Origin of the sequence: Flavobacterium amniphilum (genome assembly GCF_023634845.1) — a bacterium.
GTDB lineage: Bacteria > Bacteroidota > Bacteroidia > Flavobacteriales > Flavobacteriaceae > Flavobacterium > Flavobacterium amniphilum.
The window spans coordinates 173,015-230,685 of the sequence record NZ_JAMLJL010000002.1; the positions used below are offsets into that span (position 1 = coordinate 173,015).

58 protein-coding genes and 2 tRNA genes are annotated in these 57,671 nt (G+C 35.8%); 11 read left to right on the plus strand and 49 right to left on the minus strand.

What is annotated here, in order from left to right:
- Positions 1-22: 22 nt before the first annotated feature.
- The 17 genes from NAT51_RS02620 to NAT51_RS02700 all read right to left on the minus strand — a co-directional run bounded on the left by NAT51_RS02620 (position 23) and on the right by NAT51_RS02700 (position 11,541).
- A complete protein-coding gene (locus NAT51_RS02620; RefSeq protein ID WP_250594822.1) occupies positions 23-1,003 on the minus strand; it encodes an isoaspartyl peptidase/L-asparaginase family protein in 981 nt (326 codons plus the stop codon).
- 175 nt (positions 1,004-1,178) lie between these two features.
- Entirely contained in the window at positions 1,179-1,823 is a 645-nt protein-coding gene (locus NAT51_RS02625; RefSeq protein WP_250594824.1) for a hypothetical protein, read from the minus strand.
- 1 nt (position 1,824) lies between these two features.
- Positions 1,825-2,859, minus strand: coding sequence for an ATP-grasp domain-containing protein (locus NAT51_RS02630; RefSeq protein WP_250594826.1), 1,035 nt, complete (start codon positions 2,857-2,859; stop codon positions 1,825-1,827).
- A gap of 9 nt (positions 2,860-2,868) precedes the next feature.
- Positions 2,869-3,579, minus strand: a complete 711-nt coding sequence (locus tag NAT51_RS02635; RefSeq protein WP_250594828.1) for an NRDE family protein — start codon at positions 3,577-3,579, stop codon at positions 2,869-2,871.
- Positions 3,567-4,055, minus strand: coding sequence for a DinB family protein (locus NAT51_RS02640; RefSeq protein WP_250594830.1), 489 nt, complete (start codon positions 4,053-4,055; stop codon positions 3,567-3,569). Before NAT51_RS02640 ends, NAT51_RS02635 begins: the two co-directional genes overlap by 13 nt.
- 5 nt (positions 4,056-4,060) lie before the next feature.
- On the minus strand, positions 4,061-4,438 hold the full coding sequence (locus tag NAT51_RS02645) for a DoxX family protein (RefSeq protein ID WP_250594832.1): 378 nt from the start codon (positions 4,436-4,438) through the stop codon (positions 4,061-4,063).
- Positions 4,435-4,896: a YHS domain-containing (seleno)protein gene (locus NAT51_RS02650; protein WP_250594834.1), complete on the minus strand. Its 462-nt coding sequence runs from the start codon at positions 4,894-4,896 to the stop codon at positions 4,435-4,437. The genes NAT51_RS02645 and NAT51_RS02650 overlap by 4 nt, the downstream gene beginning before the upstream one ends.
- A gap of 83 nt (positions 4,897-4,979) precedes the next feature.
- Positions 4,980-5,657 carry a Crp/Fnr family transcriptional regulator gene (locus NAT51_RS02655; protein WP_250594836.1) on the minus strand — a complete coding sequence of 226 codons (678 nt, stop codon included), beginning with the start codon at positions 5,655-5,657 and terminating at the stop codon, positions 4,980-4,982.
- An 80-nt stretch (positions 5,658-5,737) separates the two neighbouring features.
- Positions 5,738-6,124, minus strand: a complete 387-nt coding sequence (locus tag NAT51_RS02660; RefSeq protein WP_250594838.1) for a DM13 domain-containing protein — start codon at positions 6,122-6,124, stop codon at positions 5,738-5,740.
- A gap of 115 nt (positions 6,125-6,239) precedes the next feature.
- Entirely contained in the window at positions 6,240-6,785 is a 546-nt protein-coding gene (locus NAT51_RS02665) for a 3'-5' exonuclease (RefSeq protein WP_250594845.1), read from the minus strand.
- Between the two features lie 14 nt (positions 6,786-6,799).
- Positions 6,800-7,897, minus strand: coding sequence for a slipin family protein (locus NAT51_RS02670; protein ID WP_250594852.1), 1,098 nt, complete (start codon positions 7,895-7,897; stop codon positions 6,800-6,802).
- Between the two features lie 331 nt (positions 7,898-8,228).
- Positions 8,229-8,306, minus strand: a tRNA-His gene (locus NAT51_RS02675).
- A 172-nt stretch (positions 8,307-8,478) separates the two neighbouring features.
- Positions 8,479-8,871, minus strand: coding sequence for a hypothetical protein (locus NAT51_RS02680; RefSeq protein WP_250594854.1), 393 nt, complete (start codon positions 8,869-8,871; stop codon positions 8,479-8,481).
- A 45-nt stretch (positions 8,872-8,916) separates the two neighbouring features.
- On the minus strand, positions 8,917-9,708 hold the full coding sequence (locus tag NAT51_RS02685) for a hypothetical protein (RefSeq protein ID WP_250594860.1): 792 nt from the start codon (positions 9,706-9,708) through the stop codon (positions 8,917-8,919).
- Positions 9,709-9,720: 12 nt separating this feature from the next.
- Positions 9,721-10,041: a hypothetical protein gene (locus NAT51_RS02690; protein ID WP_250594862.1), complete on the minus strand. Its 321-nt coding sequence runs from the start codon at positions 10,039-10,041 to the stop codon at positions 9,721-9,723.
- Positions 10,038-11,054, minus strand: coding sequence for an RNA ligase family protein (locus NAT51_RS02695; protein WP_250594865.1), 1,017 nt, complete (start codon positions 11,052-11,054; stop codon positions 10,038-10,040). The genes NAT51_RS02690 and NAT51_RS02695 overlap by 4 nt, the downstream gene beginning before the upstream one ends.
- A gap of 413 nt (positions 11,055-11,467) precedes the next feature.
- A tRNA-Ile gene (locus NAT51_RS02700) sits at positions 11,468-11,541 on the minus strand.
- Positions 11,542-12,705: 1,164 nt separating this feature from the next.
- On the opposite strand from NAT51_RS02700, the gene NAT51_RS02705 reads away from it, so the two are divergent.
- Both NAT51_RS02705 and NAT51_RS02710 read left to right on the plus strand, forming a co-directional pair.
- Entirely contained in the window at positions 12,706-14,796 is a 2,091-nt protein-coding gene (locus NAT51_RS02705; RefSeq protein WP_250594867.1) for a hypothetical protein, read from the plus strand.
- Positions 14,797-14,903: 107 nt separating this feature from the next.
- Positions 14,904-16,394: a hypothetical protein gene (locus NAT51_RS02710; protein WP_250594869.1), complete on the plus strand. Its 1,491-nt coding sequence runs from the start codon at positions 14,904-14,906 to the stop codon at positions 16,392-16,394.
- 184 nt (positions 16,395-16,578) lie between these two features.
- On the opposite strand, the gene NAT51_RS02715 is transcribed toward NAT51_RS02710, so the two are convergent.
- From NAT51_RS02715 to NAT51_RS02730, 4 genes are read right to left on the minus strand one after another with little or no spacing between them, the layout of a single operon-like run.
- Positions 16,579-17,127, minus strand: coding sequence for an ExbD/TolR family protein (locus tag NAT51_RS02715; RefSeq protein WP_250594871.1), 549 nt, complete (start codon positions 17,125-17,127; stop codon positions 16,579-16,581).
- A gap of 52 nt (positions 17,128-17,179) precedes the next feature.
- Positions 17,180-17,701 (minus strand): ExbD/TolR family protein, encoded by a 522-nt coding sequence (locus tag NAT51_RS02720; protein WP_250594873.1) that lies wholly within the window; start codon positions 17,699-17,701, stop codon positions 17,180-17,182.
- Positions 17,702-17,759: 58 nt separating this feature from the next.
- Entirely contained in the window at positions 17,760-18,281 is a 522-nt protein-coding gene (locus NAT51_RS02725; protein ID WP_250594875.1) for an ExbD/TolR family protein, read from the minus strand.
- Between the two features lie 49 nt (positions 18,282-18,330).
- Entirely contained in the window at positions 18,331-18,876 is a 546-nt protein-coding gene (locus tag NAT51_RS02730) for an ExbD/TolR family protein (RefSeq protein ID WP_250594877.1), read from the minus strand.
- Between the two features lie 400 nt (positions 18,877-19,276).
- On the opposite strand from NAT51_RS02730, the gene NAT51_RS02735 reads away from it, so the two are divergent.
- Both NAT51_RS02735 and NAT51_RS02740 read left to right on the plus strand, forming a co-directional pair.
- Positions 19,277-22,384, plus strand: a complete 3,108-nt coding sequence (locus NAT51_RS02735; RefSeq protein ID WP_250594879.1) for a DUF6493 family protein — start codon at positions 19,277-19,279, stop codon at positions 22,382-22,384.
- Between the two features lie 3 nt (positions 22,385-22,387).
- Positions 22,388-23,716, plus strand: coding sequence for an SWIM zinc finger family protein (locus NAT51_RS02740; RefSeq protein ID WP_250594881.1), 1,329 nt, complete (start codon positions 22,388-22,390; stop codon positions 23,714-23,716).
- Positions 23,717-23,914: 198 nt separating this feature from the next.
- Here NAT51_RS02740 and NAT51_RS02745 read toward each other — a convergent pair whose 3' ends face one another.
- The 12 genes from NAT51_RS02745 to NAT51_RS02800 all read right to left on the minus strand — a co-directional run bounded on the left by NAT51_RS02745 (position 23,915) and on the right by NAT51_RS02800 (position 35,623).
- Entirely contained in the window at positions 23,915-24,973 is a 1,059-nt protein-coding gene (locus NAT51_RS02745) for a DNA polymerase beta superfamily protein (RefSeq protein WP_250594883.1), read from the minus strand.
- 298 nt (positions 24,974-25,271) lie between these two features.
- Entirely contained in the window at positions 25,272-25,892 is a 621-nt protein-coding gene (locus tag NAT51_RS02750; RefSeq protein WP_250594885.1) for a hypothetical protein, read from the minus strand.
- Between the two features lie 77 nt (positions 25,893-25,969).
- The gene (locus tag NAT51_RS02755) at positions 25,970-26,653 is read right to left on the minus strand and encodes a putative polyvalent protein kinase domain-containing protein (protein ID WP_250594888.1); all 684 of its coding nucleotides are present in this window, start codon (positions 26,651-26,653) and stop codon (positions 25,970-25,972) included.
- Positions 26,654-26,787: 134 nt separating this feature from the next.
- Positions 26,788-27,261: a hypothetical protein gene (locus NAT51_RS02760; protein ID WP_250594890.1), complete on the minus strand. Its 474-nt coding sequence runs from the start codon at positions 27,259-27,261 to the stop codon at positions 26,788-26,790.
- 36 nt (positions 27,262-27,297) lie between these two features.
- Entirely contained in the window at positions 27,298-27,690 is a 393-nt protein-coding gene (locus tag NAT51_RS02765) for a hypothetical protein (protein WP_250594892.1), read from the minus strand.
- Positions 27,691-27,821: 131 nt separating this feature from the next.
- Positions 27,822-28,976, minus strand: a complete 1,155-nt coding sequence (locus tag NAT51_RS02770) for a DUF418 domain-containing protein (RefSeq protein WP_250594894.1) — start codon at positions 28,974-28,976, stop codon at positions 27,822-27,824.
- Between the two features lie 360 nt (positions 28,977-29,336).
- A complete protein-coding gene (locus NAT51_RS02775; protein ID WP_394799678.1) occupies positions 29,337-29,585 on the minus strand; it encodes a hypothetical protein in 249 nt (82 codons plus the stop codon).
- Between the two features lie 42 nt (positions 29,586-29,627).
- On the minus strand, positions 29,628-30,746 hold the full coding sequence (locus tag NAT51_RS02780; RefSeq protein WP_250594902.1) for a DEAD/DEAH box helicase: 1,119 nt from the start codon (positions 30,744-30,746) through the stop codon (positions 29,628-29,630).
- Positions 30,747-30,999: 253 nt separating this feature from the next.
- Positions 31,000-31,260: an RNA recognition motif domain-containing protein gene (locus tag NAT51_RS02785; protein WP_250594905.1), complete on the minus strand. Its 261-nt coding sequence runs from the start codon at positions 31,258-31,260 to the stop codon at positions 31,000-31,002.
- 364 nt (positions 31,261-31,624) lie between these two features.
- Positions 31,625-32,557: a hypothetical protein gene (locus tag NAT51_RS02790; protein WP_250594907.1), complete on the minus strand. Its 933-nt coding sequence runs from the start codon at positions 32,555-32,557 to the stop codon at positions 31,625-31,627.
- Between the two features lie 13 nt (positions 32,558-32,570).
- Entirely contained in the window at positions 32,571-34,868 is a 2,298-nt protein-coding gene (locus tag NAT51_RS02795; RefSeq protein WP_250594914.1) for a hypothetical protein, read from the minus strand.
- A gap of 11 nt (positions 34,869-34,879) precedes the next feature.
- Positions 34,880-35,623: a nucleotidyltransferase domain-containing protein gene (locus NAT51_RS02800; RefSeq protein ID WP_250594915.1), complete on the minus strand. Its 744-nt coding sequence runs from the start codon at positions 35,621-35,623 to the stop codon at positions 34,880-34,882.
- A 566-nt stretch (positions 35,624-36,189) separates the two neighbouring features.
- On the opposite strand from NAT51_RS02800, the gene NAT51_RS02805 reads away from it, so the two are divergent.
- From NAT51_RS02805 to NAT51_RS02815, 3 genes are all read left to right on the plus strand, one after another.
- Complete coding sequence (locus tag NAT51_RS02805) at positions 36,190-36,369, plus strand: hypothetical protein (RefSeq protein ID WP_250594917.1); 180 nt, start codon at positions 36,190-36,192, stop codon at positions 36,367-36,369.
- 167 nt (positions 36,370-36,536) lie between these two features.
- Positions 36,537-36,965 carry a TPM domain-containing protein gene (locus NAT51_RS02810; RefSeq protein WP_262921779.1) on the plus strand — a complete coding sequence of 143 codons (429 nt, stop codon included), beginning with the start codon at positions 36,537-36,539 and terminating at the stop codon, positions 36,963-36,965.
- A complete protein-coding gene (locus NAT51_RS02815) occupies positions 36,962-37,900 on the plus strand; it encodes a TPM domain-containing protein (protein ID WP_250594919.1) in 939 nt (312 codons plus the stop codon). The genes NAT51_RS02810 and NAT51_RS02815 overlap by 4 nt, the downstream gene beginning before the upstream one ends.
- Before the next feature lie 67 nt (positions 37,901-37,967).
- On the opposite strand, the gene NAT51_RS02820 is transcribed toward NAT51_RS02815, so the two are convergent.
- From NAT51_RS02820 to NAT51_RS02830, 3 genes are all read right to left on the minus strand, one after another.
- Positions 37,968-39,233, minus strand: a complete 1,266-nt coding sequence (locus NAT51_RS02820; protein WP_250594921.1) for a hypothetical protein — start codon at positions 39,231-39,233, stop codon at positions 37,968-37,970.
- Positions 39,234-39,266: 33 nt separating this feature from the next.
- Positions 39,267-40,334 (minus strand): pYEATS domain-containing protein, encoded by a 1,068-nt coding sequence (locus NAT51_RS02825; protein ID WP_250594923.1) that lies wholly within the window; start codon positions 40,332-40,334, stop codon positions 39,267-39,269.
- A 96-nt stretch (positions 40,335-40,430) separates the two neighbouring features.
- On the minus strand, positions 40,431-41,657 hold the full coding sequence (locus tag NAT51_RS02830) for a hypothetical protein (RefSeq protein ID WP_250594925.1): 1,227 nt from the start codon (positions 41,655-41,657) through the stop codon (positions 40,431-40,433).
- A 250-nt stretch (positions 41,658-41,907) separates the two neighbouring features.
- Between NAT51_RS02830 and NAT51_RS02835 the strand changes: the two genes are divergently transcribed.
- The 4 genes from NAT51_RS02835 (at position 41,908) to NAT51_RS02850 (ending at position 44,695) form a co-directional block, all read left to right on the plus strand.
- Positions 41,908-42,531 (plus strand): response regulator transcription factor, encoded by a 624-nt coding sequence (locus NAT51_RS02835; protein WP_250594927.1) that lies wholly within the window; start codon positions 41,908-41,910, stop codon positions 42,529-42,531.
- 5 nt (positions 42,532-42,536) lie between these two features.
- The gene (locus NAT51_RS02840; RefSeq protein WP_250594929.1) at positions 42,537-43,301 is read left to right on the plus strand and encodes a hypothetical protein; all 765 of its coding nucleotides are present in this window, start codon (positions 42,537-42,539) and stop codon (positions 43,299-43,301) included.
- A gap of 83 nt (positions 43,302-43,384) precedes the next feature.
- Entirely contained in the window at positions 43,385-43,894 is a 510-nt protein-coding gene (locus tag NAT51_RS02845; protein WP_250594931.1) for a hypothetical protein, read from the plus strand.
- 3 nt (positions 43,895-43,897) lie between these two features.
- The gene (locus NAT51_RS02850) at positions 43,898-44,695 is read left to right on the plus strand and encodes a sensor histidine kinase (RefSeq protein ID WP_250594933.1); all 798 of its coding nucleotides are present in this window, start codon (positions 43,898-43,900) and stop codon (positions 44,693-44,695) included.
- Between the two features lie 7 nt (positions 44,696-44,702).
- Here NAT51_RS02850 and NAT51_RS02855 read toward each other — a convergent pair whose 3' ends face one another.
- The 13 genes from NAT51_RS02855 to NAT51_RS02915 all read right to left on the minus strand — a co-directional run bounded on the left by NAT51_RS02855 (position 44,703) and on the right by NAT51_RS02915 (position 57,651).
- Positions 44,703-44,948 (minus strand): hypothetical protein, encoded by a 246-nt coding sequence (locus NAT51_RS02855; protein WP_250594935.1) that lies wholly within the window; start codon positions 44,946-44,948, stop codon positions 44,703-44,705.
- A gap of 99 nt (positions 44,949-45,047) precedes the next feature.
- Positions 45,048-45,248, minus strand: a complete 201-nt coding sequence (locus NAT51_RS02860) for a hypothetical protein (RefSeq protein WP_250594937.1) — start codon at positions 45,246-45,248, stop codon at positions 45,048-45,050.
- A gap of 210 nt (positions 45,249-45,458) precedes the next feature.
- A complete protein-coding gene (locus tag NAT51_RS02865; protein WP_250594939.1) occupies positions 45,459-45,917 on the minus strand; it encodes a hypothetical protein in 459 nt (152 codons plus the stop codon).
- 316 nt (positions 45,918-46,233) lie between these two features.
- Positions 46,234-46,677, minus strand: coding sequence for a hypothetical protein (locus NAT51_RS02870; protein WP_250594941.1), 444 nt, complete (start codon positions 46,675-46,677; stop codon positions 46,234-46,236).
- A 5-nt stretch (positions 46,678-46,682) separates the two neighbouring features.
- Positions 46,683-48,593 (minus strand): SprT family zinc-dependent metalloprotease, encoded by a 1,911-nt coding sequence (locus NAT51_RS02875; RefSeq protein ID WP_250594942.1) that lies wholly within the window; start codon positions 48,591-48,593, stop codon positions 46,683-46,685.
- A 380-nt stretch (positions 48,594-48,973) separates the two neighbouring features.
- Positions 48,974-49,633, minus strand: a complete 660-nt coding sequence (locus NAT51_RS02880) for a TlpA family protein disulfide reductase (RefSeq protein WP_250594944.1) — start codon at positions 49,631-49,633, stop codon at positions 48,974-48,976.
- A 418-nt stretch (positions 49,634-50,051) separates the two neighbouring features.
- Entirely contained in the window at positions 50,052-50,765 is a 714-nt protein-coding gene (locus NAT51_RS02885; protein ID WP_250594947.1) for a hypothetical protein, read from the minus strand.
- Positions 50,766-51,327: 562 nt separating this feature from the next.
- Positions 51,328-51,999, minus strand: coding sequence for a hypothetical protein (locus NAT51_RS02890; protein WP_250594949.1), 672 nt, complete (start codon positions 51,997-51,999; stop codon positions 51,328-51,330).
- A gap of 20 nt (positions 52,000-52,019) precedes the next feature.
- On the minus strand, positions 52,020-53,762 hold the full coding sequence (locus NAT51_RS02895; protein WP_250594951.1) for a hypothetical protein: 1,743 nt from the start codon (positions 53,760-53,762) through the stop codon (positions 52,020-52,022).
- 460 nt (positions 53,763-54,222) lie between these two features.
- Entirely contained in the window at positions 54,223-54,912 is a 690-nt protein-coding gene (locus NAT51_RS02900) for a hypothetical protein (protein ID WP_250594953.1), read from the minus strand.
- A 34-nt stretch (positions 54,913-54,946) separates the two neighbouring features.
- Positions 54,947-55,516, minus strand: a complete 570-nt coding sequence (locus tag NAT51_RS02905; protein ID WP_250594954.1) for a hypothetical protein — start codon at positions 55,514-55,516, stop codon at positions 54,947-54,949.
- A 25-nt stretch (positions 55,517-55,541) separates the two neighbouring features.
- Positions 55,542-57,050 carry a S1 family peptidase gene (locus tag NAT51_RS02910; protein WP_250594956.1) on the minus strand — a complete coding sequence of 503 codons (1,509 nt, stop codon included), beginning with the start codon at positions 57,048-57,050 and terminating at the stop codon, positions 55,542-55,544.
- Positions 57,051-57,057: 7 nt separating this feature from the next.
- Positions 57,058-57,651 (minus strand): hypothetical protein, encoded by a 594-nt coding sequence (locus tag NAT51_RS02915; protein WP_250594958.1) that lies wholly within the window; start codon positions 57,649-57,651, stop codon positions 57,058-57,060.
- Positions 57,652-57,671: the final 20 nt, after the last annotated feature.

Consider the following 57,671-nt stretch of genomic DNA (forward strand, 5'->3'; position numbering starts at 1 on the left):
AGGAGTTCATAAAGAGCTCCTTTTATTCTTTATACATACCAATATACAATTTTCCGCTTTTATCAATTGAAGCCCGGTACATTCCTGCGGTATTGAAGTCAAAACTGATATTTCCTTTTTTGTCGATCGCAATAACACCGCCGTCACCACCTAAATTGGCTACCTTGTTAATTGCTTCTTTCGTCGCCTGATTTACTTTAAGTTTTTTATATTCCATCATAGCCGAAATATCATGAGCCACGGTCGCCCTGATGAAAAATTCGCCCCAGCCGGTTGATGAAACAGCACAGGTTTTATTGTTGGCATAGGTACCGGCACCAATAATAGGTGAATCCCCTACACGGTTCCATTTTTTGTTGGTCATACCTCCCGTTGAAGTTCCGGCCGCAAGATTTCCGTATTTATCCAGCGCTACACAACCCACCGTTCCGAATTTACTATCCTTTTCCTTCTCCTTATTCTTAACTTTTTCAAGAGCTTTAAACGCTTTTTCAGTATAAAAATAAGACGGATCAACTATTTCCAATCCCTGTTCTTTAGCAAAAGCCTCCGCTCCTTTATTCGTCAGCATCACATGTGGTGATTTTTCCATAATGGTATATGCCAATACAATAGGATTCTTAACAACAGTCACACCGGCAACAGCTCCGGCTTTCAATGTTTTGCCATCCATTATCGATGCATCCAGTTCATTCTTTCCTTCATTGGTAAAAACGGCTCCTTTCCCGGCATTAAAAAGTGGTGAATCTTCCATCACGATGATGGCTTTCTGAACAGCTTCAAGACTTGTTCCTCCATTTTTCAGAACATCATGGCCGGTTCTGATTGCTTTTTCAAGTGTGTTCCGATATTCCGATTCCTGTTCCGGGGTCATATTCTGTTTTAAAATAGTTCCCGCTCCGCCATGAATTGCAATGGCGAAATTATTTTCTTCGCCCTTTAATTGTTCTGATTTACAATTCAACAAAAGCAAAGTAATCAGAAGCAGTATAATCTTATTCATGTTTTTTTTTCTAAAAGTAAGCAATTAATCAGTGAGTTATCTTTACAAAAGATACTTGTTTTTAATTTCGAAAAAAAATAAATTAAGCACAACTTCCGTTATTAGTTTCGAAAAAAAACAAATTAAGCACAACTTCTGTTATTAATTTGAAAAAAATATTTTTTTAGCACAAAATTCAATTATTGCTGATCTTTCTGTTTTGGGAGAAGAACTGATATATCTGAAAAACTGTTAGCACTATCAGGAGCAATGGTAAAGATGCAGAGATATTCTTAGCTCCTATAAATCCGTTCGCGACAATACAGTTAATTCCTAAAATAAAAGTCAGCATCCCGGCAAAAGCGCCCAAAACAGTTCCGATTAAGTAAAAACCTGCATATTTTTCCCGGTTAGATATGTAATTCCCATTGACTAAAAACAAATTCCATGTGGTCCAAAAAGGGATTTGTGCAAAATTCAGGCAACTGAGAAACAGTCCGGTCACAATTGAAGGGTAACCCGGTAAAATTTCAGGCACTCCTCTATTTGTTCCAATCAGTCCTTTATAATAGAAGTAAAAAGCCAAGCCGAAAAGAAAAAAAACAGAAAAGAGGTTCACGCCCGATTTCCACTTTGGATTCAAATCCAACAGGTTTATAAATTTGAGTGTTGCATAAATGACAAGCACTTCAATACAAATAACCCCAGAAAGATAACATAATAAGTTCATCAAACCGGAATGGGTATAAATATGGAACCCAACAAGATTGAGATATCCCAATGGCACCGATCCAATAAAGCTTATTCCGAAACCTACTGCTATATTTTTGAAAGTTTCCAAATCAGAAGTTTAAAATTTTAGCGTTTTGTTCCAAATGCAAACGGTATTGTTTCATCCCTTCTTTATGTTTCAGAAAAGGTATGCCGCGTTTATTGTTTTGAACACTTATGTGAAACATGTGTGAAATATGTCTGGCCAATTCCTTCCAGGCAAAAAACAGGGAATGTTTTGGGTCATAAATGTGGGTGGGTTCACTTGCCGCACCGTTTAATTCAACCAATAGAAAATTTTCACCTTTCTCCAGTTCTTCAAAGGAGCGGTACATTAAATCCATTCTCCCGAAGTAAAACCCTTTAATCTGCAAACATACCGTATTGATGACTTCCTCCAGTTGCGGTGTAATCAGATAACCGGCATCCACAAATTTTGCACCACGGCAATGATTTCCATAAGGAACCAAATTGCATTTTTCATCCTTGCCCAATACTTTATTTAATTCCTCTTTATATTCTCTTTTTAAAACATTTAACTGGAGTTCATATCTCGGATTCTGCAGTAATAATTCTTCAATAGTTGATATTCCGTCGCCCGTTACAATCAGGTATTCTTTGGCCACAATCCCCGTTATTTTTCCTTTTGGCTGATCCGGATAGCGGACATAAAAAATTCCGATTTCATTTTCATACGGAATCAAATCCTGCAATAAGTAATCAAAATTTGCCTTGTCATGGTACTGCTTTAATTCTTCCAGTGAATTGATTTTTTTAACTGCCGATCCCCGCAACCCAACATCCGGTTTTGCAATCAAGGGAAAATTTACGGCAAGTTCCTGCAGTATGTTTTCAACTGAATTAAACGGAATACCTTCTTTGACCAAACCTGTTTTGGGATAAAAATGCTGTGGAATCAGATTGTAAATCTCTTTTTTACTATCCATGATAAAGCCACCGTTTTTCATACCCGGATTGGAAGCATTGAAAAAGAAAATGGTTCTTGCTTTCAATGCATAAAATGCCCATTGAAAATAGATAGGAAAATACAAAACCTTAAATGGCCAGTATTCCCAATTCGTAAGCTTATGCCAAAATAATCTCATATTCTTCAATTAAATAACAATAAATGAATTCACAAACTTCTCATCTTCCTCCAGGTTATAATGATAAAGGCAAACTTTATTTTTATCAATCACCGATTGGGTAATACTCAATGTTTTCAAAAAATTGTCCCTATTGATGACTAATCCGTTTTCAATATCATTTTCCTGGGTATGCCGGTGGAAATTATACAAATCGTTTTCGTCCACATTTTGATGGGAATTCATGAATTTAGTGAACCAATTAGCCCGGAATTCACGAATTTCGGGTGAATATAAAGTAACCGATGACCAAATATGGTTTTTATTTTCATCCAGCTGAATAGTTTCCTTATGTTCTCCGTCCCAACGCAATTGATATAATTTCAGGTTTTCAAACACCACCAAAGTGAAAGGTTCAATCAATTCCAGTTCGATACGTTGCCATTCTTTCAAAATCGAATCGGAACCTATTAAATCCAGTACAACCAACCCCCTGCTCTTTTTATAACTATCCTTTCTGATGTGTTTTTCCCGTGCACCATTAAGCAATACAATCACATTTGCATTTTCATCAACGGCATACCAGGTACCACCGGCTTTGGCATCTTTCGGAAAGAAAACTTTTTTATGGTTGATCAGGTAATTTTTAGGTTCAATTGCTTTCGCGCGGGCAATTTTTTCATCCCTGTTGGAAGTAATGATGATCCTATCGTTACTGTTTACAAACGTTACCGTACACATTGTTTCTTGTATTCTATAGTTGATGGTGCCACACCGAAATTTTCAGTAACCGAAACATTTCCGATTTCAAACAAAGCTACTTTAATCAGAGCCTGATGATGGATGCAGTGCTCGAGATTGTATAACAATTCACGGTAATAATTGGTTTCAATGGTCATCAGGTTTCCGTCAACATGTTGATGAATGACTAAAGACTTGTTTTCTTTTTCATATTCGGCTATAATAACATCCAGAGCTTTCAAAGCATGATTAACACTGCTTTCAATTAATCTGTTGCGTTCACGGCTGTCATAATTCAGCATACCCTCTTCATAAGAACCCGACAAGCATTGGAACAGTTCAATGATATGTCTTGTATGTTGGCCTACAGATGCTCCGCTTAAATTCGGGATGGACTTTGCATAATCTTCATCGGATAACTGAATCAGTAAATGCTTTAATTCCCCAAGTGTTTTTTTTACCGGACTGAAATTCATAATTCCTATCTTAAAAAATTAATGTCTTTTCTAAACTTATACAACAGTACACAACTGCATACAAACGTGATTACTGCCAACGTGAATAACATCCCTTTATCATTATTGACTTCGATGCCCAAAATAAACAAATGTGACAGTATCGCAACCAGCATCGTCCCCATCGCAATGAACGCACCGTAAAAACGGGTTTTGTTGAAAAACAACATAATGGAAGCTATCAGTTCTACAATACCTGAGCCTATGCGTCCGAAAGGTTCAGCTTCAAGGGTCGTGAAAATATAAACCGATTCAGGTTGTGCGGTAAATTTGAAGAAAAGCGTCTGCAACAATATAACAGCCACAATCAGTTTCAGGATGTTGCTAAAAGAGATTACTTTCATGGCTTATAGATTTTTTTCCAGTTAACATCCGCTTTCGTTTTCAGGTTTTTTTCATCTTTATTCCAATCCTTAAGCGTATTATTCAAAAAGGCATTGTAAAAAAGATAGAGTTTACCTTCGGTAATTTTAAAAGTTTCCGGGTTTACTTCTACTTTCTTTCCGTAATCACCCATGGCAAAAGCACACCATCCGCCATATTGCGGTTCATAATTCGAAGGATTTTTTGCAAAAGTCTCCTTATTCTCTTTCGAACTGAAATAGTAAACTATCCCATCATGGCTGTAAGCTAAATCCGCTTTGCCTTTTACCGCTTTATTTACTTTATAATAAGCCACCGGATCATAACCTTTAATCGCCAGTTTTTTCTCCACATTGAAATTAGCAATTCTCTGACCCACCTGCTGTGCAAAACCGGACAATGTAAAACTTACTAATAAACAGAACAATAATTTTTTCATTAGATTGAATTTTAAATTAATACTGTAAAATTAATAAGCCCCAAAAGCTGCTTTTGTCAGTTAGACGACATCCGGACTAAATTTTATAATTTTCTGAAATCGGGAATTATGATTTCTTTGCGGTTGTAACTTATTAATCCAATCTCTTCCAGCTCATTCAGCAATACGGTTGCCGTTTGGCGTGACGTACAGATAATCTGGGCAATATCATTCTGGGTCAGGTAATTTTCAATTGTGACTTTATTTACGTCGAAATTACCTTCTTTATCCGCCCATTCCCTTATGAATGTCAGCAAACGGGTTTTTGCATCTTTGGAAATCAGGTTGGCGTAATTATTCTTTAAGCGTTTCATTTTCCAACCCACAAACTTGGTGTATGACAAAGCCAGGTTCGGATTTTTAAGCATCAGATTCTCGAAATCGGACAACAAAAAACTGCAGATAGCGACTTCATCTGTAAGTGCTGTGGCATATTCATTGGTCTGGATGTCACTTTCCAAAGTCAATTCACCAAATAAATCCCCTTTCTGGATAATATCTTTAATTGTTTCGTTTCCTTCTTCGTCAACCGAAACAATCTTGATAGCACCTTTTTTCAGTAAAAAAATCCTGGGAACTTCCGAATTCGAAAAGTAAATGATTTCTCCTTTGTTTGCTTTTTTAAAACCAACAATAATGCACAGTTGCTTGATCTGTGCAAAGCTTAAAGTCCTAAATAATTTATGGTCTCTCAGGTACCAATACTTCAGCTCTTCATACATATTGTAAACTATTACTCTATAAATATACGAAACCATCCTGACATTGGATGGTTCGGTTTAAATTTTAGGAAAATTCTTAATTATTCCTGTTTGGAAACGGCAAACAGGTGATTGTATTGCTGACAGTGAATTAACACATACGGATAAGCATCTAAATCAAGATTCTTCGGAATGGAGTATTCCGTTGCTGTGGTCAGATCACCCAAATTAATAAACGTTGTGGGTGCAGAAGAAGTGGAAAGATAAACTTTCAAATCCGGTCCTTCAGAAATACTGAAATTATCCAAGACCACTTTTCTCTGGTTATTTTCACTATATATTTTGGCCGATCCGGTCACTGTAATACCGGATGTTGGTTCAAATTCACCACCGGATACCAAAACAGGATTCCCAAGGGATAAATCACCATCTGCTTCACAGGAAAACAAACTAAAAGCAGCCATAACTAAAAACAATATCTTTTTCATAACTTATTTTTGTTTAAAATTACTGCTGTTCTGAAAACTACTTTGTCAGCTACTTTACATTTGGATGAAATTTGTCAGAAAATAAAAACCACGGATAATTTATCCGTGGTTATACTTATTGGTTCAAAATCCAATTTAAAATTTTAGCGATGTTCTTGGCATCATCCACACCTCTGTGATGGGTTCCCTCCAAAGGAATATCCAGTATATGCAAAGCACCGTTCATACCGGTTGGTTTTTCCAGACCGTAGACATCAGCAAAGGTTGTCTTGACGTTAATGTGCTGCTCACCCATCGGATAAGGTACACCAAAGGATTTACATTGCCTCTTCAGCATGTTCAGGTCATATTGTCCGTAACTCGCCCAGGTATACAAATCGGGATCATAATCAGCAACCAATTTGTCGATTGCCTCTTCAAATAAAATACCTTTTTCATCCAGTAATTCCGGGGTAATTGTCGTCAGTTCAGTACAAAACGGACTGACCGTTGACCGTTGGGGTTTGATCAATATTCCCTGGTTTTGGGAAATCCCGCCGGTTGCAGTATCCAATACCACCAAACCGATTTCAATGATTTCATTTTCCTGATCTTTCGGGACAGCGCCCTGCCAACACGTGGCTTCAAGATCTATAATTATAATTTTATCTGTTGTTTTCATTTTTAAATTTCTTTTTATTTTACAAATATTTCTTTTAATTGTCCGATGACGTTTCCGCCTCCGGAGATGGTGATTTCACCAATTCTGTCGGCGATTTTTTCAACGTATTCCATCTCTTTCAATTTCCAGAGCATTTCATTTTCTTCCATCAACTTGGCCGTATTCAACAAGCTTCTGGTAGCAGCTGTTTCTTCTCTTCTCATGATGCTGTTGGCCTGTGCCTTCTTTTCGGCCACCAACACCTGATTCATGATTTCTTTCATATCGCCCGGCAAAATAACGTCTCTTATACCGGCATCGGAAACAGTCACACCCAAGGTTGTGATTTTTTCTTTGACTTCCGCTAAAATGATTTCGGCCAAAGCATCCTTCTTCTGCAATAATTCATCCAATGTCAACCCACCGATGAAAGCTCTCAAAGCCAACTGCATCAATACGTACAATTGCTTATCATACTCTTTATTTTCCAATAACGCCCTGGAAATATCAGTCACCTGGTATTTTACGAAGAAATTGATTCTCAAAGCTGCTTTGTCTTTGGTCAACAATTCCTGTCCGGAGATTTCCAGCTGTTGTTGTCTCAAATCGGCTGTTTTTACTTCAACCGGAGTCATGTTGTTCCAAAAGTAATAGGTTCCCGGCGTTAATTCCTTTTCAAATTTTCCGTCAATGAACAATAATCCCTTCTCATTATTCAAGACTTTGAATTGTCTGGTGTACATTCTCAACCGGACGTTTTCCAACAAACTTTTGGAGATTTCTTCCGTAATAAACACTTTAGTTAAATCAGCCAATGTAAACATATTCAGATTGATGCCTTTCCAGAATGCATATTTACCCACCGGTAAAATTTCTTTGAAATTTGCATTTACAAACTGCAATGCAATTTGCCCGTCAGGAACTTCCACCACCTTTAACATCGACTTCAATGCTTCATTCTGCAACAAAAATTCTAAATCGGCCGAAGGATTGAACGGTTGGTTCATTTCAAATTTTTCTACCTTTTTGGAACCGAAAATCCAATACGTACCTTCTTCAAGTATAGTTACCAATTTTCTGTTTTTGAATACCAAACCCACTTGGTATCCTTGTATTTTTACTCTTTGTATCATCTTTTTTGTTTTTAGTTTTAGTTATAAAAAATTTCCGGATCAAAACCCTCCCAAAAGGACGGAAAGATGCTGGTTAACTGATGCATCATAACGGTTACGGGTTATTTTTTGAAACCAAATCATTTGAAATCAATCAAACCCAAAAGCAGAACAACGGTTCAGCAAACAAAATCATTATTCAGGTCTGTTGCAGAGTGTATCTTCAGAACAAGTCTGATTAAACCGGCTCCAACCCGGAGATTTTTAATTCACCCTTTTTAACGAGAGGGTAAACTCTCAAGCTACATTAACAGTGTAGTGCTCTAACCAAACTGAGCTATATCACCTTTGATGGTAATAACGGGATTCGAACCCGTGCATTTGAATGTTTACAAGAACCACAATCCTGCGCGTCTACCATTTTCGCCATTCCTCCCTTAGAGAGAAAGCAGGACTCGAACCTGCAAAACATTGGTGGTCATTTTTTGGAAAATCACCGGAAACCTTCAAGTCAAGTTGCATAGTGAAACATCATACGCCTTGCGCAACGTTCACCACAATAGTGCCATACAGAAACACCCAACAGGACCTGCCTGATATTGTTATAGTTTAATTTCTTTTACTTCGTAAGGATTTGAAAAATCTTTGATCAGGACATTTTCGATATTGACTGCGATATAATGTGGCATATAGCAATCTGAAAATTCAGTGGCCACTTCATGTCCGTTTGAACAGGTTTTATTCATACCGTCCATTCCGGAACTTCCGCAACATCCATTGAATCTTCCATCATCCTTATGATTTTTGAAATAGAATTCATCATTAGCAATAACCAATTCCTTTTCATTATTACATTTATCAATAAGTATTGAAAATTTATCCGGCTGGATCATATCAACTCCATCTTCAAACCGCAATGCATTACTATTCACTTCATGAAGAACATCTGTCAATTGAACCCCACATTTTTTACAGTACATCTTAATTGTTCTCATCTTTCTTCTAATTTGTTGAACAAAGATTCAAAACACAGTGCGCAATTATTTTGCGTTGGAGTTAATCCATTCGTTTACAGTTGATAAATACGCTTCCCTCACCTTTTCAAACCTTGTGATGTTGGGAATATGATTCACTTCAAGCAATTTTTTTTCACCGTTGTCCATGACGATGTAATCATTCCCGATCATATCCATTTTCAAAATGTTTTTGATATGCTTGGTATCTTCCAGTAAATCAGCATCGATTTCCATAAAACAGGCCGTATCTGGGTGAATGGATTTCAACCAGTCGTCTCCTTCCAGTTTAATTTGCCAGTAATGATGACCGATATTCATGATCCGTACCGATTCTCCTTCAAAGAAAGGCTCCAATGTACTTGCTTCAGTGCTTGTCCATTCATTGCTGATTCTCTCCTTGTTTTCCCCACAATGCCAGTTTCCCCATTTGGCCACCGCATCAGCATTAATTGTTATTTCAGTATTTGCCGAAACGAATCCTCTTAGATGTCCAAATTTTGTCAGTTCCAATGCTTTAACCAGACAAGGAATTTTCAAACGGCAATCCAGCATGGCTCTTGGATTGGGATAACATTCCCCGCCCCATAATGTGAGGCCGGAAATGAAATCAAGGTCATTGTCAAAAATACCGTAATACACTACTTTATCAACAGGAAGCATTCCTATTCCGTTTTGTTTTTCCATGAACAGTACACCTTCCCAAATAAAAATTTTAGGTAATGACTGATGCCAGATGATATGGCCGTCATACTTGGATTTGATATGCAGATACTCCTGTTCTTCAACTCCTACTAATGCAATTCTGTTATATTTCATGATACTTCTTTTTTAAATTAAACCTAATCTTTTTTGATGTTCCTTATCACGCAGATCAATTGCTCCGAAAGGACTTCCTTTAAAATAGCCAATATTCTCAAAGCCGTTTTCTGCGGTGATCAGGGATTCCTTTTTAGTGACAGCTCCGGTATATTTGGAACCGTAATTGCCCGTGATTTTTTTCGTGGCCGGATCAACATCACCCCATTCGGGCGTTTTACCGTTATAAATGGGCTCAACGAAATAAACAATTCCTGTTATCCGCGATTTCATGAGAAATCTGCCCGTTTCATCTGTATTGGTTAAAAATCTTTTTAAAATATCTTGTCTCATACTGTTACATTTTTAAACGTCATAAACTCCTCTTTGATCATGGTTATGACTTTGTTATTTAATTTTTTATTAATCAGCTTTTGTTCTTCTTTTTCCAAAGATTCCAAAAGCATCGGATGATCCTTTTTAAAATCTGTCAGGACATCCAGTGAAAACAATCCGATTACTTTTCCTGTTTTTTTCGGATCAAACTCCCCTTCCTTGCTCAATACATTGTACAAGCGGTTAAGGGTGATGTAGCTTTCGACTGTGTTCCATACCAGTTGTCCTTCCTCAGAAAAATTCAATTCCGGTTTAGTATTGGACTTATCCGCTTTTTGAACTTCTGTCCATTTTTCATTTTTATTTTTCAGGATTACCCGTGAACCGTTTCCGAAAAATTTCGGATTCAATGGTTTAATGATTACACCTTCACAAATGTTTTTCTCCAGAGCCGGCAACCCCAACCATTCCGGAATTAACGAGTTGAACTCATTCGGGAATTTCAAAGCTTCTTCCAAGCTTCCTTTGAATAACGGTTTAGCGAAAAAGAATCCATTTTTTTCAAAAATCTCATTTGCCGTTTCCACATCCAGGTAATCTGTACCGTTTATTTTGATGTCGAAAGCGTAGAAATCATTCTCCGGACCGTAGTCAATTCCTTTTTGAACTTTGATGGCATCCTTCACACGGGTTACTTCCGGGTGGTTGTAATTACCTCCGAACAATTCCCCTAAAATGATGATGAACTTCGTTTCCGGAAATTTTCCTTTCACCATTTCAAAAGCTTTAAACACTTTATTGAAATGCTTTTCAGCTACCGATTGTGCATTGTAAAAAACCTCATCCGGTAAGATAAAATCGCTGCGTTTTGCAATTTTTATCATTTCCCCATCCGTATAGAAAGAGAAATTGGCACCGTGCACTTTTTCTTCAACAATAAAGGTTTCTTTTTCAAAACCGTGAATGAAAATTTGTTCCAGAACTTTCTCTTGGTACGTATTTTCTATTGAGTTGTATTTTTTAAATTCCATGATTTCTTTTTTTAATTTATAGTGTCAAATAAATTATTAATAATTTGTGGAACCGATCCGGATCGAACGGATACCTCTTGTGATTAGCTCATTTTGCTATTTTTTAATAGGTTTCGCTGAATGAATAAATTCATTTCAAACAAGCGTGCACACCTGGTACACCACAGTTCCTTTGTCTGGGAAACATCCCGATAGCTATCGGGAGAACCCTGTTCTCCGGAACCACAATCCGGGGTTTTACCAAATAAACTAAAGACACCATTTTCTGCGACTCATACGGGATTATTCACCGTTTTCCATTTGTTAATTGGAGTTCATGAATGCTGAAGCATTTCGAACCCGTGGCACCCGAGAGACAGTCGGGCATGTTACCATTACAACAATAAGCCTGTTCCTTTCTAAAGAACTTCAAGAGATTCTGTCAGGACTTGAACCTGAGACCTACTGCATATAAGGCAGTTGCTCTATCCAACTGAGCTACGGAATCTGTAATTTTTGAGCATAAAAAAAGCACCTCGTTAAAGGTGCTCTATATATACTGAAGGATAAATATCCTACGTCCTATACGGGTACACCTGTATCATCACTACCGCGAAGTCAAAACTCGGGCTGAAGCTGTAATCCTGTGATACTTTTGCATTTCTCATGCCTCGTTGTGTGCTGTTATGTAGTGATAATGATTTCATATTTTCTTTTTTATATAATCCGCTTCTGTATTTCAAAAGCTTATAATTGTAATTCGTTTCGTAATAATTCCGGGGCAAAGATAATGTCAAAAAAAACTGGTTTCCAAATATTTTTTAAAATTATTTTTCTGATTTTCAATTAGTTACAACCAATTCAAAGCATAGTAAATCCTGCCCGCATTGCTGCGGATAATTTGTTTTTTGTCAAATGGCTGTCTCTCATCTGATTGCAATCCAAAACCTATTTTTCTCTATTTTGTTTAGTCATGAAACATTTTTTAATTTTTTTTTAATTTTTTTTTTTGCCTGTGGCAATTCATTAGTATCATTTTTAAAATTCCGGCATAAAAAAAGCGCCCTTTTGTGGAGGACGCTTACTATTTTTATGTGGATAAACCGATTTATTTTAAACCAAATTCCTTTCAAAGCATACAAACGTCTCTCGCTGCACAGCATAAAATACTGCCGGGCGTTGATCTAAACTTACATTTAGTTTTGCGATATGTCTGCACTGTTTTCTCATTTCGGGAGCAAATGTAGGATAATTTTTAATTCAAACAATTTTTTTTTGCAACCTCATCTTCGTTTATAGGTTACTACTTCATTCTTATGTAATCATTAGTCAGGTTATAAATGGCAGGACAAACCGGCTTGTGATAAATTTTCAGGAAATTTTTTTTTACTCACAATTCTGTGATAAATTTTCTGTGATAAAAAAATTTATCACAGAAAATTTATCACAGGTTTTCTTATATATACTGACATAAGACGCACAAAATAAAACTTTTAACAAACAATGTGGGAAAACCATATACCACAATGCTAACCTATTTCTAATTTAGATATGTAGGAAAAGAATTACTTTTTTAACAAATAAAAGACTAATAAAAATTGTAATCCATTCGAAACTGACCAGACACAAACATAAAAACCGAATACTAAAAAACAACTAAAAACAACTAAAAATGGAAGCACTTGAAAACAAAGAAACTGTTGAATTGAATCAGGATGAGCAGCAAACGACATCCACATTCCAGTTTCGGACACCGGCAGGTATTCAGGATTTTACTGAAAATTCTACCAAACAGGACGCGATGAACAAGTTTTGGAGCAACAACCTTGACGGCTTTACCCAACAGGGAATGTTGAACAATCCATGGAACTCGACAAACACACCGACGGTGACAAATTATTACAATCCGATTGACAACAATCCGCCAAGTGAAACTGCGAGAATCATTTGGTCAGCTTTCCCGGGAAGATTGGCTTTTAACTTTCCGAATGCAAGTCAGGCAGAACTGGATCAAATGGCCGATATGGGGAATATGTCCGGCCAGATCACCAATTCTCCTTGTAGTTCAGACGGTCAGCAAGTGGCGTATTTTCCGTACGGGCCGCGCGGATGGCAGGATGAGTATTGCGAATGGGCCGTAACCCGGAATGCCAACAACCAGATTACCCGTATTGATTTTACCTGTGAAAATCCGGAGTACTGGAACACCTTATGGGAAATTGATCCGAATAAAGTTTTAGAGTTATACCAAACGGTTTTGGGGAAACCGCAAATTACTTTAAAAGACTTAAGCTTACCAAATGTAACCAATCCAATTACGAACCAGCCTGTTTACAATCCGCTGAACAAATGGAATGCAGGTACCATTTCATCTGATTCGAACGGTGGCGCCATGCATCTTACCAGTACGCCGAATACCTTACAGACTGAAATCGGATTAGCCACCACCTCTACCGTGCAGCGTTTTAATCCGCCGACAAACCCAGACAATACCATGTGGCCTTCATCCCAATACAATGATTTGATCTGTGTGGGCGCTTTCGGGCAACGCTACCGTAACAGTGATCCGAACATTGGAGGAAATGTAAATAACTTTGTTACGGCTGCCAACAATGTAACACTTGCCAATCCTCCGGGACTATACATCCAAACGCCTGACTTTACGAATTATGTAACACCGGACGGTACCGATGCTTCCACTTTCTGGACCATTGCAAGAGGATCACAAACATTAAATGATGACAGCGGAAAACCGTTACCGGGTAACTTTATCTTACATGCTGTATATGAAGTTCCTGAAAACCTGAACTATACTATCAGTGATATCAGTATTGCCGGTACTAAAATCGCCTGGGCTTCACAAATTGCTTCAACTTTTAAAATGCAAATCGTAGCGGCTGCTTACGCCGGAACAAAACCACAGGGATATGCTCCTGTAGGAAGTACAACTCCTGAAAATACATTTGCACAGCCTTTACAGATTTTTTACCAGGACTACTTTGACCAAATGTATAATACATTAGTACCAAATCCGGTAAACAATCCTATATCATTATTAAGTAACAGTACCTATGTACCTTTAAATGTAAACGTAGGAACAAATTCGGCACAAATGGTTATTGTTGCGGGAACCTGCACAGCAAAAGAAAACCAACCGGCCACTTATCCAAGCATAACATTTGACGATCCGGATATCAAAGCTACGGTGACTTCGGTAAAAGAAAATGTATTTTATGCTGTACCGGGGAACAGCCAACCAAGTACCAATACCGCTCTATATGTAACCGTAACGGTAAGCCAAAGTGCAAAACCGGGACAAAAAGGAGTGTATGTGACCAATGTAGGCCAAAATATTAGTGTAGCCATGCCGGCTTTATTCTTAGTTAGTCCGGTAAGTGCGCAGGCTGCTATTGCGTGGCAAAACACCGGAGTGGTGATTTCAGCCGCAAACACGGTAAAAATTACCTACCAATCCGGATTATGGACTGCCAATCCGCAGGATAACGGCGGAAAATTATACAACGCTTACGGTAATCCAACTTTCATTCCGGCCAAAGAAGGCTATACCATGCCGGGAGAAAACGAAGGTGCCTTAATCGGTAAAGTGGGTAATACCGTTTTCCTAATCGGAATGGGTGCCACCCTGCCGGCTAATCTTTCAGGTGAAATCCAGTTATGCATCAACGACGACCTAAACGGTGAATATGGTGCGGGATTAACAGACAACATAGGTGCCATCGCAGTATCTATCAATGTTCAATAACCAAAACTGAAATTTTATTTAACCAATACAAAGACCTAAATCATATGTAAAATATGGTTTAGGTTCTTTCTTATGAACCTATACTAACCAACAATCAAACCGATTCCATGAAAAATAGTATCTATAAATCCATTGGAGCTTTCTCTTTCGTCCTGCTTTCCTGGGGAGTCATCAGCAGTATGCAAAGGAAAGAAGAATATACCAAAATACCGGTTGCCGACAATACCTGTGATTGCTACTCGAGTTCTTCCCTGTTCAACATTCCCATTACGTTCAACAATCAGGTTCCGGGCGATTTACAATCGTTCAGCAATCAGTCACAGGCCGATTGTTTTGCCTGGCAGGAATTCATTTCGTTAAACTGGCCCACAAACGGCAATAATTTTGGTGATCCTTATGATTACTCTCTTGTTTCCTGGGAAAAGTATATGCCCGAGCAGGTTTTATTCCAGCCGAACGGTGCACCGCCTCCAGCTTGGGGAACTTTGGTTTCTCCCGAATATGCAAAGAAGTTCAAAACACAGCGGATGGTGTACAGCAACACCGAAACCAAACTCCTGACATTCGCAGCTAAATTTGGTGAAACCGATACCATCAGAGGCTTCAGTCCGGATCAGGCAGCACCTTTCGGAAAACCCAACTGGCTGGGAGCCCAAAACAGTACTAATGTCTGGTATGAAATCATGCTTAATAAAGACTATTATGATTTTGTCGTTCAAAACGGTTATTACAATGCCATTAACCAACATACAGCCACACAGAATAAAATTCCGATTAATTTTCCACAGGGTGTTTACAACGGCGCAGTAGGTGCCATTGAGTTAAAAGCTGCCTGGATGGAAGTCGACAATATCAAATCGGCAAAGTGGGCACGTTACAAATTATCCAAAGCCATCGTTATGGATGCCACTACGGGAAAATTGCGTACTACAACTGTCGCACTCGTTGGTTTACACATTTTGCACAAAACGACCAACCAGCCAACGTGGGTTTGGGCTACATTTGAACAAATTGACAATGTTCCCAATACTCCTAACGATACGCCTCCTCCTTACGGTTATAATTTTTACAGTGCTAATTGTACACCTAAACAGGTAACCCTGAGTAATGGTAAACAGGTTACGGTAAGCTGCACGGCCAACACTTCTCCTCCTTACTATCTAAAAGATGGAACGCCGGTTCCTATTCAGCTGACGCGTGTGAACAGTATTGATCCGGAAGATGCCGCACCTATCAATTTAAAAATGCAAACCAATATCAAAAAGTTTTATCCTAATTCGGTGTTCCAGTACTACCAGTTGGTCGATGTTATCTGGTCACAAATATTACAGCCGGATCCAACCACACCGATACAGGCTCCACGCAACATCAACAATTCATCGATGGTGAGCGGGCGTAGCATTGTAGCCAACAGTACCATGGAAAGTTATGTGCAGAATAAAAATACCTGCACCAGCTGTCATGTATACAGTACGATTGCATCTTACAGTCAGGATACCATCAATAACAATGTTTTCGGGGATTTCAGTTTTGCGATTTCCAAAGCAGAATACCCTTCTACTTCAAAAACTTCAGCGAAAAAGAAGAAAAAAGGTTAAACGATTAGACTTCTCAGATTATTAGAAAATCCTTTTAAGTCTCTATTTATTTTCAAAACGGAAAAAGCGCCATAATGGCGCTTTTTTATTAGATTATTAGATTTTCAGATTGTTCGATTATTAGACTTACTTAGACTTCTTAGACTTCTTAGACTTCTTAGACTTCTTAGATTCTTCAAAAAAATTATTTTTCTGCCAACAATTTCTCATCTTCAGGAGTAATGTCTACTACTGCATAAGTGGGTACCCGTGTAATAGCCATTTTATCCAAAGCATTGACTAAATCTCCGTAACTGGATTTTTTTGACGGTTTTATCAATACAATCAATCCTTTTTTCGGATCACCATAAATATCTAAGAGATGCTGACTCTTAGCTCTCAATTCTTTTGTGAGGTCATTAGTGTTGCCATTAAAAACTTTAGGTTCTTCTTTAGGACTGGAAAAATTTCCCCAATTGCTCACTATTTTACCGTTCTCTCCCAATAGAATTGTCATATCACGGTCATCACTAACTTCCAGAATACAGATAATTCCATTACGCTCTTCTTCATCATACTTTTCAGGCATTCCCAGGTCCATACACTGCGGTCTCGACATATACGACGTCAGCATAAAGAATACAATCAGTAAAAAGGAAACACTCACCATTGCCGTTAAGTCAACACGGGCATTGAGCTTTTTGGTTCTGATCCTTCCTTCTATTCTTCCGAAATTATTTCTTCTCTCTTCCATGGCTAGATTATTAGATTATCCGATTGTCAGACTTCTTAGACTCTTCAAAAAATTATTTTTTGGCAAACAGTTTCTCATCTTCCGGTGTGATATCAATCAATACATAATTGGAAATATTAGCAATCATCATTTCATCCAGAATATCAGCCATATTTTTATAATTTGCCTTTTTGCCTAGTTTTATGAACACAATTTTTTTGTCCTTATCTTCTTTTAAGAATGTCGATTTTAAACGTACTATTTCCTTACGGATTCCTTCTTTACCATGTTCAAATTCTTTGGGTTTTTCCAAAGGAGAAGACAACGGACCAACATAACAGATAATTTTATTGTTGTCACCCACTACTATAGTGATGGCTTTCTCAACAAATTTAGGATCAATTTCAACTGCTTTGATTTTAGACTGGCCATCATCACCCACACCTAAATCCATTGACTGGGGTTTAGATAAAGTTGTTACCATGGCGAAAAAAGAAAGCAGCAGAAAAAAAGCACCCACTGCCGCAATTATATATATCCATACACTTGGTTTCTTCTTTGCTTTATTTTCAAAATCTTTTCTGCTTAATTCCATGGTTAGATTGTTGGATTATCCGATTGTTAGATTATTAGACTACTTAGACTCTTAAATATTATTTCCCTGCCAATAATTGCATCTCTTCATATGTAATATCCGTTACTGCATATGATAACCCGTTGACTGTCATTTCATCCAAAACTTCCACCAGATTTTGATATGTTGATGCTTTACTTGGTTTTATGTAAACGAGTAAATGTTTTTTATGCTTTGACGGAAGTGCATTGATCATACGCAACAATTCTTTCCGTAAGCCGTTTTTGCCATACTCCAACTCCTTAGGTCCTTCCAACGGCATTTCAAAATTTCCAAAATAACCCACCAACCGGTCATTGTCACCCAACAATAGTGTCAGACTTCGGTTGTCGCCTTCATAATAAGGGGCACAATCACAACAACCTCCATCGTCTCCACCCAAATCCATTGCCAGTGGTCTCGACATATACGACGTCAGCATAAAAAATACAATCAGCAAAAAGGAAACACTCACCATTGCCGTTAAGTCAACACGGGCATTCAGTTTTTTGGTTCTGATTTTTCCTTCTATTCTTCCGAAATTATTTCTTCTATCTTCCATTATTAGACTTCTTAGATTATTAGACTTTCTTAGACTCTTAGCGACTTTGCTAATTTTTAGCCAGTAATTGCATTTCTTCCGGTGTGATATTGGCTATCGTATGATACTTGATTTCAGCTTCACCCAAACCGTCCAGAACATTTACCAGATTACCATAATTAGAATCCTTTGAAGGCTTAACCAATACGATCAATCCTTTTTTGGGATCACCGTATAAGGTATTCTGAACATACTGATTTCTGTCAGTCAATTCTTTTGTCAAACTTTCCGTTGCTGAATTAAATTCTTTTGGTGCTTCCAGCGGATTTTCAAAATTTCCAAGGTAACTTACTACTCTGTCATGGTCATCCAATAATAAAGTCATCACCCGGTCACTATTCAAACAACCCGGATTTGGTATCCCACAAACTATCCTGTCTGCATCAGGTAATTTCAAATCAACCGCCTGTGGTCTTGACAGATAAGACGTCAGCATAAAGAATACAATCAATAAGAAAGAAACACTCACCATTGCTGTCAAGTCAACGCGGGCTTTCAGTTTTTTGGTTCTGATTTTTCCTGCTATTCTTCCGAAATTATTTCTGCGCTCTTCCATGGTTAGATTGTTAGATTGTTAGATTGTTAGATTATCCGATTGTCAGACTTCTTAGACTTACTTAGATTATTAGACTTCTTAGACTTCTTAGACTTCTTAGACTTCTTAGACTTCTTAGACTCTTATATATTACACAATTTTTCTGTGGGAATAAACCAAGATACGAATTACTTCCTGCTTAAAACAAAGTTGTGATAATTTTTTTTCTTTCATTTTTTTTATCACAACTCTGTGATAATTTTTTTGTGATAAATTTTTTTATCACAGAAAATTTATCACAACTTCCCGCTTCCGGGTTTCCAAAAAAAATAAATTGGAATAATTTTCCAAAAGTAATTACCTTTCGGCTTCTGATCTGTAAAACAGAAAACCAATCCTAAATACGACGGACGAAAACCGAATGAAAAAGCATCTTAAATACATCGACGGAAGCTCGGATAAATTCTGGCAAATTGAAGTTACTGATTCCCAATTCACTGTTACTTACGGTAAAAACGGAACTTCGGGAACTTCCCAGGTAAAATCTTTTGAAAGCAGTGAGGAATGCCTGAAAGCGGCCGAAAAATTACTTTCCGAAAAAACAAAGAAAGGCTATTCCGAAAACGGTGAAGTTGCCGTCAGTACTGCCACAACGGCAACTAAAACAGCCAAAGCTTCAAACATCGATGCCATTTTAGAAGAATATGATGCCATCATAAAAGCAAAAGATGTTCAATTCCTTCTGCCCTTCTTAATTAAAAATGCCAAAGGAAATATTGGAGCGATAAGCAAACACGTCAAAAAATGCCGACGGTACTGGACCACTTTTACTGATTTATCGAATGATCCCGGTTACAAACCACTGAAAGGCGGTTACAATTGGGGAACACGCGGTGATGAGAAAGTAAAAGACATTATTACGCTGAGTACCATCGCCTTATTTGACAAAAACGATATGCTGTCTAATGATGATGCACTTCCCTATCTGCAAGATGCAAATAATCCCCACATCCTGGAAATTCTGGAATGGGCAAAACCCAACTGGATTACTTCCTATCTTCTGGAAAGATTCCGGAGATCCGAGTGGACCAATTTCAAATACAGATCGCTCCGGTTTCTGGAAGAAAAAGGTTTGGTTGAATTTGATCCGGAATTAACAGCCTTATGCCTGCCCAGCTTCAGTACCTGGCGTGAGAAGATCACTCCGCGTGAATACATCAATTATATTACCACCGACAAAACGGCTTATGAAAGGGATGTTCTTCAGGTTTTTTATTATGAAACAGGTATACAAAATGGTTTCTTCAAAGAAAATGAAACAGCAAAATACGATGAGTTTTACATTTGGGAAATTATCTTCAGTACTTTATTAAATGAAAATAAATTAGACCGGAATTTTTTCATTGAAAACTGTCTTTTAATCCAAACCAAAGAATGGAACAACAATTTAAAGTCATTTTTCAGGAAGAGACTTGCTGAACAGAATCTTAGTGATGATGAACTGATTCTGTATCAGGAAACCATTTTCACGTATTCCCATAATGCTAATCCGGTTATTGTCAATTACGGTTCCGAATTGGTCAAACAAATCTTCACCCATCCGAAATTTAAACACAAAAACTATTTCGAATGGATCGAACCATTACTAATGCGGAACGATTGCAAAACTGCAGTAAAAAACAATCTGATGGTTTTGGAAAAAATCAGTAAGGCCAATCCAAAACTAAACAAATCCATCGCTTTATTATGTGCCGATGTCTTTTTGGTTCCTGACGTAAGCCTACAGGAACGGGCGGCAAAAATCATCTCAAAATCCGGTAATCCAAAGGATAAGGAATTAACCGAAAAACTTTCCGGTTATGCTTCATTGATGCAAGGGAATATCAAGCCGGGGTTAAGTCATTTCCTTTCGGAAGAAGATTTAATTGTGGATGAATCGCAATTGGAAATCTATCGCTTCAGTCCGAAAAATTATCCGGTGCTGACCGAAGAAGTTGTTATTCCTGACACTTGGAACGAAATCATGTTCCTTTTCGGGAAATTTATTGCTTCTGAAGATCCTTTGGACTCCGAATTATTACTGAATGTGTATACCACCCAACGGCATTTATTTCCGCAGGATTACAAAAACCAACTCCAACCTTATCATAAGCAATTGGATAACAATTATTTCAGCAGCGTACAAAAATCCTATGTCCAAAATTTATTAATTAATAAAATTAATGATAAGCATATAACCTACACAGTTGATGATAAGAATTACGTTACATTAAAATCATTGGGGTTAATCAAACCGGTCATGCAAAAAGTATTGGATAAAAACAAGGTCAGGTCAAATTTGCCCTTATTGTCATTACCTACGCACAAGCCGCATTGGATTGCTCCCAAAACGCTTGTGGAAAGGCTTATTGCCTACCAACAAAACAATGAAGACATTGATTATACCGATTTAAGTATTGCCATCAGCAGAATGCCGCGGGAAAATACCGAAGAAGCGCTACCTTTACTGGAACAATTGGATTCTGACATGAAAAACCTGATGTCTTTCTGTTTGGGAACAACCAAGGAAATAGCGATCAAATCAGGTTCAATCATTTCAAAATTATTTTCTTCGCTTGGAGCTTCGCAAAAAAACGATGAACTAGCCGCTTTATGGGCAGTTGCCGCAAGAACCCATTATCCCGGTGAAACATTTGAAGAATTTGAAAAAACGGCCTTGAAGGATATTCCCAATGTGGTGAACAAATTCAATGCTGAATTAAAATTTGAGGAAAAATCAAATGAATGGAAAGATTACCATACCCAAAAATTAATGAGAACTTCCTGGACTGTTATTTCCTACCAATTACCGGAGAAGAAAAGCATGCCGGCCAATTTACTGTACAGTCTGGATTTATGTAAAAAGAAAAGCAAAAGAGATTGGCTGGATGATTTTACATTGGCAACTGAAGCAAATGTTTACCATTGGAACAGCCTGATGCCACAAAACAATGATCCGTTGGCCTGGTTACTGATGGAAAAGGTCTGTGATACAACCGACGGAACCAAAAATGAACTGAAAGGCTTTTTGAACATTGTCAATCAGCAAGGTTTTCAATTATCAGATATCATCTTGCTTGTATTTGCCTGCTGTTTTTTCATGGAAAAGAAAGACATCCGCTTAATGGCATCCGAAGTTTTAATCAACCTCGTAGAACAACAATCCATTGATGTTAATCAGTTTGGTGAAAACCTGGCACTTCTGATATCAAACAAATACGGCGTATTGCTGCGGATGATTGATGGCATCATTGCCCTGAAAGACATTTCCCCTTTACACAATTCGGCTTTGTTTTTAATTCTGGACCACATTTTCCAAAAAGTGGAATTAGCGGAAAAACTGCCAACCAACTTCAAAAAATTGGTTGAGAATTATGTGGATGTCCTATTGAAAACGAATCAGAAACCATCGGAAGGCTGTCTTCAGTTCTTTGGAAAATTAAAGGACAACACCGCATTGAAAACAATAGTAAAACAGATTTTAACGTAAGAAATGAACGATTTAGAATATAATTACCAAGGGATTTCCACCATCAGTAAAACCAAAGGTGTCAATAGTTTAGTCATGGCGCACCAGACCGAAATTGAAGAAGTCAATTCGATTCCGTGTTTCTTCTGGGGAAATTTAACCGATCCGTATGTTACGGCAAAATGCTGGACAACGATTGCCAAAGTGGTACGCACCAGTTTTGGTCCGGTGCCGCCAAGTTTGAGGGATCCAATCGTTTCCGCCGGTGCCGAACGGTTGCGCTTTGAAGGTTTTTCTTCCTGCAACGGTGTGTATGTACGCCTCGATATGAAACCGGAAGCCGTTGACGGTGAGTTCATCGCTAACGGAACCACCAATGTCGATTTCAACGAACCGATGCTCAACGCGCTCAATGCCATCCAGAAAAATGAAAAAGTAACGCTGGCCGTGGGACAAAAAGATATGCAGGTAATCACTTCCAAGGCAAAAGTAACCGAGAAGAAAGTAACACTTCCCATGCGCTGGATAAAAGGACTGACAAGTGTCCAACTCTATCTGGCCGACATGGATTTTAAGTTTGAGCTTTCCAAAATACAAACCATACAATTGTTCCAGAGTTTACCGAAAGGAAGTGTTAAAGGCGATTTTTACATCACCAAACGCGCCGGGAAGTTTATGTTCAGTACGCTGGAAACCAATGACAGCGTCAGAATTGGCGGTGTGCACCGTTTGCGTTTACTCGAAGGCATACTGGCCATAGTAGATAAACTGTATGTGTATGAATCCTACGATAAACAAACCTGTGCCGTGGTTTGTGAATTTGGAAAAATGCAACTGCTGATGGCTTTTTCTTCCGATGCATTCCGCGGGTTCTCCGGTGAAGGAAATGTATTGGAAACCATGACCGAAAATGTTCCCATGGAATGGGTGTACGGTCTGAACAGTTTGCTCAAGTCAAACGAAACATTCGACCCTACCCTGCTTTCCGTTGAAACGGATATCGACTTCGGAACGATGGACAACCTGACATCCAGTTTGTCTTCGATGGGACTGTTAGGATATGATGTGACCGATCAAAAACATTTTTACAGAAGACTTCCGTTTAAAACCGAACGCATCCTGAGTTTAAACCCAAGACTGAAGAACGCCAAAAAACTAATTGACAATGAGGATATCCAAATACTGAAACGCACAGGGAATTACACCGAAGCACGAGTAAAAGGAACAGGAGTTTCACACCGTGTCATTATCGATGGCTCCAACCAGCATTGCACCTGCAACTGGTTTACGGCGTATCAGGGAAAAAGAGGAATCTGCAAACACATACTGGCGGTTAAGATGACGATTGGTTAGATTATTAGACTTCTTAGACTTCTTAGACTTCTTAGACTTCTTAGACTCGGATAATCTAAAAACCTCTGTGAGAATTTTTTCAATTTTAAATTTTTTCTCACAACGTTGTGAGAATTTTTTTGTGAGAATTTATTTTCTCACAGATTTTTTCTCACAGAGTTGTGAGAATTTTTATTTTTCTGAAATTTTTCTCACAACTTATTTATAAAGTATCTCCCTCATGGCTATTAACGTTTGGGTTCCTTTATCATAATCCGGAAAATCCTGAAGCTGCGAATCAGGATAAGCCGCTTCGATGGTTCGTATCAGATCTTCCGCTTTTTGCAACAGTTCATCATACTCCATTTCACCGGCTTTGATGGAAAGCAGTTCGCCTCTGTTTCCTACACGGATATTTAATTTACCTTCAGTCAGGATTTGCTCCGCCGATTGCAGCAAGCGTACCGTATGCATCATGTTCTTACTGTCGTAATTTTTCCCGTGCTGTTGGTTCATATTGTAACGGTCATCGTTGCGTTTGACAACCCAGTCCCAATACTCTCTGTACTCTTTACAATACACTGAATACCCTTCCAGGTTACAGCTCAGGTAAGCGCGTTCTTTTTCTCCCTTTGGTATGGAAGACAACTGCAACTCGTTTGATTCATTCGTTTTGACGATACCACGGTAACCCAATGTCGCACCGGCATCATAAAACAACGCAAACATATTTTTGGAATGGGGCATGTTCATCAATCCGCACTGATCCTGATCCAATTGATTTGCTTCCAGCCATTTCACTAACGGCACACTGTCATACCCCTCGAGTATAAAACAAAACTCCAACAGGCTTTTGCGCTCCTTCTCCATGGGGTTCACAATCTTCTTTTTGAGTCCGCGTGCTTTCTTGATCTGCGTCATGGCATACCCCGCAAACGAATCCTTGCAGAGCTTCGACAGGAAATCTTCCAACTTCAGGTTTTCCATCAGCGGATGTCTGTACGACACACAATCCTCGGGCGTTGCGAGTATTTCGAGTATATTCGGATTGTTCTTCAGAAGCAGTTCCACAAAGCGCCCTAATTCGTAGTACACTTCATCATTCGTTTCATTACTGACCTGTGGTATGTAATCGAGTCCGAAGAATTTTTCTTTCGGTAAATAGAAAACGCCTTTGATATCGGTATCTGACGCTGGTGTGTCCAGTCCAAAAGATTTACTTCCGGATATTACTTCGAATAGTATGAGATTATTTTTTTTTAAATCCTGTATCGTCATCGTAATTCATTTATGATTTCAAGATACAAAATTGGAATAAGGGTGCGCAATTATTTTGCGCTATAAGTTAAATGGTTTGTGGTTTATGGTTTGTGGTTTGTGGTTTGTGGTTTGTGGTTTGTGGTTAAAAGTAAACAACAAACAATTAACAACAAACAATTAACAGCATTCTGTGCAGCTTTCCGTGAAAAACACCTGCCGTCTTCCAAGTACCAAAAACCTGCAGCCATAAAATTTAATATTTTAATTCTTTAAACGTTCACAACCCAATTCCTGTAAAAAATAAAATCCTGCTGATTTATTGTTCTTCAACCGTCAGATTTTCAGGTTTTGCAAATTCACTTTCCTCAATTTTCATCGGAATCACTTCAACCGCCTCCATCGTTGCAATAAAATCTTTAGTTACGATGGTATGCTTTAAGAATAAGGCCGACATCAATTTAGAGATCTTATTTTTATTGGTAAATGTAAAATTCCTGCAGTGATCCGGATTCACCTTCAGCTTCGGGGCATAATAAAAAGTCATTTCATATTTGTCATTTTTATACACCAGTTTATCGCAGTCATATCCCAAGACCGTTCCTGCTTTTTTAATTATTTTATGTTGAAAAGGTGTATTGGCGGTTTTATCCCCTCTGTAGTAAAACAATTTACCCGGGGCAATCCGCTCCTGAAAGTAAAGCCGGTTTTCAGATGGCAGGTATAATTTATACGTTAAAAAATCAGAGTCTGTAATTTCCTTATACTTACCGTTAGACACCGTAAATTCCATTTTACTTCCCAATGATTTTTTTAATTCGGTCGTGTCAATGACTGCATTTTTGTTTGGAAGATAGGATATCTTAAAAATAATTTTTCCTTCAAATTCCTGACTGAAACAGTTTATTCCGAATAATAAGAAGTAAAAGATATATTTCATTTTGGATTGTTAGATTATTAGATTGTTCGATTATTAGATTGTCCGATTGTTAGATTTCTTGTGAAAAAACCATTCTTTCATTCATAAAACTCCGGAGTCAAATAAAAAACAGTATCAATGAAATAAAGATTTTTTTCGAAAGTCAAAACGTTTTCATCATGTAAATCTTCTAAAATAATTCCCAATTCCGGATTAAAATAATCATTGTTCTTTTTATTGATAAAACCATTATTATCCATGAAATTTTTGACATTCTCTAATTCCGTTGCTTCATCAGATTTTATGAATTCCTGTTCAACAACTGCATAAAGGATATTGTCTATTTCATAAAATCCAACTAATTGGTAAGCAGTGTCGGGAAAAAAGAAATTATTGAGTAATAAATTGTTGAGGTAGTCTGTCCAGGTTTCGTAATAAATTCCATCATTAAGTTTGAATACCTGATATTCATCATGAAGATAAACCTTTTGTTCTGCTCCACTTGAAATAAATGCTTTTATATCTATTTTGGTATCCCAAAAATTATTTAAATCACAATATTCCCTTATGAGCGTTGCTTCTTCACTCTTGATTTGCTTGCTGCTTTCAATCTCAATGCCTGCTCTCTTGCTTCTTTCAAGGTAACGGGAGATTTTTTGGATAACATCTCCATACCTAACTTGGCTCTTTCCTGAAATGATATTTTGTAGTTCATTTTTCATTGGATTATACCACAAATATACTAATTTCCATGAACTTTCCAGTTCCTCTTCGCTGCGCAAAGTCTCCTGACTTTGAGCTAGTAAATCGATATAAATAAACTTTGAACTAAAATTAAATAATTACAACAAATATTTAATTCAACGAAAGCCCTTTCTTACTCAAAGTCAGGAGACTTTGCGTAGCAGACTTTGGACTATTGTATCATTTCTTTTAACCAGTTATTTAAATGACCTGATGCCAACAACTCTTTCATTGTAAATTCTTCTTCAAAAGTACATCCTGAACAGAAAACAACTTTATCAGGACTCATCATGTTTTGTTTTATCCGGGTTTGTTCCGAAGGCGTCAGTGAAATCACTTTTTTAGCTTCAAGGGTTGTACAAACTGCTGTTGCCAGATATCTTTCTGCAGTACTTTTCGCTGAAAGTTTTGCCCGGATGCCTATGTAATCTTTCTTTGTCAGCAATTTACCCATTACTTTTACCGGTTCAGATTTTCTTCCTGAAAAATAACATCCAAAACCGATCAAACGGTTTTCGTCAATTTTTTCCTCAGGTGGCAGAGATACTAATTCTATGCTCTGCTTTTCAATAGTTTTAGGAATACTTTTTTCTTTACAGTTTAAAAAAGGAAAAATGACCAGTGCGAATAAGATTTGAATTTTCATGACAAGTTTTTGTAATGGTATAAACTTAAACATTTATCATTCGATCAACTTAAACAATAAATTATATTTTTTGCCTTTGATCGTAGAAATCCCGTAAACCAATCCGTTTTCTATTTTGTCGAACTTAACATTCAGCACATCGCCGGGTTGGAAATAGAAGTTGGGAATATTCAGTTCGGTCATTGTGGCTGTGTATTCGCAATCATTGATCCAGGTTACATCCGATTTGATGTAGTACTTACCGTCTTCGAGGTATTCGGTGTGTTTGTTGTTGTTGATGATCACATGATCGGTCGTGCCGGATTGGGTCACATACTGAAGTTTGCAGTGTTTGAGAATTTTACAGTCGGTTACGGTTGCAGTTTGGGAATACGAAACCGAAGTACCTATCGACAGGGAGAACATCATAAGAATTGGAACCGACTTCATTTTTCTGATTTTTAAATGAAACAATGTACCGCAGTCTTTCTGCTCCTTACAATTTACGGAAAATATTTTAGATTGTTAGATTTTAGTCTAACTTAGACTTCATAGAATCGGACAATCTGAAAATCTGAAAATCACTTCTCCACAAAAATACGTTCCGGTATCAGTTGGGCCGTTTTTTTGCCGGTAGCGCTCAACTGTCTCCATAACCATTCCAGCGGACCGTAAGTGTGCGTTTGCAACCACCAGTAACTGATTGCAATCTGGAAACAGTACACCATTATGGCAAACATAAAATAAAAATGAAACGGTATATAATGGAATATCCGTAAGCCTGCGCCCTGAAATGCTAAAAAGCTGATGATGTTCTGGGCGATATAATTGGTAAACGTCATTTTACCCACCGATGAAAAGGCTTTAAACACATCCTGCATTTTACCTTGGCTAAACAATAATACAATTCCCGAAGCCGTAAACACCATGGTAGCGATCACGATCCAGTAATGAAGAGGGAAATACTTCTGATAACCGATTTGCATAAACCGTAAAGCGAACGCAATTCCCCACAATAAAAGTGTCAGTAAGAACGAGCCGATCACCATTCGTTTTAAAAGCGGTTGCTGCATCGTCAGATTGTCAAAGAAATTACTCTTTTGCAAAGCAAGTCCGAACAGCATGCAGATAAACATAACATAATGTGCCGTTACCGAATAAGGCAGACTTAACACTTCGTAATAATACGAACTCATTACATTGTATTTGAAAATATCGAGCCAGTGATGACTGAACTTTAAAAGTGTAATTTCATTTACCTGTGCCGTAATATAAGACGCATCGATTTTGTCTATTCCGGCCTGCAAAAAAGGTTCGAGCAGTAACAGTACACCTCCGATTAGTATTAGTTTCCGTGCCGGCAAATGGATGAAACACAAAAAGAGTAAGCCCAGAAAAGCGTAATCCCTTAAAATATCGCCGTCGTAAATCAACGTATTGAAAAGAGCAAAGCCAAACAACACCAGCATACGCCGGGTCAGGAATGCATACGCATTTTGTTGCATTTTAGCGTAAATCACACCAAATCCAAATCCGAACAAAACAAAAAGAAGGGTCCATCCTTTGGCTGAAAAACAAAAACGCTCGACGGCCTGGATAATTTCAGATACCACACTTTCCCCGTTAATTTTCCCTTCGGGACTGTAACCGAAATATAAATAATTGGAAATAACCACCACCAAAAGAGCCCAACCTCTTAACACGTCAATAATCTCGACTCTTTGTTCTGTTTGCATATGTGTCGCCGTAAAGTATATATAAATAACTGGAAAAAGATGGTGTTTATTGTTGGTTTTTTTAGATTGTCAGATTATTCGATTGTCAGATTTTCAGAGTGCTTAGGCACTTTTACTGCTTAGATTCTCATTCCGAATTACTTATAAAAAAACCTGAAGGTTTTGGAACCTTCAGGTTTTTAAATTATTATCCGGATACACTGGTTAAAATTGTTGGATTGAGAGATTGTGGCTTCGAGAGCACTTCGACAAGCTCAGTGTGACACCTCAGCCACCGTTTGAAGTGTTAGACTTTTTAGACTTCTTAGAAAAACACCTGAAAGGTTATGGAAACCTGTCAGGGGTTTATGGTATAAACCTTTACACCTGATCGGTGTTCGGTCTTATTTTTGGTGTTTTCTCTCCTGCTTCACCCTTATCTTCAGTAGTTTGCCTCAAGGCAGGTGGTGTTGAAGTCAAATGCCCGTTCTCATCAACGTACACAATCATGCTTTCCAATCCTTTTCCTTTATTGTTATTCACTTTGCGGTCTTCACGCTTTTGGCTTTTCTGCTTTTTCTTTTCTATTTTTTTCTTTCGGTTCTCTTTCTTGTAAAATGAATCTGCCATACTTTTTATAATTAATTTCCACATCTGTTTAATACTTGTTTTTTATTCTACTTCCGAAACGGTAAGGCTAACCCCTATCAGCTTCTCGATATTCTTCAAATCTGATTTCTCATCGGTGCTGCAAAACGTTATCGCCGTCCCGCTTTTGCCGCCGCGCCCTGTACGGCCAATCCGGTGTACATAGGTTTCGGGCACTTCGGGTAAATCAAAATTGACTACATGCGGCAATTCATCAATATCAATCCCGCGTGAAGCAATATCGGTAGCCACCAAAACCCGGAGGGAATTGAGCTTAAAATCCGCAAGGGCTTTCTGACGCGCATTTTGTGATTTGTTCCCGTGAATGGCAGCCGCGCTGATGCCTTTTCGGCTCAGTTTTTCTACCAGTTTGTTTGCGCCGTGCTTGGTTCTTGTAAAAACCAGGGAACGCGAAATGGATGCATCATCCAGAATGTTGGCCAACAGTTTTTCCTTGTCTTGCTTTTCAACAAAATAAACCGACTGTGTTACCGATTGAGCGGTTGATGAAACCGGATCGACGCTCACGTACTCAGGATTGCTCAGGATTTTCCCTGCCAGTTTTTTAATGCTGTCGGGCATTGTTGCAGAAAAAAGCAATGTTTGTCTTTTTGCCGGTAAACTGGCCACGATTTTTTTCACATCATACACAAACCCCATGTCAAGCATACGGTCGGCTTCGTCCAGTACAAATATTTCAAGGTTGGAAAGATCAATTTCTTTCTGGCTCATCAGATCCAGTAAACGTCCGGGTGTTGCAATGAGGATATCAGATCCTTTCCGTAAGGCTTTGACCTGATGGAACTGGGACACTCCTCCGAAAATAAGGGTGTGCTTTAATTGCAGATACCTTCCGTAACAAGTGAAATTATCACTGATCTGAATAGCCAACTCTCTGGTGGGTGTCAGTATCAGTGTCCGGATTACATTAGGCTGTTTAGCCGGGCGGTTGGCCAATTGCTGTAAAATAGGAATGGCAAAAGCTGCCGTTTTCCCGGTTCCGGTCTGGGCACATCCCATAATATCGTTTCCTTTCAGGATAACGGGGATGGCTTGTTGCTGTATGGGTGTCGGGACACTGTATTTTTCTTCCTCAAGTGCTTTGAGGATGGGTTCAATTATATTTATTTTTTTAAAAGTCATTGTATAAATTTTATAAGCCATTACGGCTTGGGTTAAAACAAAACACCCGATCACTTACTGATGGACAATGTTTTGTTGGGCGGTACTAACCGGTACCTGTTGATCGTACTGAAGTGCATGGGAGAATACCCGGGTAAAACGAAAGCCCGGAGCATTTCACAAAAAATCAACGCCTTTAACGGAAAATAAAGGAGGATGGTCAGACCATTGTTTTGTACCGGGAAGCGGGTACTTTTTTTGTTGGTGCAGCTTATCAGATGCCGTTTCTGTTTCCGCGGGGACGTGCTTCAGAAACCGTGATAAAATGGCTGCCCATTTTTGTATTGTTAAGGTGTTTAATGGCCGCTACAGCTTCAGAGTTATCATCCATTTCCACAAAACCGAAACCTCTGGAACGGCCGGTAAAGTTATCCGAAACTATTTTTACCGAGGCTACTTCCCCGTATGTTTTGAATAACTCGCGTAACTGTGGTTCTGAGGTCTGAAAACTTAAGTTGGATACATAAATATTCATGATGTCAATTGTTATTAATTAGTAATAAGGCAACTGGAACGCCAAAACTGAAGAGTAATAAATAACAAATTGCAGATCAGGAAGAGCACTGGCAGAAAACCAATAAGTGCCAAAGATAGGTATAATATATTAATATTGAGTGGTTTTGGGAGATTATTAGACTGCTTGGACCTTTTAGATTGTTAGACTTCTTAGATTTTTAGACCTTTTAGACCAATGCTGCGCAAAGTCTCCTGACTTTGAGCCAGTCAATTGATACAAATAATTTTAAACTAAAATTTTAAGTTATTATTCTGTAAGTTTCAATTTAATAAAACTGTTTTACATTGCTCAAAGTCAGGAGACTTTGCGCAGCGGGGGGAAATCATTTAATACTCAACAATTCATCAATAATATCTTTCTTAAATTTAGAGAATGGTCGTTTGTGAAAATCTTCTTCTTTTATTTCTATTCCGAAAACCATACGGTAGATTTCTTCTTTTGACAAGATATTTCCAAAAGTTTTTATTAGTAGATCAATATAATTTTCTGAGTACTTATATCTCAAATCTAATAAATCTCTAAGTTCTAAATTTGAATGTTTATCATAGATCTGCTTTAAATTCATCTCATTAAAAAAATTTTCAATTTTTATTCTTGAGGAATTATCCGATGTTTCAATTTTCAAATCAACATTGTTATCTATAAAGTTTTTCTTTTTGAATGAAAACCGAAAGTTTTTCTCATCATCAGACATACAATAAGGATTCAAATGAGTTTTTAGCTGAAAGTTTTTATTGCTCTTCTTTTTATTACAAGAAGAGCAAGAAGGCACAAGATTATAAAAACTCAAGGCTAATAAAGGGTATTTGCTTTTACTGAACCAATGATCGTATTCAGGTCTAGTGACTTTACTATTTTTTGAACCTACCGTTATTATGTAATTTCTATTGCAATGAATACATGTAAGTTGGTTAAGCAAATCAGCTAAAAAATAATCATTCCCAACAATTCTAGAATAATTTAAAATTCCTTCAATTTCTTTAATTTTAAGATGATATTTTGTGTTTTTTGGTCTTTTATCTTTATTTAATTTCAAATAATCTTCAAATTCATTTTGATCAAAATCTAAAATTATCTGATTTATCAAATCATTATTAAGCTGAATTAACTCTTCTGGACCAGCAAGGATGATTTTTTTTATTTCATCAGAAGTAACTGTTGTCCCATCATGTTTATTTATTTTTCCTGTAATCTTATTTTTTATCTCTAAATAAAACTTTTGAGATTTAATATCTGAACTCTTCAATGTCAGCATAATAAATTATTTGTTAAGGTTTAGTTTTTATTAAATCCAACTCTTCCTGCATTTTATCTATTTTTTTCTGTAGAATATCTGCTCTTGAAAAATCCATAACAACCTCGTTATACATTTCTTTCAACTTATATTTCATCAATGGTTCATCAATTGATTGAATTAAATTATAATGATTTTTAAATGATTTATTACTCTTAATGTCAACAATTTCCTTTGATTTTATTTTCTTAATTTTATTCTCAATCTTTGTTCTTTTTAAAGAGTCTTTCTCATTACTTAATTCTAAAAGTTGCTCTTTTAAATCTGATAATTTATTTAGCCAAGTAATTGTACCATTTATTTTTTCTTTTGCATAGTTTCCTATTAATCCATCTCCAATAAAAAAACTATCAGCCAGTAAATCAGTAATATTCGCACCAAAAGTGTTCATTTTTTTATAATCTTCAGGCTTCCCATTATTCAAAAATAAAATATTTTGCTTTGGAATATCAGAAAGAATAAATGGTGAATGGGTAATGAAAAGGATATTAAGATAATGTTCACTTAAATTTATAAGTCTTAAAGAGTCTAATAATTCATTTATAAAACATTTTTGAAAATCGGGGTGGGCATATAATTCTATTTCATCAAAAATTACATTTATATTTTTATATGATACCAAATCTGTAGCTTTTTGCATTTCATTAGGCAATGAGATATTATCTGGTTGATTTTTTACCGAAGTAATATTTCTTATATGATAAATTACTGAATGTAGGCTAAATATTTTCTGTTTTTCTCCTGAACTTAGATTTGAAAAATTATTATCACTGATTTTATCTTCGAAATAATAGTTAATTTTAAAAAAAGGTGGTAATGAACAATCTGTACCGAATTTATCAAGATAATCTCTATTAAAATCTTTATTAAGTGATATTTTGTCATATATGCTAAGTATCTTTTTTTGAGATAATAAATATGAAGTATTTATCCATTCATAAACTTTATCAACCTCTATTAGCTTATCTTCAACATCCTCTCTATCAAAGTAACAATACATGACAAAAAACAATGTTTGTCTGAATTTCTCTGTCAAATGTGAATTGTCTCTATATAATGTTTTTAAATAACTTTCAAGTATTTTATTATTTACTATTTTAAATTGGTAAACTCTTTCATTTTCTATTTCTAAAAAATCAAACTCCTCAAAGCATTTCTTATAAGCATTAAATTTTTGATGGAAAGTCATTTTTTTCAACTTAAGCAACAAATAATCAATTGCATAATTGCGATAAAAGTTATCTACATATTGAGTTGTATCTTCTTCAATTTGAAAAATTTGAAAAATTACACCCAATATATTTATCTTTTCTTGTTCACTATTAAGTAACCTTATATCTCTACCATTAATTTCTGTCCATTTAAATTTTAAATAGTCTAATTCAATGCCTACATACTTAATCATTTTATCTTTCTGAATTGTACGTAATTTTTCTTCTTGCAGAATATTTACTAAAAATCGTGACTCGGCAAGATACTTTTCACTATTAATGTCAATATTCCCTTTTTCTCTATAAGGATTAATAACAGCTGGTAATTGATAGCCATCATTCTTATGAAAAACCCCTTTTATCCATTCACCTATTTCATTAGTATTAAATCCATAATGAGAATAATTAATTACAACCGAATAAAATAAATTTTCTAATAACTCCTTTACTATAGCTGGTACTTTTTCTTGATTTGATTTTTTATTTTCCGATTCAACTATTGATACATATGCAGATAAATTATTTTTACCAATTTGTTTTTTTATGTTAACAACAGCACCATTTAATTCAACGCATTGAATTATCTTCTCTTCTTCTAAACTATTTTGATAGTAAATCTCAACTTTTAATTCATTTAAATCTGAATTTATACTAGTCTTAAACTTTTTGATATTCTTTTCGAATTCATTTTTATCTAATTCATCATCCCCTGAATCATATAATTCTTCTGGCTTAAAAAAATTAGGATTCACTATTAATGAAGTTTTGAAAATGCTCGCTATAAGTAACTCAATTAACGCGCTTTTCCCACTCCCATTTTTCCCAACAATAGCAGAAATATTAATGTTTTCCCCGTAAAAATTTTCCGGAACTGTGGGTGTATGTTTTATATTTTTTACTTCTATATAATTTTCACTACCAAAACTTTCAATAGGATTATTTTCAGCATCCAGAAAATCATAATCATTATAAAATTTATAAATTCTGTTTTCTTCTAAATTCTTTAAAAATTTACGCTTACAGCGATCAAGTGGTCTTATAGCTAATAGTTTAAAACTCATTATATTTTCAATTACTTTAATAAATCCCTAAAAACCCCATCTAACTCCTCGCCCATTTTCTTTCCGGAACGCAAAGAAGAAGCATGCGCCATATTATACGCCAGAGTCTCCTGCAAATAATCCGTGATGAGGGATTCCTTCGGATGGAGGTAGCTTTCGTTTTGTTGTGACTTGATTTGCATTAACTCTTTTATCTTTTCCTGTATGGCTGGTGGTGCTATCGGCAGCAATTCATTGAAATCGACCGGTGGGAAACTGTCGCGGTCCACGATCCACTTGCCGGCGAGTGCCGTTCGCAACGCATAGAAATAGCTTTTGAGTTTGACTGCATCCTGGGTGCAAACGTCCATGAAATTTTTGGTGGTACCTATGTAGTGGTGCATGCAGGCGATGGGCGAAAAACAATCGGAAGCCACGGCACGTAATTTTGCCATGGCTTCCGTGTTTTCATAATACACTACCGGACTGTACAGCCATTCCAACAAAGAGGCATTGGATTTTGCCAATTGTTTGACGGACTTCCCCAAGTCCCAGCCGGAACCGTCGAGATCATCGGCGGTCATAAACTCGATAACATCAGGCTTGTCCCAAAGTGACAAATAATAATCCAGACCGTGTTTGTAAATAAACCGTATGTCGTAGTCACTATCTGGAGAGGCAAATCCCCACGCTCTGCTCCCGGACTCTACCGCATACAGTATTTCGACGCTCTTTTCCCGCTCTGTTTCTTTGAGTTTATCGAGTATGTTTTGCATGTCTTCCAAATTTAATTAAGTGTATTGTCATTTTAGTACGTATTTATACTGATTTTTTTTAGACTTCTTAGATTCTTAGACCTTTTAGATTCTTAGACTCTAACCAGGATACAAATTTGGTAAGGGTGTGCGTAATTATTTTGCGCAATTCATTTTAGATTATCAGATTGGACTTCGACAGGCTCAGCCACCGTCGAAAGATTGAAGAATTTCGTAGCGGATAACTCCTGTAATAATTTTTTTGTGATAAATTTTTTCATCACGGATTTTTTATCACGGATTTGTGATAAATTTTTTGTGATAATTTTTTTTATCACAGATTTTTTATCACAACTTCTTTTTAGACTTCTTAGATTACTTAGACTTCTTAGACTACTTAGACTTTTTAGATTCTAATCACTAATTACTCTTCACTAGTTACTCTTCACTAGTTACTCTTTACTAATCACTAAGTAATAAGAAAATTCCTAAATTAAATTTGTTTATCAATTCCAAAACATTATTTTCGTAAAATAATTCCTACGTGGATTAGATTAAATAACAAAAACAAATTAATTACAATCATCATGTTAAAAAACATTTTAAAATTAGACGGAGCTCAGGAGCTTTCTAAAGAAATGCAAAAATCAGTTAAGGGTAAAGGCGGCGAGTTAATGGCTTGTCTTTGTCCTGACGGTCAATTAGTGGTGGCGCACGGCGACAGCTGTGACTTGATCATCAGTCAGTTTTGTGCATTGGATGCGTAACCGCTCCTCATATGCATGATAAGAATCCCCGATGGCTGGTCGGGGATTTTTTATTTTACAGCCTAAGCGATTTCAAAAAAAAATTTGAAAGTTGTAGCTTTTTTATTACTTCCCGTTATATTTGGGCTATAATTTTTTTGAATGTATCAAATGAAAAAATAGTACCAATGAAAAACTTTTTAAGCAATTCCGACAAACAGGAAATTGTCGGGGCCATTATCCAGGCCGAAAAACATACTTCGGGTGAAATACGCGTGCATATTGAAAACGACAACCGGCTGCCTTCTTTTGAAAGAGCACAATCCGTTTTTTTTGAATTGGGCATGGATGCCACCCAAAAACGGAACGGCGTTCTTTTTTTCGTCTGTACCAAATCAAAATCACTCAGCATCATTGGTGATGAAGGCATAAACAAGAAAGTCGATGCCAACTTCTGGGAGGAAACAAAAGATGCCGTGCTTGGAAAATTTAAAATGGGACTGTTCAAACAAGGATTGGTTTTGGGCATCGGAAAGGCTGCAACCCAATTACAGGAATTTTTCCCGCTTGAAAGAAAGAACAGAAACGAACTGACTAACACTATCTCAACACTATGATTAAAAAACTACTTTTATTTACTTTTCTTTTTTGCAGTGTACTGGTTACGGCCCAACTGAAAATTCCGGAAAGGCCCGGCAAAATTCCTTTCATTATCGACAGTACCTATACCTTAAGTATTGACGAACAATCCATTTTAAACAATAAATTAAAAAATTACTGCCTCAGTACGTCCACCGAAATACTGGTGATGCTGATTCCGACGACGAACGGAATCAATATTGAAACCTACGCCAAGGAGCTGGGACAGAAATGGGGCATTGGAAAACGCGGAAAAGACAACGGGATTGTCATGCTGATTGCCAAAAATGACCGCATGATGAGCATTCAGAACGGCCATGGAATCGAACCCATACTGAGCAATAAGAAAACCAAACAGATTATTGACGAAATCATCACACCCCATTTTAAAAACGGCGATTTCTTTTTAGGGATCAGTGAGGGACTCAATACTATTTTTGACATCCTGAAGAATGAGTTCACCAATGAAAAAAACACAACCGATCTCAGCAATTTCATCACGGATATCAATCCGCCTGCAGCTGTCCAGAAGATCGCTAATGAAAATCAGGAAGTTACCGAAGTAGGAGAACCAATCGGTCTGGTTGGCGCCCTCATTATCATTTTTATATTTCTTTCGATAGTTGCCGTAATTATCTTTGCCCTAATAAACATAATACGGAACAGAAAAAAACTGTTCTCCGGAAATTATACAATGGGCGGTTATGGTGTAAGCAATACGGTTTACAATCACGTGCATGTTAACAACAATAACGGTGACCGCTACAGAAGAAGATCGACTTCCTCTTTTTTCAGCGGAAGCAGCAGTTCGGGAAGTTCAAGCAGTTCAAGTAGTTCAGGAAGCTCGTACAGTTCGGGTAATTCAGGAAGCGGAGGAACCTTTGGCGGCGGCGGTGCATCCGGTGGCTGGTAAACTTTTCAATTATAAATCAAAATCCCCGATGGTTATCGGGGATTTTTTATTTCCGGCTACGTAAATTTTATAGTCTGATTCTAATTTTCGGTACAGCCCTGCGGATGGCTCTTTCAACATTACCCGGTGCCCTTCCGACTTCATTCCCGATATTACGGAAAATTTTCACCGCTTCGTGGTTTGGCCCCGGTCCTCTTGTAAAATCATTCACGGAATTGTTCCAAAGCTTAACCAGATCGTTGTTAGGACCGAATTCAAGATTCATGGCATCCCCAATCGCTTTCAAGCCTTTGATGATGTCGTTGTTTTCACCAAAACAGCCATTTGGACCTCCTACACCGTACATCAGGCATTTGTCCAGTTCACGTGCTAACAGTTGGCCGCCTGCACAACCGGCAAAAGTATACGGTTCTCCACCTGATGCCATCGCACACTCAATCATGATCTGGGTTTCGGGATTCAGGTCCAGATTCTGTGTACCATAACAAATGGCAGTTCCCATGATGCTCACCTGACCGCTGCGGCTTTGCTGTTCCATACAGGATAAGATTTTGGCCACTTCCCCATCCGTCACCGAACCGGCCATGCACAAAGGATAACGGCTGAAATCTTTTCCATAGGTACTGTAACATTCCTGCAATTTTTGGGCAATCTCCCTTTCTTTATCACCACCCAATGCTTCAAACAGACAAATCGTTTGTTCTTCGGGTGTTTTTGCATTTTTGACACAATTGTAAATCGCCAGCTCCTTACTCCCTGCCAACTTCTCAATCATACAGTTTCCAAACATTTTTTTGTCCAACTTCCCGGCACTATTGAGTGATTGCGCATAACATTCCTGGGCGTTCTGTTCACTCGTACTCATTACATTTCCGTACGGGCGGTTTACATCGACAATCGCGGTGGGCAAAGGTTTAAAACCGGCATTCGTTTCAATTCCCACATTCGGATTGTACTGCGGCGCTCTGTATACATTCGCATACGGATTGGTGGGAAGCGGGCATAAACAACGGCCTACTATCCTTGCTCCCCTGTAACTGTCAATCTCTACTACCCGGTTGTTCCAGTCCATAAAGAACGCATTTAAATGCGGAGTTGTGGAAGGTATCATCAGGTGCATGAATCCGGAAGGGTCGCGCACCGTCATTCCGCGGTTGGCCGGATTTCCGTCCTGAACCAACATACCGTCACTGTACAAGGTAAAAGACAAACGTCTAACGTCATCGGTAACCGTCCCGATAGGTTGCTGTCCATAGGTGCCAAGCGTAACCAATGCCACTACAAAAAGCAGCATTGGTTTACATTTACTTAAATTCAATGTTTTTGTGTTCATAGCTTATTTGATTTATGTTATAAATAGTACTTTTTACCGTTCTTTAAACAATTTGGGAACATCCGGAATTTGGGACAAATCCAATTCAAGTTGTATGGTTCCGTTATCGGTTTCAACGCCAACGGTAAAGGCTCCGTAACTGATCAGTTTATTCACGGCTTTTCCATCTATCACTTTAATGGTTTCAACCTCGCTGGGAAATGAAGGATGCAAAAAGAAAGTCACCTCACCGGTGAGCGGATTATCCGGATTGGTTGACGTTACTTCAATATCAACAACAAACAATTCTTTGTCGTACGAAGTCTCCCTTACCGTTGCAGATACTATCCTTCCGGCGCGCTCGGCTAATCCGCCAAATTTATCTTTATGTGGGTCATTTTCAGATTTTTCATCGTCCCGAATCTTGATTTGATTCTCTTTGATGGTTTGTGTCACATCCGGGAAAGTAGTGACAATAGCATCAAGCTCGGTTTTTGCATTCTGGCTTTCGGTTTCAGCTTTATGCAATTCAGTAGCCTTTACATCTAATTCTTCTTTTGTTTTATTGATTACCTTAATCAAATCAAGTTTTAATACCCGGTAAAAATGTAATCTGGTCCAGGTATAAACCATCATAAAACCAAGTATGGCAAAGTATAAAATGATAGCTATAGAAGTATTGGTACCAAAATCACCATTACCTCTATGATCAAAACCCAAAATAGTTGTACCTAATATTTTCCCGATTTCATAAAGCGCCGGAGCAATGTAATTCAATTGGGTTAACCCAACCCCGACAATTATTTTGGTCAGCCAGTCACTTATCTGTACCAAATTATCGTTATGAGCCACATTAGATTCACTTTCACCCAAGTTATTGGAATCAATGTGATTGTTCTGTATCATTTTAGGTATTCCAAACAAAAATCCTGTCAAACCTCCCACTCCGTAGAAAGCACCGGCAATCAGTAAAGCATTACCCAGAGTAAATAAATATGCAGAAGTGTTTTGTGAAATAAATGATAAGAACACGATCAAAAGAATACCCAGCCACAGCATCCCTTTCAGTATCTTGAATACATCCGGTAGATCGTCCATGGACAATCTGTTAGTAGTTTCCATTTTTCAAAATTTTAAAATTGTTTTTGTAACCTTTAATGAATTTCTTTTCAGAAACAGTGCTCAATAGCTTTCTTCTTAAAGAGTTTGAAAGTATTGTTACTTACTTGGAATTATTTGTATCCCCACTATAACCTTTCCTGAACGCAATGACTCATCACTACCGAAAGTATTGAATGTGGCAGACAATCTGAATTTTCCGTAAAAAGTCATCCCGGCAGCTAATTTCCCGCTTACGAAGGGTTTCTTATCTTTCAGGTTCAGGTTATCATAGACGGTTTTTGAAGCGATATTATAATTCAAATCGGCATTAACGAAAAAATTGAATTTCTTTTCGGCAGTATTTCCTCCCACATAAGCATTAACTCCAAAAGCCGAGTTGAACGTACTGGTGTCAACACTGTCACTGAACCCTTTCAATCCCAGTCCTAATTTGCTGTTGAAATACAGATAACCGGCAAAACTTTCATTTGAATAAATAGCCCCCGGCAAAATAGTTTCCAGATAAAAATTACCGCCACCGTTGATTAAATTCTCCAATTGGTCTTCTTCCTGCTGTTCTTCCTCTTCTTCTTCTGTTTCAGGTGTTTCACTATTGGACTGAATCAGTGTTCCGAGGGCAATCCTCACTGGGCCGAAAGTATCAGCCAAAACTTCTGATTGGGCCAAAGCACCGGAGTTACTGTAATTTAACGCCAGTGAATTCAGGTAATTTGTTTTCGTTCCGTCTGTATAGTAAAACTTTTTAAAAAAAACGGTTCCGAATTTTTTACTGGAAGAAGGTAAAATCAAAAACCGGTCATCATTCTCTCTAAGTTTTTGCTCATATTTCAGCTCGATAATTTCGCGGTTAATATTCAGCACTTTCTCATGTAATAAACTCATCCCGTCGATATCACCCGATTCAACCAAACCTTCCATATCTTTTTTGATTTTTTTGATTTCGTCATCTTTTTTGGCAATCTTATTCTCATAAGCTTTTCCAAATTCTTCTTTGAAGTAAAGCCTTCTAAATTCCTTTAACGATTCTATTTCATCGTTGTAGTTCCGTATTTTTAAATCTAACGATTTGATTTCTCTTTCATTTTTCACCTTTTCATCCCCGGCGAGGTTTTGATTTTTAAAGATTGTATTTTCGAGTGAATCTTTTCTCTTTTTCAAGTTGGTTTTTTGATCTTCAACGCTTTTAATCTTTTCATCATCAATCCGGATGCTCTTTGCCAGATAGCTGTCACCGTTAATTTTTTTATCCACCAGTGTCGGGATTTGTGCCTGCATACTTACCGTTAGTAAAACAGTCAGTATAAATAATAATCTTGTTTTCATGATTTCCAATTTTTTAGTTCCGTTATCTAACCCAAAGCTACCCCCGTAACGGTATACCAATCAATTACCCTTTCGGGTGATATTTTACCTGTGGGAAAAATCAGTAAAAACGCTTACCTATTATATAGATAAGATTTGTATTTTTATGAGATAAGGATTACAAGCAAAGTCCGTCGAAACAAAATCACCCTTTCGGGTAATTGCGGCACTTGGGTTAATTGGCCAACTTTGTAAAGTAAAAACACGACTCATGAACATTTCGGTTGCCATAGTAGAAGACGATAAAAATTACAACAACGCACTCAAAACGATTGTTGATTATCAGGACAACATGACCTGCGTAGCCCAATATTTCAATGGGGAAAGTGCTTTACGCAAGCTGAAGGAACAGGAACCAGACGTGGTTTTGATGGACATTCAGTTACAGGACCATTCGGGTATTGATATTGTCGCAAGCCTCAAAGAATTTTTACCGGACACTACCTTTATCATGTGCACGACCTTTGAGGATGACGAAAAAATTTTCTCGGCCCTTCGCGCGGGGGCCAGCGGTTATCTTGTCAAAGGAGAACCAATGGAAAAAATTATCAGTGCCATACTGGAAGTCTCCAACGGCGGCGCTCCGATGAGCTTCAACATTGCCAAACGGGTATTGCAGCACTTTCACGAAACGAAAGTACAAGTACAAAGTCTGTCATTGCTCACACCCACCGAAAAAGAAGTCCTGGAATGCCTGGCGCAGGGACTGCTTTACAAGGAAATCGCCGATAAGAAATGTGTGACGATCGACACCATAAAAAAACACATCGGCAACATTTACAGAAAATTACAGGTAACCAATAAAGTGGAAGCCATTAACAAACTTAAAAACTAGAAATCATGGAACACAACCAACAATTAAATGAAATAGCCTATTTACTAAAAAAATACTGCTATGAAAATGACATAAATACTGAAACTGGAGAAGATTTAACCCAATTAGATATTTTATTGACTGAAATCAAAGATTCACTACCTCGAATCAATCTAGAGTTCCCAGAACCCTTTATATCTACAGAAAAATTTGATCTTAGAATGCCACTGAAATATGAAGAAGCGAAACGCTATATGATTAAGTTCAAAAAGCACTTCGCTTTACATCCTCAGTTATCAAAAGTATTTCACATAAAATCATCTCTACTTGAAGAATCTATTAAAAATAATGAAAAAGTCATATTTCGTTTGATACAATTCGATGAAAGTTTTGAACTTGCTTATTTAGCAAATGGTGAACCACTTAGAGTTGATCAAGAACTTGACAGATTAGAAACAATTAATGATTTAAGTACTTTAGAAGACAATTTTGATAAAAAAATAGGAAAAGAGTTAGACAAGAATTTGCATTATCTTTCAAATGGAGAAAACTTAAACAATACGCGGAAGATTACTATTAATTATTATGGTAATTTCGATGGAAAAGATTTTGAAGACCATGAATATGTCTATTTATATCCAGCACTCATTGATAATTGTTCTAAAGATTGTAATCATCAATTCACTTTCATTATGTTTTTTGGAGACAAACCAAGTGATTCGGGTAAAATTGAATCTTTAAGTCCGGATATTTACTACGACACCTTCCAACTATGTCCTCCTAATTGCTAGTTAATTTGATCTGGATATACTTCATCATCATACTCTTTTGTCTTGGCGCCTCGTTCTTTAACAAGGTGTCAAGGCAAAACTTTTTGTATGCTTATTTTTTACTGGTTGTCATTTTTGAGCTGGGATTGTTCAAAGGATGGATCACACCGGAAGTGTATAACTCCTCGCCCCCGGCCTACATTTCATTTTTCATTTTTTATTACGGTTTTCAGCAAAACAGTTTCAGAAAGACCATATATGCAATTGGCTTGTTAGCCGTTGCATTTTGCGTTTATATCTTTTACGGCAATGGCGTCAAAAGCTATTCGATCGAAGCCGGTGTGTCGGCCAGTATCGCTTATGTTTTGTTTACGCTGTTGTGGTTTATCAGCCAACTCACAAACGTCGACGAGATTTCCCTATTGAAAAAGCAAGCCTTTTGGGTGAGTACCTCAATGCTGATCTGGTCGGTATTTTTTCTGTTCCGCCTGATTCCCATGTACTGGCTCAACATCAATGACATCCAATTTTTAACGCAAATTAATATCGCTTACCAAGTCCTGACCATCGTGTGCTACTGTATGCTTTTCAGGGCTTTGTTGTGTAAATACTAATTTATGAGAGAACTCCCGTACGAAATCAAACTCACCTATATCATTGCCATTGCGGTCATGCTGCTCTTCGTGGGTTTTATTATTATTGTCATTTTAATTTACAACAAACGACAGTTGGTCCAGCAGCAGGAAATTAAAATAAAGGAGAGTGAATTCAAAAACCAGTTGCTCGAGAAAGAACTCGAACGTCAGAAATCCATACAGGCCGAACGCGAACGTATTTCGCGTGACATGCACGACGATTTGGGCGCCGGGATATCAGCGATCAAACTGCAGGCTGAATTCATGAAATTCAAATTGAAAGATGCCGGATATTCGGAAGATCTGGAAGCTATTGTGAAAACCTCCGAAGAAATGAACCTGGCGATGCGCGAAATTTTGTGGAGTCTGAATTCAAGTAATGATACGGTCGGGAATTTTATTGACTATGTACAGACTTACACCGAACGCTTTCTGGAAAAAACAACCATCAGCCTGAAAACGGAAAAAAGCGGGATACAGTCCATGGTGAACCTGTCGGTGAAAGTCAGACGCAATCTTTTCCTGGCTATTAAAGAAGCCGTACATAATGCTTACAAACACAGTGAAGCGAAAAACCTCACTATTCTTTTTACACAAACCGACAACACCTTAACCATTGACATCACCGACGACGGGAAAGGACTGGAAAAAACCCCACACAACGGCAACGGTCTTTCCAACATGAAACTCCGCACCAAAGCGATTGACGGAACGTTTGAAGTGATTCCGGCGGATACAGGGACGCATTTGCGGTTTGGGTATGGTTTTGGGGAAGTATAAATCATTTCTACTTACCTTCCCATTCAAAATTTTCCCGGGCTCTTTTTTCAAGACCATCAATAAAACTTTTTTCGTCAATAATAATCTTTTCTCCTTTCACACTTTTGAAAGTGTTGAATAATTCATAGAGCGTGAAATTATTCCAATTGAATAATTTATTAATCCTGTAATTTTTCCCATTGGAACTTAAATCAATCATATAACCAACAATACTGCCTGCTTTAGATCTCCGTTCGATTATCCTGATGTTCACTTTTTTTATATCCAGCGTTACTTCCCAATTCCGGTTAAATTTTTGTCCGGATATTGTTATATTTTGGGAACCGATACGGACTTCATCGATATAATTGAATTATTCGCGCAGGATTATAACCACTGTTACCGTTAAAAGATATAGGGCGAAGATTAATTCAAAAATTCCGGCATCGTTGCCCTTAACAGAAAGAAGAATCATTGAAAAAAAGATAAAAAAAGCCAGGATTTTAAATAGTAAACCTTTTTTTATCCGGTCTTTAAAATCCAGTTTTTCGGTACAAAATATTTTTTCTTCCATGATGGTTTTCGGACTATGTTTAAAATTATAATCTCCCCTCTGCTACCGCGCGAAATGAAATTCGGCGAAGCCAATCCTTTCGCGTGGTTTTACAAATGAACACTTATTATTAATGAAAAACTAAATGATTTTAATTTTGAAGTTAATTCTTTATAAGATTTTAGATTAAAAGTACCACGCGAAAGGATTCGCGCGGTAGCGGGGGAATTGCTATTCAACTATATTACAATGTTTTGTAAAATAACTTTCGTTTAGTTTGTATTTCGCTTTCAACAAGTCAAGTTCTACAATTTTGAAATAAAGTTCTTCATCAAGGCTGTTTTCCAACGATAAACCTTTAAAAGTAAGGGCCAACTTATATTTATTTTCCAGGTCGGTTTTTAATTTATTGAGTGTGTCTTTATCCTTCGTCTTTACAGGATGTGCTATCATGTGGTCAATTTTGTCATTGGCAATCTTCAGACTGTCATAGCTGGGTTTTAGAAATGGATAATCACCGACTTTAAATTCAATGGCCGATCCAATTTGGGTAAGATTTTCAGTCAAAAATACTTTTGAATCATCCAATTCGCTATTTAATAGTTTTACATACACATTTTCTGATTTATTCTGACAGGAAACCAGTAGCAAAATAAACAGTAACCTAATTATCGATTTTTTTATGGTCATGGTTTATTGATGGTTTGGGTATACAACTATAAATATATGTTTTAAATTAAAATGGGACGCTATTTGCTATGCTAATAGATAAAAAATATTTGTCCGGGAAATATGAAGTGAAAAGCCCTGATGCATGTCAGGGCTTTTGTATGATTAAAATATAGTCATTTTATTTTTCTTTTAAGTACTTTGATAAACCTTTAAAAGCTTTAAATAAAAACATTAATAATCCAATTAAGACGATTAAACAAATTAATTGAATCAAAAAAAGTCCAATACTAAATTGTGAAAAAGTTTCTTCCATTACATTTTCAATCTTTAAATATTACATAGTTGTTGGGACCATATTCATCATCTTAGCAACTTTCAAATAAATTTTGTTTCTTTTGTTAAGTGCCGCATCAATAATATAAACCCTAATTTTCTTGCTTTCTAACAAAAAAACAATTTTCGAGAAAGTGGACTTGTGAAAATCATCAATATAAAAGACTTTACTCTTGTTCTGCTCAATAAAAGATTTCTTCTTGCAAATAGTCTTTCTGAACTCCTTATGTAAATCCACACTGAAACTTATAGCATCTCCATCCGGATACTGGTAACTATAAGTTTCGCTAAAATCATATTTTAAATACTTCAAATGCAAATCATCAAAGGATTTTGTTTTATCAAAATAGAGATATACAGTATCCCGAGAATTCAATTTTTCAAAGTCTTGTGAAAAAATGCTGCTGCAACTGAGTACTGTTATTAATAAAATTATTTTTTTCATTTTTTCTAAGGATTTATGACGGCATTGAATGCTGAAATGTAATAATAAAAATAATAATCATTGTCATTAAGAAAAATATGATTGGCACTTCTTGGTATTGAAAAAGGAAAAGCTGAACAGTTCTGTAAACCGGTATATGAGAAATATGTAAAAAAAGTATCCCAATTCCAACTAACTTGTGTTGATGAAATACCTCCTAATATTGGAGGGTTATTTAATGGTTGATAAATAATAGCGGCTCCATTAGTTGGGTTTTCAAGCTGATTAGCCTGTTCAGATGTGATAACTAAGTCTTTTATATCTTGAAAGATTTCAACCAAAATTGGTATCATATGATCTACAAAAAATGAATGTTGTGTCTGATTTCCAGAAAATCCATTATAATAAGTATTTATACAACTTTGCAAATCAAGATTATTAATTGTTTCGATTGTCATACCAATTGATGGATTCCTGAGTTTAATATTTAGAAATGCATGTATGCATTCATGTATTATAGTTTGCGCAACTTCAAATTTTGAGCGAGTTAATAAAAATTCTCTGTCAATTTGTATTAGATTAAAAGGATTAGAGTTAAGTATAGAATTAAACATTTTACATCTTCCGGATGTTATCTGGCTTTGATTTTGAGGAAGGTTTGCAACTTGAAATTTTACATTAAATAAAGGACTTGAACCAAAAAGACTAATAAATAAATTTTTAAAGTTTGGAGATGTACATACCAAATTATATACCTCTCTGAATTTAAGTTCTTCAGGACTGTTCCCCATTACTGATGACATATCGATAAAAGATGGTGATTTTAATGACATGTTGAAATCTAATTGCAATTCAGGAGTTGAAATAGATTGAGTAATAAAAGTATTTATAAAATCTTTACTCTGAAGAGAAAAGTTGTTTTGAATTAAAAAATTAAAAATCGAAATTTGATTATACTCACTTTGTTCCGCAAGCCACATATAGTTAAGACTTCTAAAGTAATTTAGTGCTGACATATATTGGGTAGCGTTACAAGTATTGATGTAATTCAATACCGGCATAACAACATTGACATTTAATTGACTAAACTCTTCTCTTAAAAAACCTAAATCTCTCAAAAAATTCGATTGTTTATCTGTAAGTGGCATACCTACAATCGATGACCCACCCCCAACAACTGGTGTAGTCAATACTGTACCGCTTCCACTTGAAGATGAGCCTTGTGTTGTTCCTGTTGGCAATGTAGGTAATGGTGTATATCCTGTTGAACCACCTGTACTAGCTCCAGTTGAACCACCAGTACTACCTGTGCCAGAACTACCGTTAGGAGAACCAGAACCACCAGAGCCTTGTGGACATGGGTTAGCATAAGTAACTACATAGTACACTACTCCGTCCATATAAACTGCGGTACAATGATCTATAACTGTATCACATTTCGGATCAGTTGCTTTGCCAACTATAGTTATATAGGGTGTATCCACAGGGGTGAAAGTTTCATCATTAAAAAGCTTTTCTTTTTCAATTTCATTTAAGTCATAAGTTGTTAAAAGAGCTTCATAAGATGAGTCTTCCTTTAAGTTAAATACAATATTCTCTAATTTTTCAGTTGGCTTATTTCTATAAATTTTGAAGGTATAAGATTTATGTCCATTCTCATCTTCAACTAATATTCCGTTCTCATCATCAAAATAAAAATCGTTGATGCTATCATATACAATCTTACCGGAAGATTGTGCTTGTTGTTTTAATTTAATCTTTTTGGCTTCTTGAATTAGTTTGGTATTCTTCTGAATCAAAGGGTCTTTAAGTGATATTTTCGAAATTTTTAAATTCCCATTATCCGATCCATCATAAGAATCATTTTCACATGATGAAAATACCATTGCAGCAATTGTTAAGGCTGTTGCTACTAATTTGCTCATTTTAAATTTCATTGGCTTATATTTCATTTCACTTATTACTCAGGCAGAAATGATTTTGTTACTCCTGTTTTATAACTTGTATATACAAAAGCAAGTTATATATCTTAAAAAAAACATAAGAAAAGGACTGCAAAAATAGTTTTTTGAAGCCAACATAAATATGGTATAACCGTACGTTTTGTTAATTTTTTTCCAGTAACAGAAAGGGATTACGCGTTTTTGTATATGTCGTTAAGTATTAATACGTAAAATTAAAACCCGGAATAAATTATGTCTAGAGGAAGTATAAGATCGATCGCGAAACTGAATCAAATAAGGTCCTGAATTACATCAGGCTTTTGCGTGAGTTTACAGGTTGTTATTAAACTGAAACCGATCTGGTTTTTACCTATTTATAATAAACTTTTTAGCTTACTATTAATTTCTTCATCAAAAAGCTTGATTTGGGAATACACTTCAACTATTTTCCCGTCTTTATCCAGAAGCAAAGTCATAGGATAATATTTGATGTCCAACTGATCCAATTGCTTTTGGGAATTTACTATATGCTCAAAATTAATAGGTCTCGTTTTTAAAAAATCTGTGACTAACTTTTCTTTTTCAAAAGTAATGGCGATAAAATTTACCGAATCATTAAATCTGGCTTTCATGATATTCAAGTTTGGAATCTCAGCAACGCAGGGAGTACAGGTTGTAAACCAAAAATGAACCACGGTTGGCTTATTCTTTAGGTAATCGTGAGAATAATAATTTCCGCTTTTATCCTTAAACTTTTCAATTTTAAAAGAAGTTCCGATGCCTTCCCTGAATTTATCATAATTAGCTTCGGTTTTGCTGTCAAATAAACCGATGGTTTTAATGATGGAATCATTTCTTTCCTGAGTCTTTACAATTTTAGGAGTAATACCACTTGCCCTCATCGCTTTCTCTAAATTACCATATTCTATTTGATTGAGCGTCTGATTATCATTCAATTTATAGTAAGTTCCCTGTGCGTAGGTTGTAAACCCAAACAGAAGTGATAACAAAAACATGTATCTAATATTTTTCATTTCAGTATTTTTAAATCTATGGATGGTTTTAGTCTGCATGATAATCTTACATTTATAAGGAATGCTTCATATTGTTTTACCTGATTTTTATCCTCATAAAAAGTTATGCATCATATTATAAGATGGTGCAAATCTACTGAAAGTGTTTTTTATTTGTAAGAAAAAGATTAAAATAAAAAGGAGATATTTTGGAATGCCTCCTTTACCTCGCGAAATGAAATTCGGCGAAGCCAATCCTTTAGCGAAGTTTTACAAATGAGCATTTATTATTAATTGAAAAACTAAATGATTTTAATTTTGAATTTAATTCTTTATAAGATTTTAGATTAAAAGTACCACGCGAAAGGATTCGCGCGGTAGCGGGGGGAAACTGAAAAAAACTAACCAAGCATTGCAGAAAACCATAATTATATGGTAATTATTTACCTTCCTTGAGTTTTTTTGTTTTCGCTAAAATCTCAACTTCAACCTCTTCCATTTTATTAATTAACTTGAATGGATTACTAATGAGGTTTTGATTTTCTTTTACTATTCTTAGTTGCTCTTGTGTAAGAATTTGTGCAAAAACTTTGATCTCGTCTTTATCTGTATATTTTGCATATAAAAGACTACCTACCAAAACTGCAAAATTTGGAATATCTTTTGAGCTTTCATTTAAACGGGCTATTGCTTCAGCTGTATTTAAATCAACTTCAGATTGAACTTTATCAATATGCTTTAATTGCAAAGCTCGTTCTAATTGTTCAACTCTTGAGGTTACTTCTTTATGTGTAACCACACGAATAATTTTCAACCATAAATTCTTATACCAAGACCCCAGTTTCGATGGGTATTCTTTATCTACTTTAAAGTCAAATTTTTCTACGAAATTTATAAACTCTTTATAAAAATTTTCTGCGATTTCTATGTTATCTGTATCAAGATATATTTGAGTTTCAATTGGCAAAGCTTTTTCATTAAATGTAACTTTTGCGATTTTTTTTCTCAATAATAGTTTCCTGTTTCTATTGTTTGGAGTTCCACCTGTAATTGAACTTAGAAAATCAGTTGTAGGAGATTTTCCACCACCACCGCTAGAAGTTCTTGGTTTTATAGGTAATTTTTTTCGTCTTCGATGTTGTTGCTGTTCCATAATTTTGTGTTTAATGTAAGATTTAATAAATTTTATACAGCTCATAAATATTTCTCATAAATCAAATTATGAACACATTTACAATCCCAATCTACAAAAAACCAACCACATACCGTAAGAAAAAGACTAAATTCTGTATAAATACGTAATACAAAAAGTACATTAACTTTCAATAAACGGCTCCAGAAAACCTATCAACTCACTCCCTTCCCTATTCCAGCGAATCCCGTTGCCATTAGCGATCCGGATTTCATACCTCCGCTACCGCGCGAATCCTTTCCCGTGGTTTTACGAATGAACATTTATTATTAATGAAAAACTAAGTGATTTTAATTTTGAATTTAATTCTTTATCAGATTTTAGATTAAAAGTACCACGCGAAGGGATTCGCGCGGTAGCGGGGGCCCGCCGTAAATCAAGTAGGACAAAATTTACTGTGTACTAATCTATAAAAAAATGTCATGAAGTTTATAAAGGAAAATATAGAACGTAAAAGCCCTGATGTATATCAGGGCTTTTGGATGTGAGACTAATTACTAACCGTGAACTTAAACCATTCTGCTTATTTTTTTTTCAGTAGAATAAGTTCTTTGTTTTGAATATCTAAAAGACGTAATTCTTCTTTATTTTTTCCTTTTTGGATTAAATATTTCTTAATTCCTTTTGAAAAATTATTTCTTGTTTGATCCAAGGACAAAGTTACTTTTACTTTGGTTTTATAATATATATAATCTCTAAAATCAACAACAACTTCATCATTCAGGTTGGCAAAAGAAATTTTATCAACCTCTGTGTTATCAGAAATAGTGATTTCAACTTTTCCTTCCATATCAACCATAAAGCCCTTAATGACTTTACTGTTTTTATCCATCAGAACAACTGTTGCTCCTCTGGAAACTGAGTTGTCACTGTTAAAGATTTGAATTTCAAAACTTGTCATTTTAACATTGTTGCCCAATGCATCATTAACTTTCATTTTATTGATGACCTCTACCCTTTTATCGACAGGGTTATTATACATCATTACTAATGTATCATTTGAGATTAAATAATAGCCTCTATCTTTATAACTTATGTCCGAATGGCCGTTTCTAATAATTTCAAAGTTATCTTTTTTAAAATTATAATCTGAGCACATTGAATTGACCGGATCACACCAACGGTACATTCCTTCAATTTTTTGTGAGAATGATTTAGTCGATATCAATATGATAATGGCATATAAAAATTTCATATTCAAAAATAAATTATTGTTTAACATCCAGAGTTTTTTCCTTTTTTCGGTTGTTCATTTCCATCAACGTCTTTCCCTTTCGTTTCTATAGACAAGGTATCTAAAATTCTGTTTCTATCAGCAACTCTTGGAACCATTTGCTCGAAAATTGGATTTGTAACTCCTGTATTTTGATCATGTGTCAATCCACCCCATGCCATATCAACATAAAACTGTCTTGGAAGATTATAACCTTGCGAAATTCCATATTCTTGCAAAGCATCTGCAATAGGTGCTAAATAGTTGTTTGCTATAAAATCGTGATTAGAATTAATATGTATTGTTGTAAACTGAGGCCCTAATAATAACTCTAATTGTGTACTATTTGTAGAATTATAATATGCAGCAATTATATAAGCGTGTATAACCTCATGCAATATTGTTCTAACTATTGCTATTTCGGATGCTGAAGCAAAATTATCAGCATCAAAAGTTGTAGTAACGGTACCTGTCGCAGCATTATATCGCGTACTTGTAACACCATAAGTACCAGCTGGTAAATCCCCATTATTCATTATCCAATTAAATCCTGGTGTATTACCGCTAAATTTTTGAACAACCTGGGCTACACTGCCCTTTTTTAGAGATGCGATACTATTCATAAGACTCTGCATACAAGGTTTTAAATTATTAGAATTAATTTTCGTTTGCTCCCACATTTTTACCTTTACATAATTTTCAACATTGATATTGGGATTTGATGCGCAATAATTAATCAATTGTTTTATAAAATTAGAACTAATGCTTGAAAAATTATTTTGAATCAAATAATTGAATACTGCAGTTTGATTTTCTGCACTTTGTTCAGCAAGCCACAAGTTAATGTTTCCATTTGAATTAAGATAACTTAATGCTTTATTGTAATTAGTTGTTGATGTGTTAACATAACTAAGAACCGGTAATGTTGCATAATAATCAAATTGAGTAAACTCTTCGCGAAAGCTAAGACTATTTAAAAATTGTCTTTGAACGGTAGTAAGAGTACCGCCAACAGGAGTTGTTATAATGCCACCGCCAGTAGTACCTGTTCCCGTTCCCGTTCCCGTTCCTGTCCCTGTTCCTGTCCCTGTTCCTGTCCCCGTTCCTGTTCCTGTTCCTGTTCCTGTTCCTGAACCTCCATATTGTACAACTACATAAAATAAAAAAGCTGGATTTGTACAATTATTACCTGCAAGATGTGCTACTCCACCACTACCATGACCATCATTATAACAAAATAAAATCTTGCATACATATACAGTTTCTTTACCTACAATATTAACAGGTCTAACCTGTCCATCAAAAATACCTGACTGCAATTCATCTTTAGTTACATTATACTTTACAATGGCTGATTCATATTCTCCATTTAATCCTGCTGTAATTACAAGGTTTTCGACATATAATTCATCAGAAGTTAAATCATAAATTGGGAAAGTATAGGTCTTTGTCCCATTACTTTCAATATAAGAGCCATCATTTTCATCAACATAATAATTGTTAAGATCAACTCCTCGATTAATAGTAGATTTTGACTTTCCTTTTTTAAAATCATCAACTATTTGAAGAACTTTAGAAAAAGATCTGGAATTATTTTGTTGACTTCTCAATTCTCTTAAAGAAATTTTTTGGAATTTAATTTCTTCTTTGGAACTTGACTTTTCAGTTTCTTCATTACAAGAAGAAAATGTAAATGCTAAGACAGAGAAAATAGTTCCTAAAATTTTGTTTACATTTAGTTTCATTGGCATATAATCATTTCACTTATGTTTAATCAGGCAGAAATGTAATTGTTTACTCCTGTTTTTGTTTTATCGGGGATTTTGTAATAGAATGATAGTAAAGAAAATTGGGCCGCAAAACTAACAATATAAAAGAGAACTTACTATTACTTTTTACTTCATTTTTGATTTCATCTTAGTAATCACAAGGCCTAAAGCTTTTAATTCGTTACCAAAAACCAACTTAAACAACTGATTTGGTTATCTCTAAAACTTAGTAAAAAACTATAAGCTGAATAGATAATATAAAACAAAAAAGCCCTGAATAATTCCTCCGCTACCGCGCGAATCCTTTCACGTGGTTTTACAAATGAACATTTATTATTAATGAAAAACTAAATAATTTTAATTTTGAATTTAATTCTTTATAAGATTTTAGATTAAAAGTACCACGCGAAAGGATTCGCGCGGTAGCGGGGAATTATCATTTTTTCAAAAAATCCAATGACTGCCTAAATGTGTATTTATTTTCAAACATATCTTCATATTCAAAAATTAAATACCCATTTTCAAATTGTTTTCTACACTTTTCTTGAAAAAATTCAAATACGCTTGGATCATAGCCCTTGGGTTCTATCTTAAAAAGTATTTTTGTTGAGTTGGGAGCCAAAATAGGTTTTGGAGATGTATTATGCAAAATATCTATATAATTAAAATCGAAAAATTTGTCTACTTTTTTTTCAGATAAAAGAATTTCAAAATTTCTATAGGTTTGATTATTACATTCCAAGTACCATTTTGTTATTATTAAAGGACCATTTCCATGATTACATAATGTGATTACAGTTTTTTTAGGTCCTTTGTGCATATCTAAAAAAGGATATGGTTTATTCAAACTATGAATCATTGAAACTTCAGTATTTTGAACTTTTTCTGCAATTTGCAAACTGTAATAAATACTTAATAAAGAAAAGAATACTGCTATTAAACTTAGAAATGTGCCAGACACACCTCCAATATAACCTCCAAATTCAGCCCAGTCTGTAGCATCTGAAGATAAACCATCATTGAAATTGCAGAAGTATAAAACTAATGGCAATACAATAACTATTAATATTATTATTGATATAGGTACTATTATTTGCTTGAATCCAATTTTATTAATTTTCTCCATGTTTAACTTACTGATTGCATTTAAAAATTAAAATCTAGACAGATTTTTTCATTTCTTCGGATATCCTATTATATGTATTTGGAAAATAACTATATGCTTCAGTCAATCTTTTTTTTTCTTTTTCTCTTGCTTCATTAAGCTCAATAACATTTCTACACTTTTCAAAGCTAAATTTAGGTTCAACAAAATCTCTCAAATCATTAAACAAACTAATAATAATCTTTCTTTTTTTAGTCAAATTTGTAAAATATGTTATTACTTTAAAATAGTTTGCGTTCGCTAATCTAATTTTCTCATCAAACTCTTGCAAAATACTAAGTGATTCATTTGCAGACTTATACAATTCCTCATTATCTACATTCTTATCAAACTCAAAAGCAATTGCAGCCAATCTTAAAAAATATGCTGAATGTGTAATTTCTTGAATATATAAAGCATAATATTGGGATAATAAATAGGCAAGAAATCTTTCTTCAGCTATAAGCTCCATTTTCATTTTTTTCTTATCTCGGTTTGATGTTAAAAATGACGAAAGATATTGTCCAGCTAAAGTTAAAGCTCCTCCAAGTAAAGCTGCAATTAATGTATAATATCCTGGTATCATTGTTTACTAATGATTTTAAAGTAAATTAAGTAGAAAACGAGAAAAGATATTGACAAAAAACCAGTTTAGCAATTTCATTCCATTTTGTCAATACATCTTCACACATTGAATTATTGTCATCTTGTAAACAAAGTGATAAATTTTGATTATACTCAGTACTACCTTCATCATCTGTTAATGAAAGAAAAAATAAATCTTTATTCTTTTTTGCAGTTGTAATAAATTGAAATTCTAATTGTTGGATATTAGTTGAACCATTCACAAACGAATTTTTCCCATATCCTTCACGATTTATATATTGCCCATCGAACGTTAAAATTGGAGCTGGGTAACTATAATTTGGGCTTCTTTGCCACGAAGATATAGAATCAATAGGTCTATTGAGTCTTCCATTTTCACATAGTTCATCCATAATATCATAGTTTTTTGCAAGTTTGTAATAATTCAACTTAATGTGCAATGATCTGTGTGAAGTTATAAATTCTGTTTCATTTCCTTTTTTAATTATTTTATAATCATGTGGTAATACAAAAGTCAAACCAGTTTCAAAATTCCTATAAATATCAAATTCTGTTTTTGTGAGATTAGTTTTTTGAAATAAATTTATTAAAGCAGTAAGGGCGTTTTGATCATTGGAATATTTCAAAATATCAGAAAATGATTTTTGTGCGACTTTATAAAATTCGATATTTTGGATCTTAAACATATCTTTTTGTAATATTTCTTTCTCCTTAATTAGAAAATCTTCTCCGAAACTATTCATATCAATTGGAAGTTCGGAAGAGAATGCTATTTCAGAACTCTTTCTAAAGCTATCATCTATATTATTGATGTTTTCAATTGAATTTTCAAGATCTAAAATTTTTGAAGATGGTATTCCCCAAGAAATGCCAACTTGACCTCTATTAAGTCCCCCATTTCCAATTGCTATTATTTGCCCTTTATTATTAAAAATAGGAGCTCCAGATAATCCAGGCAAAAGAGAGCCTTGAAAATGGACAACTTCTATATCTGGATTAAAGTTCAATTTATTAAGTTCTGCAACAATACTTGAAGGAAGGTTCGGCCTTAGTTTTTTACTTTCATTAAATGGAATTCTTAATTGAATACTTCTTTTACTTGGTGCACCAAGCGGATAACCTAAAGCTTCAACATTCTGTTTAATAAAAAGATTTGAACTAATAGAGTTTAGAGGTTTAAGTTTCGGTATATTCACTTCGAGCATTGCCAGATCTGCCGACTTCAATATCTTAACAACTTTAGCGCTATAAAAAACACCTTTTGTATAAGTATTATTACTTGGAATAAAAATATTAATCGATCCATTAGAACAGTTACCTGTTACTAGATGTAAAGCAGTTACAATTTGATTGCTTTTCTTCCAAACAAATCCTGTTCCTGATTTTGCTTTTCCAATATCTCTACATGAATAGACAACTTTTACAACAGAACTATTTAAATCAGATAAATCTTGACTATAAACAATTTTAGTAAAAAAAAGAAAAAAAAGTAAATGTTTAGTTTTTAGATTCATATTAACTTTATTTACAATTGAGTAAAATTTTTTCTTTCAAAACCAAAATTTGATCTTTTTGGGGAACATCATTTTCAACTGAATCTGTAAAAATTTGCCATTCTGGACTTAATGATTGTAATTCGGAAATTAAAGTTTCGGCATCATTTAACTTTAATAAGTCATTACAATTTTCCGATATATTGAAGAGAACCCCATGATTTATATCGTCAGTTTCTTTAGCTTCTGCCCCATGCAATTTATCATATAAATTTTTTATTATTCCAGAAGAATCTTTATCCTTTAGTTCCCATTTTTTTTTAAAATTTTCAGGGTTAACACCGAACCAATCATTTGTTCTAGCATAGATTCCTATTGTAGCTGAGAATGAAAGACCAATTAAAAAAACTGCCAATGGTAAAATATTAATTACTCCTAATTTATCATTGAGTTTTTCCTTGATTGAACCATCTTCTAAACTAAACAATAAAGTAATTACACTTGTAATTATTGCTAAAATTGAACTTATGACAGTTTGAATAACTGATGAAACAGATAGTCCAATTAACCAACCAATTGAAATTCCACAGATAAATAAAGAAATTATGTTAAGTGTTTTCATTTGTCTTTTGTTTTAAATCT

Excerpts from the sequence above, each read along its gene's own strand:
- NAT51_RS02830 (WP_250594925.1), bottom strand. The coding sequence starts at position 41,657 with ATGAAAACAAGATTATTATTTATACTGACTGTTTTACTAACGGTAAGT.
- NAT51_RS02865 (WP_250594939.1), bottom strand. The coding sequence starts at position 45,917 with ATGACCATAAAAAAATCGATAATTAGGTTACTGTTTATTTTGCTACTG.
- NAT51_RS02665 (WP_250594845.1), bottom strand. The coding sequence starts at position 6,785 with ATGAAAACAACAGATAAAATTATAATTATAGATCTTGAAGCCACGTGT.
- NAT51_RS02705 (WP_250594867.1), top strand. The coding sequence starts at position 12,706 with ATGGAAGCACTTGAAAACAAAGAAACTGTTGAATTGAATCAGGATGAG.
- NAT51_RS02745 (WP_250594883.1), bottom strand. The coding sequence starts at position 24,973 with ATGACGATACAGGATTTAAAAAAAAATAATCTCATACTATTCGAAGTA.
- NAT51_RS02735 (WP_250594879.1), top strand. The coding sequence starts at position 19,277 with ATGAAAAAGCATCTTAAATACATCGACGGAAGCTCGGATAAATTCTGG.
- NAT51_RS02790 (WP_250594907.1), bottom strand. The coding sequence starts at position 32,557 with ATGCTGACATTGAAGAGTTCAGATATTAAATCTCAAAAGTTTTATTTA.
- NAT51_RS02750 (WP_250594885.1), bottom strand. The coding sequence starts at position 25,892 with ATGAAATATATCTTTTACTTCTTATTATTCGGAATAAACTGTTTCAGT.
- NAT51_RS02720 (WP_250594873.1), bottom strand. The coding sequence starts at position 17,701 with ATGGAATTAAGCAGAAAAGATTTTGAAAATAAAGCAAAGAAGAAACCA.
- NAT51_RS02775 (WP_394799678.1), bottom strand. The coding sequence starts at position 29,585 with ATGGCAGATTCATTTTACAAGAAAGAGAACCGAAAGAAAAAAATAGAA.
- NAT51_RS02900 (WP_250594953.1), bottom strand. The coding sequence starts at position 54,912 with ATGGAGAAAATTAATAAAATTGGATTCAAGCAAATAATAGTACCTATA.
- NAT51_RS02875 (WP_250594942.1), bottom strand. The coding sequence starts at position 48,593 with ATGAAATTTAAAATGAGCAAATTAGTAGCAACAGCCTTAACAATTGCT.
- NAT51_RS02695 (WP_250594865.1), bottom strand. The coding sequence starts at position 11,054 with ATGGAATTTAAAAAATACAACTCAATAGAAAATACGTACCAAGAGAAA.
- NAT51_RS02765 (WP_250594892.1), bottom strand. The coding sequence starts at position 27,690 with ATGAAGTCGGTTCCAATTCTTATGATGTTCTCCCTGTCGATAGGTACT.
- NAT51_RS02635 (WP_250594828.1), bottom strand. The coding sequence starts at position 3,579 with ATGTGTACGGTAACGTTTGTAAACAGTAACGATAGGATCATCATTACT.
- NAT51_RS02730 (WP_250594877.1), bottom strand. The coding sequence starts at position 18,876 with ATGGAAGAGCGCAGAAATAATTTCGGAAGAATAGCAGGAAAAATCAGA.
- NAT51_RS02655 (WP_250594836.1), bottom strand. The coding sequence starts at position 5,657 with ATGTATGAAGAGCTGAAGTATTGGTACCTGAGAGACCATAAATTATTT.
- NAT51_RS02815 (WP_250594919.1), top strand. The coding sequence starts at position 36,962 with ATGATTAAAAAACTACTTTTATTTACTTTTCTTTTTTGCAGTGTACTG.
- NAT51_RS02835 (WP_250594927.1), top strand. The coding sequence starts at position 41,908 with ATGAACATTTCGGTTGCCATAGTAGAAGACGATAAAAATTACAACAAC.
- NAT51_RS02820 (WP_250594921.1), bottom strand. The coding sequence starts at position 39,233 with ATGAACACAAAAACATTGAATTTAAGTAAATGTAAACCAATGCTGCTT.
- NAT51_RS02890 (WP_250594949.1), bottom strand. The coding sequence starts at position 51,999 with ATGAAATTTTTATATGCCATTATCATATTGATATCGACTAAATCATTC.
- NAT51_RS02870 (WP_250594941.1), bottom strand. The coding sequence starts at position 46,677 with ATGAAAAAAATAATTTTATTAATAACAGTACTCAGTTGCAGCAGCATT.
- NAT51_RS02850 (WP_250594933.1), top strand. The coding sequence starts at position 43,898 with ATGAGAGAACTCCCGTACGAAATCAAACTCACCTATATCATTGCCATT.
- NAT51_RS02880 (WP_250594944.1), bottom strand. The coding sequence starts at position 49,633 with ATGAAAAATATTAGATACATGTTTTTGTTATCACTTCTGTTTGGGTTT.
- NAT51_RS02640 (WP_250594830.1), bottom strand. The coding sequence starts at position 4,055 with ATGAATTTCAGTCCGGTAAAAAAAACACTTGGGGAATTAAAGCATTTA.
- NAT51_RS02650 (WP_250594834.1), bottom strand. The coding sequence starts at position 4,896 with ATGAAAAAATTATTGTTCTGTTTATTAGTAAGTTTTACATTGTCCGGT.
- NAT51_RS02620 (WP_250594822.1), bottom strand. The coding sequence starts at position 1,003 with ATGAATAAGATTATACTGCTTCTGATTACTTTGCTTTTGTTGAATTGT.
- NAT51_RS02645 (WP_250594832.1), bottom strand. The coding sequence starts at position 4,438 with ATGAAAGTAATCTCTTTTAGCAACATCCTGAAACTGATTGTGGCTGTT.
- NAT51_RS02760 (WP_250594890.1), bottom strand. The coding sequence starts at position 27,261 with ATGAAAATTCAAATCTTATTCGCACTGGTCATTTTTCCTTTTTTAAAC.
- NAT51_RS02725 (WP_250594875.1), bottom strand. The coding sequence starts at position 18,281 with ATGGAAGATAGAAGAAATAATTTCGGAAGAATAGAAGGAAAAATCAGA.
- NAT51_RS02780 (WP_250594902.1), bottom strand. The coding sequence starts at position 30,746 with ATGACTTTTAAAAAAATAAATATAATTGAACCCATCCTCAAAGCACTT.
- NAT51_RS02740 (WP_250594881.1), top strand. The coding sequence starts at position 22,388 with ATGAACGATTTAGAATATAATTACCAAGGGATTTCCACCATCAGTAAA.
- NAT51_RS02710 (WP_250594869.1), top strand. The coding sequence starts at position 14,904 with ATGAAAAATAGTATCTATAAATCCATTGGAGCTTTCTCTTTCGTCCTG.
- NAT51_RS02795 (WP_250594914.1), bottom strand. The coding sequence starts at position 34,868 with ATGAGTTTTAAACTATTAGCTATAAGACCACTTGATCGCTGTAAGCGT.
- NAT51_RS02770 (WP_250594894.1), bottom strand. The coding sequence starts at position 28,976 with ATGCAAACAGAACAAAGAGTCGAGATTATTGACGTGTTAAGAGGTTGG.
- NAT51_RS02800 (WP_250594915.1), bottom strand. The coding sequence starts at position 35,623 with ATGCAAAACATACTCGATAAACTCAAAGAAACAGAGCGGGAAAAGAGC.
- NAT51_RS02660 (WP_250594838.1), bottom strand. The coding sequence starts at position 6,124 with ATGAAAAAGATATTGTTTTTAGTTATGGCTGCTTTTAGTTTGTTTTCC.
- NAT51_RS02690 (WP_250594862.1), bottom strand. The coding sequence starts at position 10,041 with ATGAGACAAGATATTTTAAAAAGATTTTTAACCAATACAGATGAAACG.
- NAT51_RS02915 (WP_250594958.1), bottom strand. The coding sequence starts at position 57,651 with ATGAAAACACTTAACATAATTTCTTTATTTATCTGTGGAATTTCAATT.
- NAT51_RS02680 (WP_250594854.1), bottom strand. The coding sequence starts at position 8,871 with ATGAGAACAATTAAGATGTACTGTAAAAAATGTGGGGTTCAATTGACA.
- NAT51_RS02785 (WP_250594905.1), bottom strand. The coding sequence starts at position 31,260 with ATGAATATTTATGTATCCAACTTAAGTTTTCAGACCTCAGAACCACAG.
- NAT51_RS02810 (WP_262921779.1), top strand. The coding sequence starts at position 36,537 with ATGAAAAACTTTTTAAGCAATTCCGACAAACAGGAAATTGTCGGGGCC.
- NAT51_RS02805 (WP_250594917.1), top strand. The coding sequence starts at position 36,190 with ATGTTAAAAAACATTTTAAAATTAGACGGAGCTCAGGAGCTTTCTAAA.
- NAT51_RS02840 (WP_250594929.1), top strand. The coding sequence starts at position 42,537 with ATGGAACACAACCAACAATTAAATGAAATAGCCTATTTACTAAAAAAA.
- NAT51_RS02825 (WP_250594923.1), bottom strand. The coding sequence starts at position 40,334 with ATGGAAACTACTAACAGATTGTCCATGGACGATCTACCGGATGTATTC.
- NAT51_RS02860 (WP_250594937.1), bottom strand. The coding sequence starts at position 45,248 with ATGGAAGAAAAAATATTTTGTACCGAAAAACTGGATTTTAAAGACCGG.
- NAT51_RS02885 (WP_250594947.1), bottom strand. The coding sequence starts at position 50,765 with ATGGAACAGCAACAACATCGAAGACGAAAAAAATTACCTATAAAACCA.
- NAT51_RS02670 (WP_250594852.1), bottom strand. The coding sequence starts at position 7,897 with ATGATACAAAGAGTAAAAATACAAGGATACCAAGTGGGTTTGGTATTC.
- NAT51_RS02905 (WP_250594954.1), bottom strand. The coding sequence starts at position 55,516 with ATGATACCAGGATATTATACATTAATTGCAGCTTTACTTGGAGGAGCT.
- NAT51_RS02895 (WP_250594951.1), bottom strand. The coding sequence starts at position 53,762 with ATGAAACTAAATGTAAACAAAATTTTAGGAACTATTTTCTCTGTCTTA.
- NAT51_RS02685 (WP_250594860.1), bottom strand. The coding sequence starts at position 9,708 with ATGAAATATAACAGAATTGCATTAGTAGGAGTTGAAGAACAGGAGTAT.
- NAT51_RS02715 (WP_250594871.1), bottom strand. The coding sequence starts at position 17,127 with ATGGAAGAGAGAAGAAATAATTTCGGAAGAATAGAAGGAAGGATCAGA.
- NAT51_RS02910 (WP_250594956.1), bottom strand. The coding sequence starts at position 57,050 with ATGAATCTAAAAACTAAACATTTACTTTTTTTTCTTTTTTTTACTAAA.
- NAT51_RS02630 (WP_250594826.1), bottom strand. The coding sequence starts at position 2,859 with ATGAGATTATTTTGGCATAAGCTTACGAATTGGGAATACTGGCCATTT.